At 70.6% G+C, this 53499-nt stretch carries 66 protein-coding genes, 4 tRNA genes and 1 pseudogene (2 of these 71 running past the window's edge); 45 read left to right on the top strand and 26 right to left on the bottom strand.

Translation table 11 applies throughout. From position 1 onward, the window contains the following. Together FK268_RS17055 and FK268_RS17050 are read left to right on the top strand one after the other, a co-directional pair. Positions 1–329, top strand: partial view of a MetQ/NlpA family ABC transporter substrate-binding protein gene (locus FK268_RS17055; RefSeq protein ID WP_146436228.1) — the final stretch only. It extends 592 nt beyond the left edge of the window; the window shows 329 of its 921 coding nt (coding positions 593–921); its start codon lies beyond the left edge, outside the window; it ends in the stop codon at positions 327–329. Positions 330–381: 52 nt separating this feature from the next. Continuing rightward, on the top strand, positions 382–1068 hold the full coding sequence (locus FK268_RS17050) for a hypothetical protein (RefSeq protein ID WP_146436226.1): 687 nt from the start codon (positions 382–384) through the stop codon (positions 1066–1068). A gap of 25 nt (positions 1069–1093) precedes the next feature. On the opposite strand, the gene FK268_RS17045 is transcribed toward FK268_RS17050, so the two are convergent. The 5 genes from FK268_RS17045 to FK268_RS17025 all read right to left on the bottom strand — a co-directional run bounded on the left by FK268_RS17045 (position 1094) and on the right by FK268_RS17025 (position 6712). Beyond that, positions 1094–3067, bottom strand: coding sequence for an acyl-CoA dehydrogenase family protein (locus tag FK268_RS17045; protein WP_146436224.1), 1974 nt, complete (start codon positions 3065–3067; stop codon positions 1094–1096). Positions 3068–3159: 92 nt separating this feature from the next. Beyond that, positions 3160–4641 carry a carboxylesterase/lipase family protein gene (locus FK268_RS17040; protein WP_146436222.1) on the bottom strand — a complete coding sequence of 494 codons (1482 nt, stop codon included), beginning with the start codon at positions 4639–4641 and terminating at the stop codon, positions 3160–3162. Further along, positions 4638–6065 (bottom strand): WS/DGAT/MGAT family O-acyltransferase, encoded by a 1428-nt coding sequence (locus tag FK268_RS17035; protein ID WP_146436220.1) that lies wholly within the window; start codon positions 6063–6065, stop codon positions 4638–4640. The genes FK268_RS17040 and FK268_RS17035 overlap by 4 nt, the downstream gene beginning before the upstream one ends. A 57-nt stretch (positions 6066–6122) precedes the next feature. Further along, positions 6123–6512, bottom strand: a complete 390-nt coding sequence (locus FK268_RS17030) for a type II toxin-antitoxin system death-on-curing family toxin (protein WP_146436218.1) — start codon at positions 6510–6512, stop codon at positions 6123–6125. Then, a complete protein-coding gene (locus tag FK268_RS17025) occupies positions 6509–6712 on the bottom strand; it encodes a ribbon-helix-helix protein, CopG family (protein WP_146436216.1) in 204 nt (67 codons plus the stop codon). The genes FK268_RS17030 and FK268_RS17025 overlap by 4 nt, the downstream gene beginning before the upstream one ends. Positions 6713–6837: 125 nt before the next feature. On the opposite strand from FK268_RS17025, the gene hemL reads away from it, so the two are divergent. The 6 genes from hemL to ccsB are packed head-to-tail and all read left to right on the top strand — an operon-like array spanning position 6838 to position 12764. After that, complete coding sequence (gene hemL, locus FK268_RS17020; protein WP_146436214.1) at positions 6838–8163, top strand: glutamate-1-semialdehyde 2,1-aminomutase; 1326 nt, start codon at positions 6838–6840, stop codon at positions 8161–8163. Between the two features lie 12 nt (positions 8164–8175). Then, positions 8176–8805, top strand: a complete 630-nt coding sequence (locus FK268_RS17015) for a histidine phosphatase family protein (protein WP_146436213.1) — start codon at positions 8176–8178, stop codon at positions 8803–8805. Then, on the top strand, positions 8802–9392 hold the full coding sequence (locus FK268_RS17010) for a TlpA family protein disulfide reductase (protein ID WP_146436211.1): 591 nt from the start codon (positions 8802–8804) through the stop codon (positions 9390–9392). The genes FK268_RS17015 and FK268_RS17010 overlap by 4 nt, the downstream gene beginning before the upstream one ends. Further along, positions 9392–10177, top strand: a complete 786-nt coding sequence (locus FK268_RS17005; RefSeq protein ID WP_146436209.1) for a cytochrome c biogenesis CcdA family protein — start codon at positions 9392–9394, stop codon at positions 10175–10177. The genes FK268_RS17010 and FK268_RS17005 overlap by 1 nt, the downstream gene beginning before the upstream one ends. Next, positions 10177–11772 carry a cytochrome c biogenesis protein ResB gene (resB, locus tag FK268_RS17000; RefSeq protein ID WP_146436208.1) on the top strand — a complete coding sequence of 532 codons (1596 nt, stop codon included), beginning with the start codon at positions 10177–10179 and terminating at the stop codon, positions 11770–11772. The genes FK268_RS17005 and resB overlap by 1 nt, the downstream gene beginning before the upstream one ends. Further along, entirely contained in the window at positions 11772–12764 is a 993-nt protein-coding gene (gene ccsB, locus FK268_RS16995; protein WP_146436206.1) for a c-type cytochrome biogenesis protein CcsB, read from the top strand. The genes resB and ccsB overlap by 1 nt, the downstream gene beginning before the upstream one ends. A 93-nt stretch (positions 12765–12857) precedes the next feature. Here the strand turns inward: ccsB and FK268_RS16990 are convergent, their stop codons facing one another. Then, positions 12858–13019, bottom strand: coding sequence for a BldC family transcriptional regulator (locus tag FK268_RS16990; RefSeq protein ID WP_074850913.1), 162 nt, complete (start codon positions 13017–13019; stop codon positions 12858–12860). Between the two features lie 177 nt (positions 13020–13196). Here FK268_RS16990 and FK268_RS16985 point away from each other — a divergent pair, with 177 nt between their 5' ends. Both FK268_RS16985 and cds1 read left to right on the top strand, forming a co-directional pair. Further along, positions 13197–13496, top strand: a complete 300-nt coding sequence (locus FK268_RS16985) for a DUF4229 domain-containing protein (protein ID WP_146436204.1) — start codon at positions 13197–13199, stop codon at positions 13494–13496. Further along, on the top strand, positions 13493–14599 hold the full coding sequence (gene cds1 / locus FK268_RS16980) for an L-cysteine desulfhydrase Cds1 (RefSeq protein ID WP_146436203.1): 1107 nt from the start codon (positions 13493–13495) through the stop codon (positions 14597–14599). The genes FK268_RS16985 and cds1 overlap by 4 nt, the downstream gene beginning before the upstream one ends. A 25-nt stretch (positions 14600–14624) precedes the next feature. Here the strand turns inward: cds1 and FK268_RS16975 are convergent, their stop codons facing one another. The 7 genes from FK268_RS16975 to FK268_RS16945 form a co-directional block, all read right to left on the bottom strand. Beyond that, positions 14625–15500: a 1,4-dihydroxy-2-naphthoate polyprenyltransferase gene (locus tag FK268_RS16975; RefSeq protein WP_146436201.1), complete on the bottom strand. Its 876-nt coding sequence runs from the start codon at positions 15498–15500 to the stop codon at positions 14625–14627. Positions 15501–15520: 20 nt separating this feature from the next. Beyond that, positions 15521–17314: an acyl-CoA dehydrogenase gene (locus FK268_RS16970; protein WP_146436199.1), complete on the bottom strand. Its 1794-nt coding sequence runs from the start codon at positions 17312–17314 to the stop codon at positions 15521–15523. Positions 17315–17380: 66 nt separating this feature from the next. Then, the gene (menE, locus tag FK268_RS16965) at positions 17381–18529 is read right to left on the bottom strand and encodes an o-succinylbenzoate--CoA ligase (RefSeq protein WP_146436197.1); all 1149 of its coding nucleotides are present in this window, start codon (positions 18527–18529) and stop codon (positions 17381–17383) included. Continuing rightward, complete coding sequence (locus FK268_RS16960; RefSeq protein WP_146436195.1) at positions 18526–18879, bottom strand: DUF3349 domain-containing protein; 354 nt, start codon at positions 18877–18879, stop codon at positions 18526–18528. The genes menE and FK268_RS16960 overlap by 4 nt, the downstream gene beginning before the upstream one ends. A 103-nt stretch (positions 18880–18982) precedes the next feature. Next, a complete protein-coding gene (locus tag FK268_RS16955; protein ID WP_146436193.1) occupies positions 18983–19294 on the bottom strand; it encodes a DUF3349 domain-containing protein in 312 nt (103 codons plus the stop codon). A 10-nt stretch (positions 19295–19304) separates the two neighbouring features. After that, positions 19305–19607, bottom strand: coding sequence for a hypothetical protein (locus FK268_RS16950; protein WP_146436191.1), 303 nt, complete (start codon positions 19605–19607; stop codon positions 19305–19307). 3 nt (positions 19608–19610) lie between these two features. Further along, positions 19611–20861, bottom strand: coding sequence for an inorganic phosphate transporter (locus tag FK268_RS16945; protein ID WP_146436190.1), 1251 nt, complete (start codon positions 20859–20861; stop codon positions 19611–19613). Positions 20862–21068: 207 nt separating this feature from the next. On the opposite strand from FK268_RS16945, the gene FK268_RS16940 reads away from it, so the two are divergent. Both FK268_RS16940 and FK268_RS16935 read left to right on the top strand, forming a co-directional pair. Then, the gene (locus FK268_RS16940; RefSeq protein WP_146436188.1) at positions 21069–22208 is read left to right on the top strand and encodes a BTAD domain-containing putative transcriptional regulator; all 1140 of its coding nucleotides are present in this window, start codon (positions 21069–21071) and stop codon (positions 22206–22208) included. 196 nt (positions 22209–22404) lie between these two features. Then, positions 22405–22749 carry a VOC family protein gene (locus tag FK268_RS16935; RefSeq protein ID WP_146436186.1) on the top strand — a complete coding sequence of 115 codons (345 nt, stop codon included), beginning with the start codon at positions 22405–22407 and terminating at the stop codon, positions 22747–22749. A gap of 41 nt (positions 22750–22790) precedes the next feature. On the opposite strand, the gene FK268_RS16930 is transcribed toward FK268_RS16935, so the two are convergent. The 6 genes from FK268_RS16930 to FK268_RS16905 all read right to left on the bottom strand — a co-directional run bounded on the left by FK268_RS16930 (position 22791) and on the right by FK268_RS16905 (position 26959). Continuing rightward, a complete protein-coding gene (locus FK268_RS16930) occupies positions 22791–23228 on the bottom strand; it encodes an SRPBCC family protein (protein ID WP_146436184.1) in 438 nt (145 codons plus the stop codon). A gap of 37 nt (positions 23229–23265) precedes the next feature. After that, on the bottom strand, positions 23266–23775 hold the full coding sequence (locus FK268_RS16925; RefSeq protein ID WP_146436182.1) for a SecDF P1 head subdomain-containing protein: 510 nt from the start codon (positions 23773–23775) through the stop codon (positions 23266–23268). Between the two features lie 49 nt (positions 23776–23824). After that, a complete protein-coding gene (locus FK268_RS16920) occupies positions 23825–24658 on the bottom strand; it encodes an alpha/beta hydrolase (protein ID WP_146436180.1) in 834 nt (277 codons plus the stop codon). A 69-nt stretch (positions 24659–24727) separates the two neighbouring features. Then, the gene (locus FK268_RS16915) at positions 24728–25603 is read right to left on the bottom strand and encodes an AraC family transcriptional regulator (protein WP_146436178.1); all 876 of its coding nucleotides are present in this window, start codon (positions 25601–25603) and stop codon (positions 24728–24730) included. Then, the gene (locus FK268_RS16910; protein WP_146436176.1) at positions 25600–26028 is read right to left on the bottom strand and encodes an HIT family protein; all 429 of its coding nucleotides are present in this window, start codon (positions 26026–26028) and stop codon (positions 25600–25602) included. The genes FK268_RS16915 and FK268_RS16910 overlap by 4 nt, the downstream gene beginning before the upstream one ends. 4 nt (positions 26029–26032) lie before the next feature. Beyond that, positions 26033–26959 (bottom strand): 1,4-dihydroxy-2-naphthoyl-CoA synthase, encoded by a 927-nt coding sequence (locus FK268_RS16905; protein WP_146436174.1) that lies wholly within the window; start codon positions 26957–26959, stop codon positions 26033–26035. A 72-nt stretch (positions 26960–27031) separates the two neighbouring features. Here FK268_RS16905 and FK268_RS16900 point away from each other — a divergent pair, with 72 nt between their 5' ends. From FK268_RS16900 to FK268_RS16890, 3 genes are read left to right on the top strand one after another with little or no spacing between them, the layout of a single operon-like run. Continuing rightward, positions 27032–27952 (top strand): SMP-30/gluconolactonase/LRE family protein, encoded by a 921-nt coding sequence (locus FK268_RS16900; RefSeq protein ID WP_146436172.1) that lies wholly within the window; start codon positions 27032–27034, stop codon positions 27950–27952. Further along, entirely contained in the window at positions 27949–28830 is an 882-nt protein-coding gene (locus FK268_RS16895; protein ID WP_146436170.1) for a 3-hydroxyacyl-CoA dehydrogenase family protein, read from the top strand. Before FK268_RS16900 ends, FK268_RS16895 begins: the two co-directional genes overlap by 4 nt. A gap of 10 nt (positions 28831–28840) precedes the next feature. Then, positions 28841–29818, top strand: coding sequence for an o-succinylbenzoate synthase (locus tag FK268_RS16890; RefSeq protein ID WP_438696000.1), 978 nt, complete (start codon positions 28841–28843; stop codon positions 29816–29818). A 27-nt stretch (positions 29819–29845) separates the two neighbouring features. On the opposite strand, the gene FK268_RS16885 is transcribed toward FK268_RS16890, so the two are convergent. After that, positions 29846–30310, bottom strand: coding sequence for a C40 family peptidase (locus FK268_RS16885; RefSeq protein WP_146436166.1), 465 nt, complete (start codon positions 30308–30310; stop codon positions 29846–29848). A 97-nt stretch (positions 30311–30407) separates the two neighbouring features. On the opposite strand from FK268_RS16885, the gene FK268_RS16880 reads away from it, so the two are divergent. The 3 genes from FK268_RS16880 to FK268_RS16870 are packed head-to-tail and all read left to right on the top strand — an operon-like array spanning position 30408 to position 31576. Beyond that, the gene (locus tag FK268_RS16880; RefSeq protein ID WP_146436164.1) at positions 30408–30860 is read left to right on the top strand and encodes a hypothetical protein; all 453 of its coding nucleotides are present in this window, start codon (positions 30408–30410) and stop codon (positions 30858–30860) included. A gap of 54 nt (positions 30861–30914) precedes the next feature. After that, positions 30915–31265: a type II toxin-antitoxin system RelE/ParE family toxin gene (locus FK268_RS16875; RefSeq protein ID WP_146436163.1), complete on the top strand. Its 351-nt coding sequence runs from the start codon at positions 30915–30917 to the stop codon at positions 31263–31265. An 11-nt stretch (positions 31266–31276) separates the two neighbouring features. After that, on the top strand, positions 31277–31576 hold the full coding sequence (locus tag FK268_RS16870; RefSeq protein WP_438695999.1) for a helix-turn-helix transcriptional regulator: 300 nt from the start codon (positions 31277–31279) through the stop codon (positions 31574–31576). On the opposite strand, the gene FK268_RS16865 is transcribed toward FK268_RS16870, so the two are convergent. Next, on the bottom strand, positions 31564–32202 hold the full coding sequence (locus FK268_RS16865) for a TetR/AcrR family transcriptional regulator (RefSeq protein ID WP_158636135.1): 639 nt from the start codon (positions 32200–32202) through the stop codon (positions 31564–31566). The two genes, FK268_RS16870 and FK268_RS16865, sit on opposite strands and share 13 nt — an antisense overlap. Positions 32203–32310: 108 nt before the next feature. Here FK268_RS16865 and FK268_RS16860 point away from each other — a divergent pair, with 108 nt between their 5' ends. Continuing rightward, the gene (locus tag FK268_RS16860) at positions 32311–33756 is read left to right on the top strand and encodes an amidase (protein ID WP_146436158.1); all 1446 of its coding nucleotides are present in this window, start codon (positions 32311–32313) and stop codon (positions 33754–33756) included. A 1-nt stretch (position 33757) separates the two neighbouring features. Here FK268_RS16860 and FK268_RS24690 read toward each other — a convergent pair whose 3' ends face one another. Then, positions 33758–33919, bottom strand: coding sequence for a DUF8730 family Cys-rich protein (locus FK268_RS24690; protein WP_166443497.1), 162 nt, complete (start codon positions 33917–33919; stop codon positions 33758–33760). A gap of 91 nt (positions 33920–34010) precedes the next feature. Between FK268_RS24690 and FK268_RS16855 the strand changes: the two genes are divergently transcribed. Beyond that, entirely contained in the window at positions 34011–34403 is a 393-nt protein-coding gene (locus FK268_RS16855) for a DUF302 domain-containing protein (RefSeq protein WP_146436156.1), read from the top strand. After that, positions 34400–34660 (top strand): metal-sensitive transcriptional regulator, encoded by a 261-nt coding sequence (locus FK268_RS16850; protein WP_146436154.1) that lies wholly within the window; start codon positions 34400–34402, stop codon positions 34658–34660. The genes FK268_RS16855 and FK268_RS16850 overlap by 4 nt, the downstream gene beginning before the upstream one ends. Before the next feature lie 30 nt (positions 34661–34690). On the opposite strand, the gene FK268_RS16845 is transcribed toward FK268_RS16850, so the two are convergent. Further along, on the bottom strand, positions 34691–35959 hold the full coding sequence (locus FK268_RS16845) for a saccharopine dehydrogenase family protein (RefSeq protein WP_146436153.1): 1269 nt from the start codon (positions 35957–35959) through the stop codon (positions 34691–34693). A 44-nt stretch (positions 35960–36003) separates the two neighbouring features. Further along, positions 36004–37053 carry an AbrB family transcriptional regulator gene (locus FK268_RS16840; RefSeq protein ID WP_231707119.1) on the bottom strand — a complete coding sequence of 350 codons (1050 nt, stop codon included), beginning with the start codon at positions 37051–37053 and terminating at the stop codon, positions 36004–36006. 104 nt (positions 37054–37157) lie between these two features. Here FK268_RS16840 and FK268_RS16835 point away from each other — a divergent pair, with 104 nt between their 5' ends. From FK268_RS16835 to FK268_RS16805, 7 genes are read left to right on the top strand one after another with little or no spacing between them, the layout of a single operon-like run. Continuing rightward, the gene (locus FK268_RS16835) at positions 37158–37571 is read left to right on the top strand and encodes a MarR family transcriptional regulator (RefSeq protein WP_146436151.1); all 414 of its coding nucleotides are present in this window, start codon (positions 37158–37160) and stop codon (positions 37569–37571) included. A 21-nt stretch (positions 37572–37592) separates the two neighbouring features. Further along, positions 37593–39266: a 2-succinyl-5-enolpyruvyl-6-hydroxy-3-cyclohexene-1-carboxylic-acid synthase gene (gene menD / locus FK268_RS16830; RefSeq protein WP_146436149.1), complete on the top strand. Its 1674-nt coding sequence runs from the start codon at positions 37593–37595 to the stop codon at positions 39264–39266. Continuing rightward, entirely contained in the window at positions 39263–39715 is a 453-nt protein-coding gene (locus FK268_RS16825; RefSeq protein ID WP_146436147.1) for a DUF3592 domain-containing protein, read from the top strand. Before menD ends, FK268_RS16825 begins: the two co-directional genes overlap by 4 nt. Positions 39716–39753: 38 nt before the next feature. Next, the gene (locus FK268_RS16820) at positions 39754–40905 is read left to right on the top strand and encodes a glycosyltransferase family 4 protein (RefSeq protein WP_146436145.1); all 1152 of its coding nucleotides are present in this window, start codon (positions 39754–39756) and stop codon (positions 40903–40905) included. A 22-nt stretch (positions 40906–40927) separates the two neighbouring features. After that, complete coding sequence (locus tag FK268_RS16815) at positions 40928–41617, top strand: demethylmenaquinone methyltransferase (protein WP_146436143.1); 690 nt, start codon at positions 40928–40930, stop codon at positions 41615–41617. Between the two features lie 4 nt (positions 41618–41621). Continuing rightward, positions 41622–42614, top strand: a complete 993-nt coding sequence (locus FK268_RS16810) for a polyprenyl synthetase family protein (protein WP_146436141.1) — start codon at positions 41622–41624, stop codon at positions 42612–42614. 9 nt (positions 42615–42623) lie between these two features. Beyond that, positions 42624–43484 (top strand): M48 family metalloprotease, encoded by an 861-nt coding sequence (locus FK268_RS16805; protein ID WP_231707118.1) that lies wholly within the window; start codon positions 42624–42626, stop codon positions 43482–43484. Between the two features lie 171 nt (positions 43485–43655). Here the strand turns inward: FK268_RS16805 and FK268_RS16800 are convergent, their stop codons facing one another. Further along, positions 43656–44147 carry a YajQ family cyclic di-GMP-binding protein gene (locus FK268_RS16800; RefSeq protein WP_146436139.1) on the bottom strand — a complete coding sequence of 164 codons (492 nt, stop codon included), beginning with the start codon at positions 44145–44147 and terminating at the stop codon, positions 43656–43658. Positions 44148–44240: 93 nt separating this feature from the next. Between FK268_RS16800 and FK268_RS16795 the strand changes: the two genes are divergently transcribed. The 11 genes from FK268_RS16795 (at position 44241) to rplA (ending at position 48777) form a co-directional block, all read left to right on the top strand. Next, positions 44241–44322 (top strand) — tRNA-Tyr (locus FK268_RS16795). A gap of 137 nt (positions 44323–44459) precedes the next feature. After that, positions 44460–44532 (top strand) — tRNA-Thr (locus FK268_RS16790). Positions 44533–44564: 32 nt separating this feature from the next. Beyond that, positions 44565–44638: transfer RNA gene (locus FK268_RS16785), tRNA-Met, on the top strand. Positions 44639–44672: 34 nt separating this feature from the next. Continuing rightward, positions 44673–44840, top strand: coding sequence for a 50S ribosomal protein L33 (gene rpmG, locus FK268_RS16780; protein ID WP_013125415.1), 168 nt, complete (start codon positions 44673–44675; stop codon positions 44838–44840). Between the two features lie 94 nt (positions 44841–44934). Then, positions 44935–45501 carry a (3R)-hydroxyacyl-ACP dehydratase subunit HadA gene (hadA, locus tag FK268_RS16775; RefSeq protein WP_146436137.1) on the top strand — a complete coding sequence of 189 codons (567 nt, stop codon included), beginning with the start codon at positions 44935–44937 and terminating at the stop codon, positions 45499–45501. Then, complete coding sequence (gene hadB, locus FK268_RS16770; RefSeq protein WP_146436135.1) at positions 45488–45913, top strand: (3R)-hydroxyacyl-ACP dehydratase subunit HadB; 426 nt, start codon at positions 45488–45490, stop codon at positions 45911–45913. The genes hadA and hadB overlap by 14 nt, the downstream gene beginning before the upstream one ends. Before the next feature lie 146 nt (positions 45914–46059). Further along, positions 46060–46132: transfer RNA gene (locus FK268_RS16765), tRNA-Trp, on the top strand. A 75-nt stretch (positions 46133–46207) separates the two neighbouring features. Further along, complete coding sequence (gene secE / locus FK268_RS16760) at positions 46208–46594, top strand: preprotein translocase subunit SecE (protein WP_146436134.1); 387 nt, start codon at positions 46208–46210, stop codon at positions 46592–46594. Between the two features lie 42 nt (positions 46595–46636). Then, complete coding sequence (gene nusG / locus FK268_RS16755; protein WP_146436132.1) at positions 46637–47461, top strand: transcription termination/antitermination protein NusG; 825 nt, start codon at positions 46637–46639, stop codon at positions 47459–47461. Positions 47462–47520: 59 nt separating this feature from the next. After that, positions 47521–47952, top strand: coding sequence for a 50S ribosomal protein L11 (rplK, locus tag FK268_RS16750; RefSeq protein ID WP_013125420.1), 432 nt, complete (start codon positions 47521–47523; stop codon positions 47950–47952). Between the two features lie 111 nt (positions 47953–48063). After that, positions 48064–48777 (top strand): 50S ribosomal protein L1, encoded by a 714-nt coding sequence (rplA, locus tag FK268_RS16745; protein ID WP_146436130.1) that lies wholly within the window; start codon positions 48064–48066, stop codon positions 48775–48777. Between the two features lie 79 nt (positions 48778–48856). On the opposite strand, the gene FK268_RS16740 is transcribed toward rplA, so the two are convergent. Beyond that, complete coding sequence (locus FK268_RS16740; RefSeq protein ID WP_146436128.1) at positions 48857–49387, bottom strand: hypothetical protein; 531 nt, start codon at positions 49385–49387, stop codon at positions 48857–48859. On the opposite strand from FK268_RS16740, the gene FK268_RS16735 reads away from it, so the two are divergent. From FK268_RS16735 to rplL, 6 genes and pseudogenes are all read left to right on the top strand, one after another. Beyond that, complete coding sequence (locus FK268_RS16735; protein WP_146436127.1) at positions 49386–50195, top strand: DUF2786 domain-containing protein; 810 nt, start codon at positions 49386–49388, stop codon at positions 50193–50195. The two genes, FK268_RS16740 and FK268_RS16735, sit on opposite strands and share 2 nt — an antisense overlap. A 5-nt stretch (positions 50196–50200) precedes the next feature. Next, positions 50201–50926: a hypothetical protein gene (locus FK268_RS16730; protein WP_146436125.1), complete on the top strand. Its 726-nt coding sequence runs from the start codon at positions 50201–50203 to the stop codon at positions 50924–50926. Next, entirely contained in the window at positions 50923–51858 is a 936-nt protein-coding gene (locus FK268_RS16725; protein ID WP_146436123.1) for a hypothetical protein, read from the top strand. Before FK268_RS16730 ends, FK268_RS16725 begins: the two co-directional genes overlap by 4 nt. Before the next feature lie 10 nt (positions 51859–51868). Continuing rightward, a pseudogene (locus FK268_RS16720) lies at positions 51869–52327 on the top strand (TIGR04338 family metallohydrolase); the annotation flags it as partial. A gap of 482 nt (positions 52328–52809) precedes the next feature. Beyond that, on the top strand, positions 52810–53340 hold the full coding sequence (gene rplJ / locus FK268_RS16715; RefSeq protein ID WP_146436119.1) for a 50S ribosomal protein L10: 531 nt from the start codon (positions 52810–52812) through the stop codon (positions 53338–53340). Between the two features lie 99 nt (positions 53341–53439). Next, positions 53440–53499 carry the 5' end (the start) of a 50S ribosomal protein L7/L12 gene (gene rplL / locus FK268_RS16710; protein WP_146436117.1) on the top strand. Its footprint extends 333 nt past the window's final position, so the window shows 60 of its 393 coding nt (coding positions 1–60); the start codon lies at positions 53440–53442; its stop codon lies beyond the right edge, outside the window.

The raw sequence follows: 53499 nt of genomic DNA, 5'->3' as shown, positions 1-53499 counted from the left end.
ACAAGTGGCAGGCCACGGTCAAGGACATCGCCTCCAACCCGAAGAACCTGCAGTTCACGCTTCTCGACTTCGCCGCACAGACTCGGGCCCTGCCCGACCTGGACGCCGCCGTCGGGTACACCGAGTACTACCTCGCCGCCGGTGTCCCGATCAGCAAGGAGATCTTCGCTCCGGCCGCGCCCGACGAGTTCGCGGGTCAGTTGACGATCGGCAGCAGGTGGAAGGACGCCGAGAACATCAAGAACCTCGTCGCGGCGTTCAAGGACCCGGCCGTGCAGGAGTTCCTGCGTACCGACCCCCGGGTGAAGAACATCCTGCTCCCGTTGTGACCCGGAACGGCGGTAGCCGTTCGTGAATTTGCGATCCCATTAGGATCGCTGCATGAACGTCGAGACGTGGGGTCTGATCACCCGGATCATCGCGATCATCTCCATCGGCACGCTGGTCGGGCAGGCGTCCGCCCGGCTGATCGGGCTGATCAAGAAGCCCTTCTTCCAGGTTCTAGCGAGCGTCCTCGAGTGCTCGGCGCTGCTCGCCTCGCTCCTGGTCACGTTGTCGATGATCGCGGTGGCCTCCGGGAAGTTCGACGGGGAACGGCTCGAGAACTCCGTCGGTACCCTCCAGGACGCGCTCTACCTCGATCTGGAGTACATGGCGCGTAGCGCGGCCCTGCTCGGGATGGTCGTCGCGATGTTCTACCTGCTGAAGGACGGCGCGCCGCGGTGGCGCAGCGCGCTCGTGCTCGCCGCGGGCGCGTTCGGGGCCTACTGGCTGTTCGCGTACCTCAGCAGCATCGCCGCGATGTTCGTCATCGTGCTCGACCTGGACCCGGCGCAGGCGACGCTGTTCAACCGGCTGATCACGGTCTTCCAGATCATCAGCCCGATCGCGCTGGTCCTCATCGCGCTGCTGCGGCTGACGGCCGTGCGTGCCCGCGTGCGGCCCCTGTTGCAGCGCCTCCACCTGCCCGTCCACGCGGCGTGGGGCGTGGCGGCGACGCCGGGTGGCGCCGTCGACGGTGGGGCGAACGGAGATCCCCACGACGGCAAGCACCGCGCGGGCCTGTGACCGGGCCCGCGCGGCACCGTCGGGACTAGTGGACCGAGACGGAGTTGCGCGGATCCAGCATCGGGACGTCCAGCGCCGCGGCGGGGATGCCGAAGGCGTCCACCAGCGACTCGGCGAGCGGGCGGGCCTTGCCGCACAGCTCGTTCACGCCGCGACGGATGGCCTTGGCGCGCTCCACCGAGACCTGCCGGTGCATGAGGTACCAGCCCAGGTCGCGCTCGAGCAGCGAGTAGACGTACAGGTTGCGCATCAGCTTGAGCGCATCGCGCGTGGCGCGGTCCTTGACGTCCGTGATCACGTCGACGAAGGACTCGAGCACGATCCGCTCGATGTGGGCCTCGCCGACCTTGATCAGGTGGTCCTGCGTCTCGGTGAAGACCTCAAGCGGGTCCTCGTCGGGATCCTTCGCGCGACGCATGCGGTCGGCCGCGGTGCGCAGCAGGTGGTTCTCGCGGTTACGGAGCAGGCGCAGCTGCGTACCGGGGTGGGTGAGCTCGCTCTCCTCGGTGTCCTCGTTCGAGTCGTCGAGCAGCGTCTGCACCACCTGGCGGGCCGCGGTCTTCTCCAGCACCACGTCGCGTGCCATCTCCGCGACGAAGCGCACCCAGCCCACGGCGTCGAGGCCCTGGACGTCGGCGGCGTAGGCGGTCAGCTGCTCCTTCGCGACGAGCTGCGTGAGCACCAGGTTGTCGCCCTCGAAGGTGGTGAAGACGTCGATGTCGCCGCGCAGCAGCGGAAGCCGGTTCTCCGACAGGTAGCCGGCGCCGCCGCAGGCCTCGCGGGCCGCGCTGATCGCGTCCGAAGCCAGGCGGGTGTGGCCCGCCTTGATGCCCGCGGCCTTGCCCTCGATCTCGCGGGCGTACGCGGGATCGACGGCATCGGGATCACCCGACTGCAGCTCGTGCAGCTCGGCGGTGAGCTCGTTCTGCGCGAGCGCGAAGGCGTAGGCGCGCGCGACCAGGGGCAGCAGCCGGCGCTGGTGCGTGCGGTAGTCGAGCAGGAGCAGCTCGTTATCGCCGCCCGGTGCGTCGAACTGGCGACGGACCAGCGCGTACTTGGTGGCCAGGGTGATGCCCAGGCGTCCGGCGGCGCCCGCCGCGGCGCCCACGGTGACCCGGCCGCGGATCAGCGTGCCGAGCATCGTGAAGAAGCGCTTGTTATCGGATTCGATGGGGCTGGAATAGGTTCCGTCCTCGGCGACGTCCGCGTAGCGGTTCAGCAGCTCGCGCCGCGGGATGCGGACGCGGTCGAAGACGATGCGGCCGTTGTCCACGCCGGGCAGGCCGCCCTTGTAGCCGCAGTCCGACGTGGTGACGCCCGGCAGGTCGTCGCCGTTCTCGTCGCGGATCGGCACCACGAAGCAGTGCACGCCGCGGCGCGTGGGCTCCTCGCCGGGCCCGCCGGTGATGAGCTGGGCGAACACCGAGGCGTACCGGGCGTGCTTGCCGGCGCCGCCGATGTAGTCCTTGCGGGCGCTGGAGGTGGGGGAGTGGATCTCGAACTCGCCGGTCTCCGGCAGGTAGGTGGCGGTGGTCTCCAGCTCCTGCACGTTGGAGCCGTGGCCCGTCTCCGTCATGGCGAAACAGCCGAGCACGTCCAGGTCGATGAGACCCTTCACGTACGTGTCGTGGTGGTAGTCGGTGCCGAGGTTCTCCACAGCCCCGCCGAACAGGCCCCACTGGACGCCCGCCTTGACCATGAGCGAGAGATCGCCGTAGCCGAGGGTCTCGATCGCGGTGACGGCCGCGCCCACGTCGCCGGTGCCGCCGTGCTCGGACTTGAAGCCGTCGGCCGGGAAGCCCAGCGGCACCATGGCCTTCATCTGGCCGAGCATCAGCTCGCGGTACTCGTCGAGGCTCAGCCCCGCCTTGGGCACGACGTTGCCGTCCTGGATCTGGGCGCGGACGACGTCCCTCGTGGCGGCCCACCGGCCGTCGAGGATGGCGCGCAGCGCTGCGGTCAGTTCGGGCGACGATGCCGGTGAGGTCGGAGCATTCATGATCCCAACCGTACCGAGCGCGGGCGATTCCTGCCGGTTCGCCCGGTGGGAATCGCCGGCTCCGCCGGCGCCGCGCGCGGAACCGGACTCGCCTATCCGGAGAACTGCTCCCAGGCCCTGCGGATCTCGGGCGACGGGTCGTAGACGATGCGGTTGCGGTCGTCGATCACCAGGGTGGCGCGGGACGTGCCGTTGTACGTCGGCCACTCGCTCGCGGGATGACCGGTGCGCGCGAACGTGATCCAGTCGCGCTGCATTCCGTCGGAGACCCGCATCGCGATCCGGCGGTCGCCCAGCGCGCCCAGCACCCAGCCCGTGGTCCCGTGGTAGACGCCGAAGACGGCCATCAGCTCCGTCGCGTGCGTGGCGCCGTACCCCAGCAGATCGAGCGTCTTGGGGGAGAAGTCGTAGCGGTAGAAGTACGTCGGTGCGTGCTTGGCGTGCGCCTGTGCGATGCGCAGGGACGGCGCCCAGAACATGAAGTCGCCGACGATCCGGTTGAGCGGGCCCACATCCGGGAAGCCCGGGTACGCGGCGGCCAGCGGCGCGAACCGTTCCGGCGTCGCGCCGACGGTGTGCGCCACCCGCTCGGCCGACGGCTTGCCCATTCCCGGCATCTTCGTGAACAGCGTCGCCTCGGCGCGGTTGGTGCCGATGATGAGCGGCACCGCCGCGCCCCGGCCCGCCGCGATCGCGACCGCGGGATCCTCCGGGAGGTAGTCACCGTCGACCGTGGGGCCGTACGGGATCACCCCGAGCTGCTCGCGGTTGAGCTCGCCCATGAGCCGGTTCCCGGTGCCGCCCAACTCCTCCGAGGTGGCCTCGTCGATCCGCTCGGGCCCGCCCAGCAACTCCACGAAGCGCTTGCCCCAGCCGCGGGCCGTGACGGCGTCGACGGTGAGGCCCGGCGCCGAGCTCTGCGCGATCGCACGGTGGAACAGGCCGCGGGCGGCGGGCGTCGCGAGGAGCGTGGTGACGGCGTTGCCGCCCGCGCTCTCACCGAAGACGGTGACATTGCCCGGATCGCCGCCGAAGACGGCGATGTTGCGCTGCACCCACTGCAGCGCCGCCACCTGGTCCCGCAGGCCCAGGTTGCCGTCGATGGGGCGCTCGTCGGTGGAGAACTCCGTCAGGTCGAGGTAGCCGAGGGCGCCGAGGCGGTAGTTGATCGAGACGAAGACGACATCGCCCCGCTCGACCAGCGAGTTGCCGTAGTAGAGCGGCGTGGCCGAGCTGCCCATGAGGTAGGCGCCGCCGTGGATGAAGACCATGACGGGCCGCGGCGTGGTGGCCGGGCGCGCCGGCGTCACCACGTTGAGCGTGAGCGAATCCTCACTGGTGGGCTGGTACTCGCGGAAACCGACCAGCGTGTACTTCTTGTTCTGCGGCGCGGCCGCGCTGAACTCCGTCGCGGCGCGCACGCCCTCCCAGGGCTCGACGGGCTGCGGTGCGCGGAAGCGCAGCGGCCCGACGGGCGGCTGCGCGTACGGGATCCCGCGGAAGGCGTGCACCGTCCGCTGGTCGCGGCCGGAGATCTCGCCGCTGTCGATTCGTACCCGCGGGCCGTCGGTCATTGCTCTGCGCTCTCCTCGTTCCCGGCCGCGTCGACGGCCGCGACCAGTGCGGCGATGTCGCGCTCGAAGGCGCGGACGATCGGCCACGGGTCGGGCACCTGCTTCTTGCAGGCGATCACACCGATGTTCAGTGTGCCCTCCTGGGAGAAGACCGTCACGTTGAGGCCCGCGCCGTGGAAGACCGGGCCGAGCGGGTACATCGAGTGGATCCGCGCGCCCAGGAAGTACAGCGGGATGTCCGGCCCGGGGACGTTGGAGATCACCAAGTTGTAGACCACCGGGTGCAGCTCGGGCAGGTTGTTGTCGCCGTAGATCCGTGCGCCCATCTGCATGATCGACGCCGGCGCGAACTGTGCCCACGAGCGCAGCAGGTTGTCGTCGAGCTCGCCGTGGTGCTCCTTGCTGGTCGCGACCCGCTCCCGGATCGCCTCCAGCCGCTCGACGGGGCCCTCGACGTCGGTGGTCATGCGCGTGAACATGCCGGTGACCTTGTTCGAGCCCTCGACCAGCGTCGCGCCGATCTCCGCCTCGTGCACCGAGACGGGGATCATGGCGACCAGCGGCTGCGCGGGCAGTTCGCCGCGGTCGTGCAGGAACTCGCGCATCGCGCCGGAGCAGGCCGCCAGCACCACGTCGTTGACCTTGACCCCGAAGTGGTCCTTGATCTTCTTGACGTCCGCCAGTGGCACCGCCGCGAAGGCGATCGCGCGGTGGCCCGTGATGGAGCTGTTGAGCGAGGTGCGCGGTGCGCTGAACGGGGCGGGCATCGCGGCGCCGCGGCGCGAGCGGGTCCACCACTTGACCGGGACCGGCAGCGTGCGCGGCAGCAGCGAGACCAACGACAGGGGCCGGAGCAGGACGTTCTTCGCGCCGTCGGCGGCGAGGGCGAGCAGCGGCGCGCCGCCCGTCGACTTGTCCACCATCGCCGGGTCGAGCGCCGGCGGCTCCGGGGTCAGCGAGCACAGCTGGGCCATCAGGCCCGCGCCGGTCACACCGTCGACACCGGCGTGGTGCATGCGCATCATGATCGCGATCCTCCCGTCGGCCAGCCCCTCGATGACCCACATCTCCCACAGCGGCTTGCTGCGGTCCAGGGGCAGTCCGGCGACGTGCGCGCAGAGCTCGGCGAGCTCGGTCTGCCCGCCGGGCGCGGGCACGGCGACGCGGTGCACGTGCGCCTCGATGTCGAAGGACTCGTCCTCGACCCACACCGGATGGTCCAGATTGACGACGGAGTCGTGCAGCTTGCGCCGGAACGCCGGCATCGCGGTGATCCGCCGCGCCAGCTCGCCGCGCAGGTCCTCGAAGCGGTAGCCGCCCTCGACGGTGGCGGGATCCAGTTCGAGGATCCCGCTCACGTGCATCAGCTGGGACCGGGACTCGAGGTACAGGAACGAGGCGTCCAGTCCGCTGAGTCGTTCCATGCTGTTCCCCCAGGTGTCGGTGGTGATGTCCGGCTCAGGTAAGTGAAACCTGTTCCACTATAGGTGGTGGGTGGAGCGGGCGGGCGCGGTCCACGACGCGAGTGCGGCCGCGCTGAGGCGGTAGTCGATCCGTCCTTCGGCGATGCCGATGACGAGGTCGTACGCCGGATCCTCCGGCGCGTCCAGATCGACGCCGTTCAGTGCGTAGAAGATCGTCGCCGCGAGCCAACCCAGCCGCTTGTTCCCGTCGACGAGCGGGTGATTGCGGACGATCGACTCGAGAAGTGCGGCGGCCTTCTCATCGAGGGTCGGATACGCGTCCTCACCGAACACGGACGCTCTCGGCCGCATCGCCGCGGCCTCGAGCAGCCCCGCGTCGCGAACACTGGGGAGGGCGGCCTCGTCGGCGATCGTCAGCAGCAGTGCGAGATCGAGGTGAACCGTCATTGCGCGAGGCGATCGAGCAGGGGCCCGTACCGGGCCACCGCGTCGCGCGTGAGGCGGCGGACCTGCGCATCGCGGTCGATCTGCGCGGACTTCTCGCGGATCGCGCGCAGCGCGGCCTCCTGCTTGCTGACGCCCTCGGCTTCGGCGAGCGCGGTGAGGGCGGCGTCGTCGTCATCGGTGAGGCGGAGCGTCATGGCCATGTCTCCAGCGTACGCGCGGTGGTACCACAGTGGTATCGCGTTCCGAACCGCCCATCGGGGCGGATTCCGGAGGCCTCCTACACCCTGTAGTTGACGACTTGCCCTCGTTTGGGACACTGGAGGTCGTGAGTTCTCCCCGTACCCCCGGTAGCGACACTGCGGCCCCGGCCAGCGCGGCCCTCTTCGATCGCGCCGCCCGCTCCATTCCCGGCGGGGTGAACTCCCCGGTGCGCGCCTTCTCGGCCGTCGGCGGCACCCCGCGCTTCATCGTCTCGGCGTCCGGCTCGCAGCTCGTCGACGCCGACGGCAAGCGCTACGTGGACCTCGTCGCCAGCTGGGGTCCGATGATCCTGGGGCACGCGCATCCGGCCGTCGTCGACGCCGTGCAGCGCGCCGCCACCACCGGCCTGAGCTTCGGCGCCCCCACCGAGGCCGAGATCGCCCTCGCCGAGGAGATCATCGCGCGCGTCGCCCCCGTCGAGCGGGTCCGCCTGGTCAACTCCGGCACCGAGGCCACCATGAGCGCCGTCCGCCTGGCCCGCGGCGTCACCGGCCGCGCCAAGATCATCAAGTTCGCCGGCTGCTACCACGGCCACGTCGACGCCCTGCTCGCCGACGCCGGCTCCGGCGTCGCCACCCTCGGCCTGCCGACCAGCCCCGGCGTGACCGGCGCGCAGGCGCAGGACACCGTCGTGCTGCCCTACAACGACCTGGACGCGGTGCGCGAGGCCTTCGCCCAGTACCCCGGGCAGATCGCCGCCGTCATCACCGAGGCCGCCGCCGGCAACATGGGCGCCGTCCCGCCGCTCCCCGGCTTCAACGAGGGCCTGCGCGAGATCACCCGCGCCGACGGTGCGCTCCTCATCCTCGACGAGGTCATGACCGGCTTCCGCGTCAGCAAGGCCGGCTGGTACGGCCTCGAGCCCGTCGACGCCGACCTGTTCACCTTCGGCAAGGTCATGTCGGGCGGGCTGCCCGCCGCCGCCTTCGGCGGATCGGCCGAGGTCATGGGGCATCTCGCGCCGCTGGGGCCCGTCTACCAGGCCGGCACGCTGTCGGGGAACCCCGTCGCCGTGGCCGCGGGCCTGGCGACCCTGCAGAACGCGACCGATGAGGTGTACGCCAAGCTCAACGCCAATTCGATCCGCCTCGGCGGGCTCATCGGCGATGCGCTCACCGCCGAAGGCGTGCGGCATCACGTCCAGTACGCGGGCAACCTCGTCTCGGTCTTCTTCACCGACGGGCCGGTCGCGGACTACGCACAGGCCAAGGCGGCCGAGACCTTCCGCTTCGCGCCCTTCTTCCACGCGCTGCTCGAGCAGGGGGTCTACCCGCCGCCCAGCGCCTTCGAGGCCTGGTTCGTCTCCGCCGCGCTCACCGACGACGACTTCGCATCCATCGAGGCGGCTCTGCCCGCCGCCGCCCGCGCGGCCGCCGCGGCGACGCAGTAGGAGACACCGCAGATGACTCAGACGATCGTGCACGTGATGCGCCACGGCGAGGTGCACAATCCCGACGGCATCCTCTACGGCCGCCTGCCCGGCTTCCGCCTGTCCGACAAGGGCCGGGCACAGGCGCAGACGGTGGCGGACGCGCTCGCCGACCACGACATCACCGCCGTCTTCGCCTCGCCGCTGCAGCGCGCCCAGGAGACCGCGACGCCCATCGCCGCCTCGCACGGGTTGCCGATCATCACCGACGAGGAGCTGATCGAGGCCGGCAACCAGTTCGAGGGCCTCAAGGTGGCCGTCGGCGACGGTGCGCTGCGCCAGCCCAGGCACTGGCCCAAACTGCGCGACCCGTTCACGCCCTCGTGGGGCGAGCCCTACCTGCAGATCGCGCACCGCATGGTCGGCGTCGTCGACATCGCCCGCGAGCGGGCCCGCGGCCACGAGGCCGTGCTGGTGAGCCACCAACTGCCCGTCGTGACCCTGCGCCGCTACCTCGAGGGCAAGCGGCTGTGGCACGACCCGCGCAACCGGCAGTGCTCCCTCGCCTCGCTGACCAGCCTCGTCTACGACGGCGACGAGCTCGTCGACATCGTCTACTCCGAGCCGGCGGGCGCCACCGACCCGCTGGTGCGCGGCGCGTGAGGCCGGCCCGCCGCGTCGCCGCGCTCCTCGTCGTCGGCGCCGTAGCGTTCGGCGCGTCCGGCTGCGTCCAGCTCTCCGACCAGTCCGCCAAGGGCGGCGTCATCGCCCCCGGCGGCAAGGTCCGGCAGTTCTACGAGCCCGGCAAGCGGAGCACCGTCGAGAACCTGTCCGGGCGCAGCGTGACGGACGAGAAGAGCACCGTCCGGCTCGCCGACTACGCGGGCAAGGTCGTCGTCATCAACGTCTGGGGCAGCTGGTGCGCCCCCTGCCGCATCGAATCGCCCGAGCTCGAGCGCACCTTCCTCGCCACCAAGGACAAGGGCGTGCAGTTCCTCGGGATCAACGTGCGCGAGACGGCCGGCGACGACGCCGCGCGCGACTTCATCGCCTCGCAGGGGCTGACCTACCCGTCGATCTACGACCCGCCCGGCAAGACCCTGCTGGCCATCGGTGAGCAGTACCCGACCACCGTCGTGCCGATGACCTTCGTGCTCGACCGGCAGCACCGCGTGGCCGCCTCCTACCTCACCACCGTCGGCGAGAAGGAACTGACCGCCACGATCGAGAAGGTCCTGGGGGAGGGCTGATGGGAGACGCCTTCGCCACCGCGGCCGTCTCGGGCCCGCTGCTGCTCGCGCTCGGCGCGTGCCTGCTCGCGGGACTCGTCTCCTTCGCCTCGCCGTGCATCGTCCCGCTCGTCCCGGGCTACCTGTCGTACCTCGCCGGGCTCGTCGGGGCCGAGGCGCCGGCCGCCACCGTCGACGAGGCGAAGGCGGGCACGCGCGCCGGGCGCTGGCGCGTGATGGGCGCCGCGGTGCTCTTCGTCGCCGGCTTCACCGTCGTCTTCCTCCTGATGACGATGTCCGTCTTCGGGCTCGCCACATCGATCCGGCTGGGCGCCGACACCCTCATGCGGATCGGCGGCGTCGTCACCATCGTCATGGGCCTGGCCTTCATCGGGCTCGTCCCGATGCTCGAGCGCGACGTCCGGTTCGCGCCGCGGCAGTGGACCACCCTCGCGGGCGCGCCCCTGCTGGGCGGCGTCTTCGCGCTGGGCTGGACCCCGTGCATCGGCCCGACGCTGGCGGGGATCCTGTCCATCGTCGTCGGCACCGACGCCGAACCGGCGCGCGGCGCGCTCCTCATCGTGGCCTACTGCGCCGGGCTGGGCCTGCCCTTCATCGTCCTGGCCCTGGGGTCGACGGTGGCGGTCCGCTCGGTCGGGTGGCTGCGCCGCAACTCGCGCCGGATCCAGGTCGTGGGCGGGGTGCTGATGATCGCCGTCGGTGTCGCGCTGGTCACCGGCTACTGGACCGAGTTCATCGACCTCGTGCGCCGCATGTTCGTCTCCAACACGGTGATGCCGATCTGATGAGTACTCCTGTCAAGCAGTCCCTCCCGCGTCGCGTGATCGCCGTGATCCGCAATACCTGGCGCTCGCTCACGTCGATGAAGACCGCGCTGGTACTGCTCTTCCTGCTCGCCGTCGCGGCCATGCCCGGCGCCCTGCTGCCGCAGCGCGACGTCGACTCCGCCGCGACCGCCAAGTGGATCGCCGACCACGGCTCGCTCGGCGAGTTCATGGACAAGCTGCAGCTCTTCGGCGTCTTCAAGTCGGTGTGGTTCACCGCCGTCTACGCGCTGCTCTTCGTCTCCCTCGTCGGCTGCATCGTGCCGCGCGTCTTCGAGCACTTCCGTGCCCTGCGCACGCCGCCCGTCGCGACGCCGCGCAACCTCTCGCGGCTGCCGCGGCACACGACCCGCGAGAGCGACGAGGATCCGGAGGCCGCGGCGCGGACCGCGCTCGGGGCCCTGCGCGGCTGGCGCAAGATCAGCCGGCCCGGCGGCACCGCCGAACCCGACGGGACGGTCACCGTCTCCGCCGAGAAGGGCTACCTGCGCGAGGCCGGGAACCTCGTCTTCCACATCTCGCTGCTGGGCATCCTGGTCGCGATCGGCGTGGGGCAGCAGTTCTCCTACGAGGGCTCGCGCATCGTGATCGCCGGCGACGAGGGCTTCTGCAACTCCTCGTCGAACTACGACAACTTCCGCGCGGGCAACCTCGTCGACGGGACCGGGCTGGCGCCCTTCTGTCTCAAGGCGGACCAGGTGCAGGCGACCTTCCTCCCGAACAAGCAGCCGGACATGTTCCGCACCCTCGCCTCGTACCAGGACCGTGACGGCCTGCGCGACGACACCTGGAAGCAGTACGCGATCGAGGTGAACAAGCCGCTCCGCATGGAGGGCGTGCGCGTCTACATGCTCGGCCACGGCTACGCGGGCACCTTCTCGGTGACCTACCCGAACGGCGCCGTCCGCACCCAGACCATGCAGTTCGCACCGCAGGACAAGGTCAACTTCCTCTCCTCGGGCGCGCTGCGCTTCGACCCGCCCGCCGAGCTGTACCCCAGCGAGGACGAGCGTCGCACCAAGCAGATCGGGATCGAGGGGCTGCTGGCCCCCACCAAGCAGCTCGACGGGACGCTGCTCACCTCCCGGTTCCCCGCGCCGAACGATCCGGCCGTCGCCGTGGACATCTACCAGGGCGACACCGGGCTCGACACCGGCAAGCCGCAGAACATCTTCTCGCTCAGCCGCGATCAGATCGACGCGAAGCGGCTGGAGAAGAAGGCGCGCGTGAACCTGTCGGTGGGGCAGTCGACCACGTTGGAGGACGGCACCCGGGTGCGGTTCGACGGGGTGACCAACTTCGCCGCCCTGCAGGTGAGCCACAACCCGGCGCAGAACTGGACGCTGATCTTCGCGATCGGGATGCTGGGCGGGCTCATCGTCTCGCTGACCGTCAAGCGGCGGCGCGTGTTCGTGCGGCTGACCCCGCGTGCGGACGGCGGTACCGTGATGGAGATCGCGGGACTCGCCCGGACCGACCAGGCCGGGTGGAACGAGGACTTCGAAGCACTGGCCGACCGAGTGGCCGGTGGACACGGTGAGAAAGCGAATCGCTAATGGAAACCACCAACACGACCCTCGCCGGGTACGCCGAGACGATGTTCCTCAGCGCCACCGCGATCTACGCCGTCGCGCTGATCCTGCTGGTGGTGGAGCTCGCCACCACGCGGGTGAGCGCGACGACGGCGCGCGACCGCAAGCGTGAGCTCGTCGCCGCCGGCGGTGCGCCCATCGCCACCGAGTCGGCGCCCGGCATCGTCGTCGACGACGGTCCGCGGGTCTCGCGTTCCGAGCGCATCGGGCGGATGGGCTACGCCGTGGTGATCGCCGGCCTGCTGCTGCACGTCGCGTCGATCGTCTCCCGCGGCATCGCCACCGGGCGCATGCCCTGGGGCAACATGTACGAGTTCGTCACCATCACCTGCGCGGGCGCGGTGCTCGCCGCGGTCGTGATGCTGCGCAAGTCCGAGACCCGGCCGATCCTCGTCTTCGTGCTGGTCCCGGTGCTGATGCTGATGTTCGTCGCCGAGAGCGTGCTGTACACGACCGCCGGTCCCGTGGTGCCGGCGCTGAAGTCCTACTGGCTCGCGATCCACGTCTCGATCGTCTCCGTGGGCTCGGGCATCTTCCTGGTCTCCGGTGTCGCCAGCCTGCTGTACCTGCTCAAGCGCAAGTACGAGCTGCCGGACGGGACCGTCGAGGCGCCGTCGGGCCCCTTCGGCCGGCTCGTCGAGGCCCTGCCGTCCGCGCAGGTGCTCGACCGCGTCGCCTACGGCACCGTGATCGTCGCCTTCCCGCTGTTCAGTGCGGGCGTCATCTGCGGTGCGATCTGGGCGGAGGCCGCGTGGGGCCGGCCCTGGGGCTGGGACCCGAAGGAGACGGTGTCGTTCGTCTCCTGGGTGATCTACGCGGCGTACCTGCACGCGCGGGCGACGGCCGTCTGGCGCAAGGCCGCGCCCTATCTGAACCTGCTGGGCTTCGCCACGATGGTCTTCAACCTGTTCTTCATCAACTACGTGGTGAGCGGCCTGCACTCCTACGCCGGCTGAGTCGCGCGGGCGGTCCGCGCAGCGCGGCCGCGTACGAGAAGGGCGCCGCCCCCGAGGATCTCGGTGGGGCGGCGCCCTGGTTTCGTCCGGGGGCTAGGCCGTCGTGTTCTGGTTCAACAGAGCAAAGACCTCGGAGGCGCGGAAGCGACGGTGCCCACCGGGCGTCCGGACGGAGCCGAGGAGGCCCGCTCCGGCCCATCGGGTGACCGTTTTGGGGTTGACGTTGAACAGCGCAGCCACCTGGCCTGGGGTCATGAGGCGCTCGGGCTGACGGGGCGCAGCGGCCCGCGGGTCCGCTGCGCGCTGGGCGAGGTTCGGGTGTGCGGTCGTCATGATGCCCAGTATGCAGCGATTTGCCCGAGTACTCGAACCTCTATCCATGTGCCAAGAATTGGTAAAGTCGGATTTCGGACGAGGAGTAGGCTCGAGGTCATGACCGATACGAGTACGGCGAAGCGGACCCTCGCGCGCGATCTTGTTTTGTATACGGCGTTCCGCCTGGGGCTCGTCGTCGTGGTCTTCGGAGTGCTCTACGGGATCGGGATGCTGTTCCTCGACGAGGTGCCGCCCGTTCCGGTGTTCCTGTTCGCGCTCGTGGTCTCGCTGCCGCTGTCGATGGTGCTCGGCAAGAAGCTGCGCACGCGGGTCAACGAGAGCGCCGCGGTGATCGACGAGGCGCGCAAGGAGAAGCGCAACGAGTTCCGTCGCCGTCTGCAGGGCGTGGACGAATGACCGTCGTCTGCGACCGGTCCGCCGACCGGTCGTGGGTGGACAACGCCGTCCGGCTGATCGAGGCCGACGCGCGCCGCAGCGCGGACACGCATCTGCTGCGCTTCCCGCTGGGGGAGTGGGCGCGGGGCGCGGACGGCCGCGGCATCGACCTGTACCTCAAGGACGAGACCACGCACATCACGGGCAGCTTGAAGCACCGTCTGGCCCGGTCCCTGTTCCTCTACGCGCTGTGCAACGGCTGGGTGCGCGAGGGCACCACCGTGATCGAGGCCTCGTCGGGCTCGACGGCCGTCTCCGAGGCCTACTTCGCCAAGCTGCTGGGCCTGCCCTTCGTGGCCGTGATGACGAAGACCACCTCGCCCGCCAAGGTCGCGCTCATCGAGCGCGAGGGCGGTACCTGCCACTTCGTGGATCGCGCCGACGAGGTGTACACCGAGGCGGCCCGCCTGGCCCGCGAACGCGGCGGCCACTACATGGATCAGTTCACCCACGCCGAGCGGGCCACGGACTGGCGCGGCAACAACAACATCGCCGAGTCGATCTTCTCGCAGCTCTCGCTCGAGGAGCACCCGGAGCCGGCGTGGATCGTGGTCGGCGCGGGCACGGGCGGCACCTCGGCGACGATCGGGCGCTACATCCGGTACCGCCGGCACGCGACGCGGCTGTGCGTCGTGGACCCCGAGAACTCCAGCTTCCTCCCCGGCTTCGAGGCGGGTGACTGCTCGCTGGAGACGGGGCAGTCGTCGCGGATCGAGGGCATCGGCCGCCCGCGCGTGGAGCCCTCCTTCATCCCCGAGATCGTCGACCGCATGGTGGGCGTGCCCGACGCCGGGTCGATCGCCGCCGCGCGTATCGCCTCCGCGCTCCTCGGCCGGCGCGTCGGCGGTTCCACGGGGACGAACCTGTGGGGAGCCTTCGGCGTGATCGCCGAGATGGTGCGGGCCGGCGCGTCTGGCAGCGTCGTCACCCTCCTGGCCGACGACGGTGACCGCTACCTCGACACCTACTTCGACGACGCCTGGGTCGAGTCCAGGGGCTTCGACCTCATCCCGCCCACGCTCACCGTCGAGCACTTCCTCGCGGACGGTTCCTGGCGGGAGTAGGCACCGCCCGCCGGCGGGAATTGCATCAAGCCCCGAGGAACAGGCCGATCGCCGCGCCGACGGACCAGACGAGCATGGCAAGGCCGGTCTGGGCGATGCCGGGGATGAGCTCGCGGCCCTGGCCGCCGCGGACCACGGGGAGGGCGGCGCGCACGGCGAGCGGCAGCGACGCCAGGGTGAGCAGCGCCCACGGCGTGGCGACGGCCGCCATGGCCAGGCCCAGCACCGTCGGGACGCCGACCAGCACCGCGAACAGGACGCGGGTACGGGAGTCGCCGAGCCGGACGGCGAGGGTGATCTTGCCGGACTCGCGGTCCGTGGGGATGTCGCGCAGGTTGTTGGCGACGAGGACCGCGGAGCTGTACGAGCCCACCGCGCACGCCGCGAGAGCGCCGGCCGCGTCCACGCGCCCGGCCTGCACGAATTCGGTGCCGAGCACCGCCACGAGCCCGAAGAAGACGAAGACCGCGATCTCGCCGAAGCCGAGGTACCCGTAGGGCTTCGAGCCGCCGGTGTAGAACCACGCGCCGGCGACGCACGCCAGACCCACGAGGATCAGCCAGGGCGCGGAGGTGAGCGACAGCGCGATACCCGCGATGCCGCCCACCCCGAAGCACGCGAACGCGGCGCGCTTGACCGCCGCGGGCGAGGCCAGCCCCGACCCGACGAGCCGTAGCGGGCCCACCCGATCGTCGTCGGTGCCGCGGATACCGTCGGAGTAGTCGTTCGCGAAGTTCACGCCGATGATCAGCGACAGCGAGACGACGAGCGCCAGCAGCGCCTTCCACCAGACCGCCTCGCCCAGGAAGCCCGCCGCCCCCGTCCCCGCGATCACCGGAGCGATCGCGTTCGGGAGCGTGCGGGGGCGGGCCCCTTCGAGCCACTGCGCTGCGGTTGCCATGCACCCAGCCTATGCAGTCGCTACAGGACGGAGGTGTCCAGGTCGAGCGTGGTGCGGTCGAGCTTCGCCAGCAGGTCGAACTCGGTGTGCGCCTTCGGAAGCTCGTACACGAAGAAGTACTGCGTGGCCGCCCGCTTGCCGCGGTAGAAGGCCTCGGACTTCGCGGTGCCGTCCTCGCCGTACGTCGCCAGCGCCTGGTCGAGCCACAGCCACGCCACCACGACGTGGCCGAGGCCGTCGAGGTAGGAGGTAGCGTTCGCGAGCGAGAGCGCCGGATCCCCGGTGCCGCCGAGCGCCATCGTGACCTCGACGGCTCGCTGCGACGCAGCCCGGAGCGCGACCGCGTGCGGCGCCAGCTCCTCGTGCTTCTCGGCCCGCGCCGCCGTCGCCTCGATGCGGCCCAGCAGCGCGCCGAACGCGGCCCCGCCGTGCTGCGGAACCTTGCGCCCGAGCAGGTCCAGGCCGTGGATCGCCTTGGCGCCCTCGTGGATCGCGTTGAGCCGGTTGTCCCGGTACAGCTGCTCGACGTTGTAGTCCCGCGTGTAGCCGTAGCCTCCGTGGATCTGGATGGCGAGGTCGTTGGCGCGGGTGGCCCACTCGCTCGGCCAGCTCTTGATGATCGGCGTGAGGAAGTCGAGCAGCTGCCCGGCGGCGGTGCGCTCCTCCTCGGTGGGCGCGGTGTGCGCGTCGTCGACGAGGCGCGCACCGAACAGCGCGAGCGCGAGCCCGCCCTCGACGTAGCTCTTCTGCGCCAACAGCATCCGCCGCACGTCGGGATGCTCGATGATCGGGACCTGCGGCCCCGTCGGAGCGGTCACCGGCCGGCCCTGCACGCGGGTCTTGGCGTACTCGAGCGACTGCAGATAGCCGGTGTAGCCAATCGCCGACGACGCCAGGCCCACGGCCACGCGCGCCTCGTTCATCATTTGGAACATCTGCACGAGGCCGCGGTTCTCCGCGCCCACCAGGTAGCCGGTGGCGTTCTCCAGCGACAGCAGACAGTTGGTGGTGCCCTTGTTGCCCATCTTGTGGTTCAGGCTCACCAGGTTCACGGCGTTGCGTTCGCCGACCGACTGATCGTCGTTCACCAGGTGCTTCGGCACGATGAACAGCGAGATGCCCTTGACGCCGTCCGGTGCGCCCGGCACCTTCGCGAGCACCAGGTGCACGATGTTCTCGGTCATCTCGTGGTCACCGCCGGTGATCCACATCTTGGTGCCGGTGATGGCGTAGCTGCCGTCCTCGCGGGGCTCGGCCTTGGCGCTGATATCGGCGAGCGCGGAGCCGGCGTCGGGCTCCGAGAGGCACATGGTGCCCGTGAAGCGGCCCTCGATCATCGGCTCCAGGTACAGGCGCTTCTGCTCATCGGTGCCGAAGGAGCGGATCACGTTGCCGTTGCCGAGCGTCAGCCCCGAGTAGACGGTGGTCGCGACGTTCGCGGCCTGCATCCACGCAAACGCGGCCTTGCTGATCAGCGACGGCAGGCCGATGCCGCCCTCGTCGGCGGGCAGCTCGGCGAAGGTGAATCCCGCCTCGTTGATCGCGTCGAGCCCGGCCTTGGTCTCGGGCAGCGTCTTCGCGGTGCCGTCGGGCTGGATCGTCGGCTCGTTGGCGTCGGCGTCCTTGTAGTGGTTCGACAGCTTCTGCACCGCGATGTCGGCCGCCAGGTCGAGCGCGGCGTCGAAGGTCTCCTTCGAGTGGTCGGCGAAGGCGTCGCGCTTGGTGAGCTCCTCGGCGTTCAGCCACTCGTAGAGCAGGAAGTCGACGTCGCGGGGGTTGAGCAGCGGGGTCTGCGCTGCGATGTTCTGCTTCACGGTTCTCCGATCCGGGCTGTGCCTGCCGAGCTATCTTACTCGGCGGTAACCTTACCGGAGATTCCTTCAGTCGTGAATATTTGTGACCTGCGCCGCCAGCGCCCGCCGGTCGATCTTGCCCGGCCCGCGCCGCGGCAACTCGTCGACCAGGTACAGCGCCCGCGGCGCCGCCGTCCGGTCGAGCTCGGCCTCCACGGCCGCGCGCAGCAGTTCGACGGTGACCTCCGCGCCCGGGACCGGAACCACCGCGGCGGCCACCCGCTGGCCCAGGCGCGCATCGGGCTGCGCGAAGACGGCGACCTCGGCCACACCCTGAACCTGCGCGAGAACGGCCTCCACGACCTGGGGGAGCACCGTCAGGCCGCCGGTGGAGATGGCCTCGTCGAGCCGGCCGGTGACGGCGAGGACCCCGTCGGTGAGCGTCCCCGCGTCGTCGGTGCGGAACCGGCCGGGTTCGGCGAACGCGGGGTGCTCGGGCAGGTTCCGGTAGCCGAGGGCCACCGTCGGGCCGCCGAGGACGATCCGCTGTTCCGGGCCGTCCAGGCGGACCTCGACACCCGGGAGGGGCGCACCGTCGTAGACGCAGCCTCCCGCGGTCTCGGACATCCCGTACGTGCGCACCATGCGGATGCCGGCGGCGAGCGCGGCCTCGCGGACCGGGACGGGGCAGGCGGCGCCGCCGATGAGCACCCCGTCGAACCGGGCGAGGGCCTCGGTCGCCGCCCGGTCGGCGAGGACCTTCACCAGCTGGGTCGGGACCAGGGAGACGTACCGACGGTCCGCTGTCATCCGCGCGTGCGCGGCGGCGAGGGCGGCGGGGTCGAAGCCGGACCGTACGTCGAGCTGCGCCGGCGCGTGGCCGGCGGCGAGGGAGCGCAACATCACCTGCACCCCGGCGACGTGGTGCGGCGGCATCGCCAGCAGCCACTGGCCGGGCCCGCCGAGCCGCTCGTGGGTCCCGGCGGCGCTGGCCTGCAGATTGGCGCGCGTGAGCATCGCCCCCTTGGGCGTGCCCGTGGTGCCGGACGTGGCCACCACCAGGGCGGCCCGTTCGTCGATCGGGGTGCCCGCGGCGAGCGCCTCCGCCAGACGGGCCGCCTCCCGCGCGTCGCGCGCGGGCACGGGCAGCCACGCGGGCGCCGTGCCGTCCAGCAGCGCGGAGAGCTGCGGGAGCGCCGATTCGACGGTGTCGATCGGCAGGATCTCGAGGTTCACTCGCCGTGCGATTTGGGGCAGCCCTCGGGGTTGAGCGGGGCGTCGTCGAAGGGCCAGCCCTTGCGCTCGAGGCGTTCGCGCACGCGGGCGATGTCCTTCTCGAGGGGGAGTTCGTGCGTGTGGCCGCTGATGGCCACGCCGGCGTCCACGCGGGTGATCGGCTCGACGCCCTCGGGCGAGAGGTGCGCCTCGTCGATCAGCTCGCGCGTGACCTCCTTGACCTCTTCCTTGGTCAGCTGACGGTCGAGCAGCGCCAGCAAGGGCTGGTAATCCGTGCTGGGCACGCCGTCGGGGTAGCCGGCGCGCAGCCAGTCCACGATCTTCGCGATGAACCCAGTGCCTGCACTCATCCGCGAATCACCTCCACATGTAGGTAAGGGACGACCCCCTACTCCGTGAACAAGAATAGGGGGTCGACCAGCGCCGCGGCGAGCGGCATTGCGATGGTGAAGATCAGCCGGCGAAGCCGGTGAGCGGCCACCCGCCCGCTGCGAGCTTCGAGGCGACCTGACGCAGGTCCTCGTCGTTCGGCTCGGACTGCGTGACCTTGGTGATCGCGGCCTCGATCTCCTCGCGGTGCACCTCATCGGGACGGTTCGCGAGGATGCGGCCGATGACGGAGTTCACCTCGTCCTCCGTGAGCTGCTTCTTGAGCAGGGCGAGGAGGGGGAAGTAGTCCTTCGGCGGCACACCCTCGGGGTAGCCGGCGCGGAGCCAGTCGAGGACCTGGGTGAGGACGCTGTCCTGCGTGTTCTCGGTGGTCATGTGCCTGCCCCTACTTCTTCTTCTCGAACCACGGGTAGATGTGCTCGAAGGTGAGCTCGTACTTGAAGCCGGACGCGACGATCATCGCGATGCCGAGGAGCACCGCGGCGACGACGATGACGAAGGCGATCACGGCGAGCACGTTGCCGAGCGGGTTCGGCTGGTGGACGGTGCCGTCCTCCTGCTCGTGGCCGTTGCCGATGGCGAGGCCGCGAACACCGACGGCGAACAGGGCGGGGAGACCGGCACCGAGGATGAGGCCCACGAGGAGGACCTTCCAGACTGCGCTGAGGGCGAGGGAGATGGTTTCCATGTCTTAGACCTTCGCAATCTTCTCTTCGGCGGCGGGAGCGAGAGCGTTGGTCTCGTCGTCCCACTCGGCGTTGACGTTGTTGGAGTCGACCTTCTGCTGCTGCGCGCGCCAGTACATGTAGCCGGACAGCGCGACGAGGATCACGAAGGCGACCAGCGGGCCGGCCAGCGTCGGGATCTTGGCGGCGATGAACCACATGATCGCGCCCACGACCGCGGCGGCGGGGAGGGTGATGACCCAGGCGGCGACCATGCGGCCGGCGACGCCCCAGCGCACCTTGGCACCGGGCTTGCCGACGCCGGAGCCGAGGATCGAGCCGGTGGCGACGTGAGTGGTGGAGAGTGCGAAGCCCAGGTGGCTCGAGGCCAGGATGATCGTGGCCGACGAGGCCTCGGCGGCCATGCCCTGCGGCGAGCTGATCTCGATGAGGCCCTTGCCCAGGGTGCGGATGATGCGCCAGCCGCCCAGGAAGGTGCCGAGGGCGATCGCGACGGCACAAGACACCTTGACCCAGAACGGGACGCCGTGCGTGTCGTGCCAGGCGAACAGTCCGGTGGAGTCGGGGGTGGAGGCGCTGTAGCCGATCAGGGCGAGGGTGATCACGCCCATGGTCTTCTGCGCGTCGTTGGTGCCGTGGGCAAGCGAGACGAGCGAGGCGGTGCCGATCTGGCCCCAGCGGAAGCCCTCCTCGGTGAACCGCTCGGCCACGCCGGCGACGATCCGGAAGATCAGGAAGGTGCCGACCGCAGCGACCAGGCCCGCGACGACGGGTGCGAACAGCGCGGGCATGATGACCTTGCCCACGACACCGTCGAGCTTGCCGTGGCCGACCCAGACCACACCGGCGCCCGAGGCGAGGGCGGCACCGATCAGGCCGCCGAACAGCGCGTGCGAGCTGGAGCTCGGGAGGCCCAGCAGCCAGGTCAGCAGGTTCCAGACGATGCCGCCGATGAGGCCGGCGAGCACGATGATCAGCAGTGCGCGGCCGTGCTGGGCGGTGAACTCCGCCTTCGGCGAGCCGTCCTTGTTCTGGATCTTGATCACCGCGTTGGTCACGGTGAGTGCGACCTCGACGGACAGGAAGGCGCCGACCAGGTTCAGGATCGCCGACAGGCTCACGGCCGTCTTCGGCTTCAGGGCGCCGGTCGCGATGGACGTGGCCATCGCGTTGCCCGTGTCGTGGAAGCCGTTGGTGAAGTCGAAGGCGAGCGCCGTCACGATCACCAACAGCAGGATGATGAGTTCGCTGTTCATGAGGAAATAGTGCGGTCTCGGATGCGTTTCCACCAAACAGGTGAGACGGGTCCGACATCCTTCTGACCTGCAGGTTCGTCATCGTCCGGCGAGCGTTCACCAGATGTTCATTCAGGGCGCTCTCAGAAACCCCTGGTCGTGTCCGATTTGTTCTTATCGGGCGGTGTCCCGCGGGGGCGCCTGGCGGCCCGCGACTACTATTCGCCCATGGCGACTTTGGATATCCGGGTGCTGGGCCAGGTCTCGCTCTCCGTGGACGGTGCGCCCAACGAGGTGTCGGGCGTGAAACCGCGTTCGGTGCTTGCGCTGCTGGTGATGAACCGGGGGCGCGCCGTCACCGTCGACTCGCTGAGCGAGCAGGTCTGGGACGGTAATCCGCCCGCGTCGGCGCGCGCCAGCCTCCAGGTCTTCGTCAGTGGACTGCGCAAGGCGCTGCGCGGGCCGGGTGCCGGGTCGGGCCTCGACGGCCTGCTGGTGACCTCCGGCTCGACCTACCGCCTCGACCTCGAGCCGGAGCAGTCCGACATCGGCCGGTTCGAATCCGCCCGCCGACGGGGCGCCGAGCTCGCCGCCGCCGGACGGTACGACCAGGCCTCGCTCGCCTTCGCGTCCGCGCTGTCGGAGTTCCGCGGCGACGCCGTCGCCGACCTGCGCGGCCTGCAGTTCGCCGATAACTTCGCGATCGGCATGGCTGAGGAGCGCGCCGCCGTGCAGTCCGCGATGTACGACTCCGAGATCGCGGCCGGTCGCGCCGCGTCGGTGATCGGCGAGCTCCGCCGCCTCGTCTCCGAGCATCCGCTGCAGGAGCCGCTGTGGGGGCAGCTCATCACGGCGCTGTACGTCACCGGACGGCAGGCCGACGCCTTGGAGGCGGCGCGCGAACTGCGGCGCACCCTCGCCGATGAGCTCGGCGCCGATCCCACGCCCGCGCTGGTCGAACTGGAGGGCAAGGTGCTGCGGCAGGAGCAGCTGGCCTTCGCCGTCGCCCGGCCCGCTGCCGTGCCCGGTGACGCGCGCGCCTTCGAGAAGACCGAGACGGACGTGACGGTCGCCGGAACCGGCCCGCGCGGCACGCTCACCGCTGCCGACGGCACGGAGTACCCGGTGCACGGCGAGGTCCGCCTGGGCCGTCTGCCCGACAACGACATCAGCATCGACGACACCAAGGTCTCCCGCGAGCACGCCGTCATCACCGGCTCCGTCAGCGGCTTCGCCGTGCGGGATCTGCAGTCCTCCAACGGGACCTACGTCGGCGAGCGCCGCGTCTCCGGGCAACACCCCCTGTCCGACGGTGACCAGCTCACCCTCGGCCGCACCACGTACGTCTTCCGCGTACTCGAGGAGTGATTCTGCGCCACCACGGGAACGAGCCGTCGTTCTGCGCACTAATGAAATCGTGACCTCTGGTGCCACAACGGACATGAGGCCGTGCGCGGTGGCCGCGCGGCTGACGGGGCCGCACACATCTTTCGAAGCGTTCTGCGACGAATCCGTTCCGTGGCGTCGCAGAACGCTTGGAAAGATGTGGCGCTACGGTGGGCGGATGATCAACGGGGCGCACATCATCCACTACTCCACCGACGCTGACGCCGACCGTGCGTTCCTTCGCGACGTACTCGGTGTCGACGGGGTCGACGCAGGCCAGGGCTGGCTGATCCTGCCGCTGCCCGCGTCGGAGATCGCAGTCCATCCCACCGACGGTCCGCCGAAGCAGGAGCTGTACCTGATGTGCGACGACGTGGCCGCTGAGGTGGCCGAGCTCGATGCGAAGGGAGTGGAGACCGCGCCGATCACGGACCAGGGGTGGGGCCTGCTGACCTCGCTGACGCTTCCGGGCGGCGGTGCGATCGGGCTCTACCAGCCGCGCCATCAGCGCGCGCACGGCTGACGGGGCGACCCGCGCGAGGCCGTTTCAGGGGCCCGACGTCCTCACCCGTCCGCGAGCAGGACGCTCAGGCGGTCGAGATCCTTCGTCATCGCGGACTTCATCGCGAGCGTCATGACCGGCGTTGCGATGCGGGCGAATCCGCTCGGTGTCCCACGGTTGCGCAGCCGCATGAGGGTGCCGCCGGGGACGGTCTGCCAGGTGTACGTGGTCTCCATCGGGAACGGCCCGTCGGTGGTGCGCATGACCATCCGCTCGCCAGGGACGAGCTCGACCACCTCGTACGTGTAGGCGAGCGTCCGGCCGAGGAACTTCGCCTCGAAGTCCATGCGGGAACCGACCGCGACCGGCGGTTCCGTCCGCCATCGGACGGTGCGGATGTTGGAGTACCAGAGCGGTGCGTTCGACGGATCGCCGGCGAAACCCGCCACCTCCGTGCGCTCGGCGGCGATCACGCGCTCCACCGCCACGTCGACGTTCATGGAGGGACGATAAACCGCCGCGCGGGTCGTCGCTCGATCAACCCTTGAGCTCGGTCGCCAGCTGCACCGCCGACTGTTGATCAGCGAGGCCGGTGATCTGGACCGGACTGCCGAAGCCGTCGCGAATCACCGGAGCGGTGAGTACCCGTCCTGCGTGCACGAACGCGAGCTGTGAGCCGACGTGTGTGGCGGTGTAGCGGCGCAGCATCTCCGCCGCGCCCGGATTCAGTGTCACCGTGACGACCCACTGGCCGCCCTGGGGCCGATCCGCGGTGGCCGCCCGCGGGGTCGTCGTGAGCGCTGCGGCGGACAACGCGTAGACGGTGCGGTGGTCCGGCCCACACGCGCGGAAAGCCTGATCCGGGCGGGGGTTCTGCGGGACCAGCCGGCAGGGCAGGTCCGACGGTGGCTCGGCCACGGTCGCGTGCCGGAACTCCAGGGTGGCCTTGGGGGTCGCGTTCGCCATCGCGCCGGGTCCGACGATGCCGCTGGTGATGGTGCCGAGGGCCACGCAGGTGGCGGCCGTGAAGCTCAGTCCGCGTCTCATTGTTATCCCTAACTACGACTGTCCCGAGGCTACACCCGGGCCCTCGCACTCAGGGGAGTTCGCCGGGAACCGGCTGCTGCGCCCAGGCGAGCGCGAAATCGGCGACCTGCTCCCATCCCGGTTCGCCGCAGGTGTAGTGGCTGCGGCCGGGGAACTCCTTGTACGCGCTGATCGCCGACGAGCCCTTCGTGTTGCGGCGGTAGTTCTCGTGCTGCACGGCGGGCGGCAGGATGTGGTCGTTGCCGCCGGCGACGAACAGCAGCGGCGCCCGCTCGCCGTTGCGGAAGTCGTAGCTGGTCGCGGCATTCGGTGTGAAGTTCGCGAGACCGCCCTGGAAGACGATCCGGCCCGACACGGGGATGGCGTACCGGTCGTACACCTGCTGCGACTCCGCTTCCGACAGGTTGTTGGTGAAGGCGTAATGGAACTGCGACGGGGTGATCGGCACGGCCCGGCCACGGTTGAGCGGGTTCGCGAGCACGGGGAGCGTGGCACGGATCGTGGTCAGCGGCAGGGACAGCACGCCCTTGACGGGACCGCCGTCGATGGAGACTCCGGCCGAGCCGTAGCCGCGGCCCACGAGGAGCTCGGTGAAGGCGCCGCCGAAGGAATGGCCCATGATGATCGGCTTCGTATCGAGGCCTTCGATCACCTCTGCGAGGTGGTCGACGACCTCCTGGACGCCGAGGCCGGCGAGGGGTGACGGGTCGCGGCGGATGGCCTCGACTCCCTCGGGTCCCTGGCCGATGCCGGGGTAGCCGGGGGTGATCACCCGCAGGCCCTGCTTCTCGTAGTGGGCGACCCAGTTCTGCCAGGAGACGGGGGTCATCCAGAGGCCGTGGATCAGGACGACGGTGTCGGTGGTGGTGTTGTTGTTCGTCATGCCGATAACGCTAGGGGCGGGACGGGCCGCGCGGAATGATCGCGCCGCTCGGAAACTGTGCTGAAACGCTCAGGGCTGCGGGTGTCGGGATGCGTCCCGCCAGTCGCGCGGCGAGGCGCCGTATTCGCGGGCGAACGCACGGGAGAACGCCGGCTCGGAGGCGTAGCCGACCGCGTGCCCGATCTCGCCGACGGGTGCAGCGGTGCTCGCGAGGCGCTCCGCGGCGAGCCGCAGCCGCAGCTGCGCGAGGTAGCGCCCCGGCGACTCGCCCATCAGCCGCCCGAACCGGGCGGCGAAGGCGGCGCGGGACATGCACGCGGTGGCGGCCAGATCGTCGACGGTCCACGGCCGTTCCGGATTCCGGTGCATCGCCGTCAGTGCCGGCCCGAGCGGGCGGTCGAGCGCGGCGGTCAGCCAGCCCGCGATGCGGGGCGCGTCGTCCCGCGCGGACCAGGCGCGCAGCGCTCGGATGAACAGGAGGTCGAGCAGGCGCGAGACCATCGCCCGGGAGCCCGCGCTCGGGTCGTCGAGTTCGACGGCGAGCAGCCCCGCCGCGATCGGCAGCCACTCGTAGCCCGGCTCGGTCCCGTGCAGCACGATCGTCGCGGGGAGGACCTCGAACAGCGTTGCGGCGGAGCGCTCCTCGATGACGATCCGGCCGCTCATCCAGGTGCCGCCGTCCGGGGCGCGCAGGCCGTGGGCGGCTCCTGTGGCGAGCAGGGCGAGGTCGCCGGGGACGAGGTCGATGCGGTCACCGTCGTCGACGGTGAGGCGGACGGTGCCCTCCTGGACCAGGTACAGCATGCGGTCGCCGTGGTGCCGCAGTTCGAGGCCATCGGTGCTGCGCTGCAGCGCCAGGTCGTCGCCGTGCAGGCGGATGAGGTCCAGCAGGTCGGACAGCGCGTCGACGGACCCGTCGAGCGGCGACATCCCGGGCGCGGTCATGGCGCGAGGCCGTCCAGGCCGGCGCGCAGGGCGGCGACGGCGTCGTCGGAGCTGCGCGGTCGGCGCACGGCCATGCGGGAGAGCCACCGCAGCTTGTCGCCCGAGAAGCGGGGGATCACGTGCAGGTGCACGTGGTCGACGGTCTGCATCGCCACCCGGCCGTCGTTGACGACGAGGTTCACGCCGTCCGCGTCGAGCGGCCCCGCCTGCGCCGCCCGGCCCAGTCGATGGCCGAGCGCGAACATCGCGGTGCCGTGCGCACCGTCGAGCCCGGACAGCCTGGCGGCGTGGGCCTTCGGCACCACCAGCGTGTGTCCGGGGCTGAGCGGGCGGACGTCGAGGAAGGCGATCGTCTCGTCGGTCTCGGCGACGACCGCCGCGGGAGCCTCGCCCGCGACGATCGCGCAGAACACGCAGCCGGACACGGGCTCAGTAGTAGTACGGGAAGGGCGACCAGTCGGGGGCGCGCTTCTCCAGGAAGGAGTCGCGGCCCTCGACGGCCTCGTCGGTCATGTACGCCAGGCGGGTGGCCTCGCCGGCGAAGAGCTGCTGCCCGACGAGCCCGTCGTCGGGCAGGTTGAAGGCGTACTTGAGCATGCGCTGGGCCTGCGGGCTCTTGCCCAGGATCTTCGCGGTCCACTCCAGCGCGACGTTCTCCAGCTCGTCGTGGTCCACGACGCGGTTCACCGCGCCCATGTGGTGCATCTCCTCGGCGCTGTAGGTCTCGCCCAGGAAGAAGATCTCGCGCGCGAACTTGTTGCCCACCTGCTTGGCCAGGTAGGCGCTGCCGTAGCCGGCGTCGAAGCTGCCCACGTCGGCGTCGGTCTGCTTGAACTTCGCGTGCTCGCGGCTGGCGAGGGTCAGATCGCAGGTCACGTGCAGCGAGTGCCCGCCGCCCGCGGCCCAGCCGTTGACCAGCGCGATCACGACCTTGGGCATGAACCGGATGAGGCGCTGCACCTCGAGGATGTGCAGGCGCCCGCCCTCGGCCTTGACGCGGGCCTCGTCGACGCCGTCCGCGGTCGCGGCTTCGACGTCGGAGTCGTGGCTCGTCGCGTACTGGTAGCCGGAGCGGCCGCGGATGCGCTGGTCGCCGCCCGAGCAGAACGCCCACACGCCGTCCTTCGGCGCCGGGCCGTTGCCGGTGAGCAGCACCGCGCCGACGTCGGCGGACCGTCGGGCATGGTCCAGCGCACGGTACAGCTCGTCGACGGTGTGCGGGCGGAAGGCGTTGCGCACCTCGGGGCGGTCGAAGGCCACGCGGACGGTGCCCTGCTCCTTGTGCCGGTGGTACGTGATGTCGGTGAGGTCCTCGAATCCGGGGACCGGCTGCCACAGCTCCGGGTTGAAAGTCACGTGATCGACCTTACTGTTCCGGATCGCCCCGGAAGGTGCCGGTGGCGCGCTCCCGGGCGTAGAATTACTTAAGTGATCGAATCAATTATCGCGCTCGGGGTACGCAGCAGCGAGATCTTCCGCATCTCGTCCGAGGGGGCCGTCACGACGGTCCGCCGCGGCGAGCGCGGCGAGAGCCCCGACGGGGTGGTCGTGGACGGCGGGCGCCTGTACTGGACCACGATGGGCCGGCCGGAGGTCGGCGAGGGGGAGGGCGAGGCCCGTCTCGACTACTCCGCCCGCACCGGGGGCGTGCACTCGGCGGAGCTCGACGGCACGGATGCCCGGGATCTCACCGAGCCGGGCGCCGTCACCACGGGCAAGCAGCTCGCGACCGACGGTGCGGGGCGCCTGTACTGGGGCGACCGCGAGGGCTGCCGCGTGAGCAGCGTGCGCGTCGACGGCACCGGCCTGGCAGACCTCGTCGTCAATGAGCCGCAGCCCGATCGGATGGCCGAATGCGTCGGCGTCGCCGTCGATCCCGCACGCGGACACCTGTACTGGACGCAGAAGGGCCCGGCCAAGGGCGGCCGCGGCCGGATCCTGCGCGCCGCGCTGGAACTCCCCGCGGGACAGTCGCCCGCGACCCGCACCGACATCGAGGTGCTGTGGGACGGCCTGCCCGAACCCATCGACCTCGAGATCGTGGGCGACCGCCTGTACTGGACCGACCGCGGCGCCGAGCCCGCGGGCAACACCCTCAACCGTGCCCCGCTGCCGGGCCCCGGAGGGCCGGGCACCGGCCCCGAGATCATCGCCGGTGGTTTCGCCGAGGCGATCGGACTCGTCGTCGACGAGGCCGCCGGGCTCGCCTACGTCTCCGACCTCGGCGGCCGCATCCACCGCGTCGCCCTCGCCGACGGTGCGACCGAGGTGTTCGCCGACCTCGGCACCCCGATATCCGGAATCACCGCGGTGCATCGCACCGCATCGGACCAGGAGGCCCACGCATGAGCTACGCCCACGCCTTCGACGCGATCAAGCACCGTCCCGTCGCCGTGGTCGGCGCCGGCACCCTCGGCCGCCGCATCGCCCTGATGTTCTGCAGCCGCGGCGGCGAGGTCCGCATCCACGACCCGAACGCCGAGCAGGCGCGGGCCGCCGTCGACTACGTCGCCGAGACCCTGCCGGGCCTGGTGGCGGACGGTCGGGCCGGTGCCGTGGGACGGGCCGTCGCGCACGACGACCTCGCCTCCGCGCTCGACGGTGCCTGGCTCGTCGTGGAGGCGGTGCCCGAGCGGCTGGACATCAAGATCCCGCTGTGGGGCGAGATCGACTCCCTCGCACCGGCCGACGCGATCCTCGCGACCAACTCCTCGTCGTACGCCTCGCGGCTGATGAACGAGAAGATCGCCGACAAGAGCCGCTTCTGCAACATGCACTTCTACATGCCGCCGCGCGCCAACGCTGTGGACCTGATGTCCGACGGCGAGACCGCGCGCGAGGTGCTGGACACGCTGGAGGCCGTGCTCCCGGAGTTCGGCGTGCTGCCCTTCGAGGCGAAGAAGGAGAGCACCGGCTTCATCTTCAACCGGATCTGGGCGGCCGTGAAGCGCGAGTCGCTGGCCGTGGTCGCCGAGGGCGTGGCCACCCCGGAGGACGTGGACGGCATGTTCAAGGCCAACTGGCACATGCCCGCCGGCCCGTTCGCGATGATGGACGGCGTGGGCCTCGACGTGGTGCTCGACATCGAGAACCACTACGCCGCAGAGAATCCGCACCTTCCCGAGGGGCCGCGTCGGCTGCTGCACGAGTACGTCGACAGCGGCCGTCTGGGAGTCAAGACCGGCGAGGGCTTCTATCGCTACGACGGGAGCGGCGGCCGCGCCTAGGCTGGGCGTCGTGGTGGACGTCGACGAACTGGTGGCCGCGGCCCGCGTGGTGCGGCTGCCGATGCGGGTGCGCTTCCGCGGGATCACGACCCGCGAGGCGCTGGTCTTCGCGGGGCCGGCGGGGTGGGGCGAGTTCGGGCCCTTCCCCGAGTACGAGGACGCCGAGGCCGCGCACTGGCTGCGCGCGGGCATCGAGGCCGCCTACGAGGGCCTGCCCGCGCCGCTGCGCAGGACGGTCGAGGTCAATGCGACGGTGCCCGCAGTCCCCGCCGACGGGGTGCCCGCGGTGCTCGAACGGTTCCCCGGGTGCCGCACCGCGAAGGTGAAGGTCGCGGAGAAGGGGCAGACCCTCGACGACGACCTGGCCCGTGTCGCGGCGGTGCGGAAGGCCATGCCGGGCGGCGCGATCCGCGTCGACGCCAACGGCGGGTGGACGGTGCCGCAGGCGTACGAAGCGATCACCCGGCTCGTGGCCGACGGTCCGCTGGACTACGCCGAGCAGCCCTGCGCGACCGTCGAGGAGCTCGCCGAGGTGCGCCGGCGCGTGGACGGCTCGTGCGACGTCGCCGCCGACGAATCCATCCGCCGTGCAGAGGATCCGATGCGGGTCGCGGAGCTCGGTGCCGCCGACGTCGCGGTGGTCAAGGTCGCGCCGATCGGTGGTGTGCGGGCGGTGCTCGCCGTCGCCGACGCGCTGAGAGCCGCTGCGGGAGTGCGGGTCACGGTGTCCTCGGCACTGGACACCGCGGTCGGACTGTCCGCGGGCATCGTCGCCGCTGCGTGCATCGAGGACGGCAACGCGGCGGGCCTGGGGACGGGCGGCTTCTTCACCGCCGACCTCGGCGAGCATCCCCTCGTGGACGGTGCGCTGGCGGTCCGCACCGTCGTGCCGACCGCGGAACGGCTCGCCGCGGTCGAGGTCTTCGGGGAGCGGCGGGATTGGTGGCTCGAGCGTCTGCGCCGCTGCTACGCACTGCTGCCGCAATAGGACACGCGCGGTGGGATCGCCGAGGAGCTACTTCCAGGGGGCGTAGGCCCAGCCCATCACCGTCGAGCCGGGGGCGAGGTCGGGTTCCGGGATGATCTGGATCTGTGAGCCGTCGCCCCAGCCGCGGGACAGTCCCTGGACGCCGCCGCTGAGGTAGGTGCCGTTCCCGAGCGAGATGTCCACGTGGTAGCCGTAGTCGCTCTGGGAGAAGACGAGCGCGCCGCGCGGGGCGGGCAGATCGTCGTGACCGAGTCCCTTCGCGACGAGGTCCTCGTAGAACGACCGTGCGGTGTCGTGCGGGATGCCCGTGGTGACGGTGCGGCCGAACGCGAAGTCGACGAAGTCCTCGCAGCCGTACTCTCCGAACTCGTCGGTGTGCAGCAGCGTCATCCCACGGGCGATCGCGGTCTCGGGGGTCGCGGCCTGTGCCGTCGGCGCTCCCGCAGCGGCGACGGCGGCGACGGTCAGGAAGGTCATCAGTGCGCGCCTCATCACTTCTTTGTAGCCCTACGAATCGGACGTATCGTGCCGATTTGCGATCGGAATCTCCTGCCGATCACCTGTCAGTGGCCTCGGTTACGGTGCGGGCATGGAGAACCTGATGACGGACCTCGGCGCGGCGATGACCGGAGAGCCGGGGGAGCGCAAGCAGAAGCTCGAGGGTGTGTGGGCGCGGATCGACCCCGCGGATCACGCGGCTCGGTGCATCGCGGCGCACTACATCGCCGATGTGCAGGACGAGCTGGACGCCGAGGTCGAGTGGGACGAGGTCTCGCTCGCCGAGTCCGCGCAGGTGTCCGACGCGGAGCTGCAGGCGGTCCACCCGTCGCTCAGCGTCGCCGGCTTCATGCCGTCGCTGCATCTCAACCTGGCCGATGGCTACCGCAGGCAGGGGCGTTTCGCGGAGGCGGCGGATCGACTGCAGACCAGCCGGGAGTTCGATTTCGCCCTCGATTCCGCGATCGATCCGGCGTACGCGACCACGATCCGCGAGCTGCGCGAGGTGATCGCCGCGAAGCTCAGAGCACGCGACCGAAGCTGACCGTGAAAGAAGGTTGCCGATAGACCTTTAAAGGTCTATCGTGGGGGAGGTTGGATGTGGAAGGTTGATGTCGAACTCATTGCTGAGTGGCTGACTTCGCTTGACCGATCGTCTCGCGAGCAGGTCGTCGCGGCGATCGAACTGCTGGCCGAGCACGGACCGAGGCTGGGGAGGCCTCTCGTGGACACGGTGGTCGGATCCAGGCACCGGAACATGAAAGAGCTCCGGCCCGGGTCGTCGGGCCGTTCGGAACTGCGGATCCTGTTCGCGTTCGATCCGCGGCGTGAGGCGATCATGCTGGTCGCAGGTGACAAGTCGGGCGAATGGAAGCGCTGGTACCGGGTGAACATCCCGGTCGCGGATGACCGCCTCGACGAGCACGTGAAAGCGCTGGGAACGGAGTGACGGAAATGGCGATGTCCGTGGAGGATTTCCTCGTCGCGAATCCCGTGGATCGCGAGCGTGTCGACGCGCACAAGCGGCGGATGATGGCGGAGGTTCGCGCCTATCGCCTACGTGAGCTCCGCGAGCAGGCGGGGTTGACGCAGGCGCAGGTGGCGGAGCGGATCGGAGTCGGGCAACGCCAGGTCTCGAAGATCGAGCGGGGCGATCTCGACAACGCGAGAATCGGGACGATCCGCAGCTACCTCGAAGCGGTCGGCGGCGGCCTGGCGATCGAGTACGTCGTCGGGGATCAGCGGATTCAAGTCGCCTGATCCGGCTGCGTCCGCAGCGCGCGGGCGGCGTCCTCGTGCCCCTGCTCGAACAGGGCGCCGATCAGCATGGTGCGCAGCGCGCGCTTCTTGGTGGCGATATCGGCGGCGTCGGGCAGGGCGGAGTCCAGCACGGTGAAGCCGTTGATCAGGGCGACGACGCCCCGGGCGGTCGGGGGATCGATCTCGGCGCCGGCCAGTGCCGCCGCGCCCTGCGTCACCGCATCGGCGGCCCGTAGGTACTCCTCCACGAGCACCCGCGAGGCGGGGTCGCGCGCGGCACGCAGGTAGGCCTCGAGGAGCGCGAGGGATTCGTTGCCGCGCGCCTCCGAGGAGGCGGCGAAGGCCGCGATCACCTCGTCGGGGCTCGCCGAGGTGTTCTCCAGGAACGCCGACAACGCGTCGAGCCGCTCGAACTCCTCCGCGACGAAGGTGCGCATCGCCTCGTGGGTGAGGTCGTCGATGGACGCGAAGAAGTAGCCGATCGAGGTCGTGGGCAGTCCCGCGCGGGCGGTGACGGCGCGGTGGGTGACCGAGGCGTATCCGGATTCGCCGACCTGCTCGACCGTCGCCTCGAGGAGCGCACGTTTGCGTTCCAGGGTGCTCCGCCGGTGTTTGCGCTCCTCCACGCCCCGAAGTGTAGGCCGCGGAAGAAGTCTGTACAAACGTACAGACTCCGGCTATCGTCGATCTCTGTAACTTTGTACAGACTCGGCGCGTGCGCCGGAGGAGCTGCTATGACCACCGAGATCACCGACGCCTCGACCCGCGTCCACGCCTTCCGCGACGACGCGCTCGGCACCCTCGACGCCACCGGCGTCGCCGAGGCGATCGCCGCGGGCGGGATCGGCGCCGACGAGGCCGCAGCGGCCGCGACCGAGCGGATCCGCACCGTCGACCCCGCGATCCGAGCGGTGCGCTGGTGGCTGCCCGAGGGCGGCGCGGGCACGCGGACTCCGGCGGACGCCCCGTTCCACGGCGTCCCGTCGGCGATCAAGGAGAACACCGCCTTCGCGGGCCTGCCCACCACGATGGGCTCGGCGGCCCTGCCCGACACCCCGGCGCAGCGGTCCGGGCCGGTCGGCGAGCAGTTCGCCGCGACGGGGATGAACGTCCTGGTCTCGACGGTGATGCCCGAGTTCGGGATGACCGCGAGCGCGGAGTTTGCCGATCGCGCGCCCGCCCGCAACCCCTGGAACACCGACTACACCGTCGGTGGCTCCTCGTCGGGCTCGGCGGCGCTGGTGGCCTCCGGCGCCCTCCCGATCGCCCACGGCAACGACGGCGGCGGCTCCATCCGCATTCCCGCGGCGCTGAACGGCCTCGTCGGGCTCAAGAGCACCCGCGGCCGGCTCGCGGAACTGCCCGCGCTGAAGGTGCTGCCCGTCAACGTGGTCTGCGAGGGCGTGCTCACCCGCACCGTCCGCGACACCGCGCGCTACATCGCCGCGGCTGAGCGGCACCGTCGCAATCCCGCGCTGCCGCCCGTCGGGCATGTGCGTGGCCCGGGGCGGCGCCGCCGGATCGGGCTGGTCACCGAGTCGGTCACCGAGTTCGGCATCGCCGACGAGTGCCTCGCCCCGGTCCGCTCGCTCGCCGACGAGCTGGCCGGGCAGGGCCACGAGATCGTCGAGCTGACGATGGCGGACCTGCGTATCGACGGCGGCTTCGTCGACGACTTCCTGCACTACTGGGGTCTGCTCGCGGGGCTCGAGGTCGCTGCGAGTGCCGTCGAGGCCAAGGGGCGCAGCTCCTTCCGCGCCTTGGATCCTGTGACCCGCAGCCTGCTGTGGTCGGGCGTGCGCGGCGCACCGTCGATCCCGGGAGCGATCGCGCGGCTGCGTGCGGTGACCGGGAAGTACGAGCGGATGTTCGTCGAACGCGGCGTCGACGCGATGCTCTCGCCCACGATGACGAGCACGACGCCGCGGATCGGCCACCTCGATCCGGCGCTGCCCTTCGACGAGTTCATGGCCCGGACCATCGCGATGGTGGGGATCACGCCGCTGAACAACGTCTCGGGTGGCCCGGCGATCTCCGTGCCGTGCGGGTTCGACGGTGCCGGGCTTCCGCTGGGCGCTCAGTTCGCGGGGCCCGCGGGCACCGAGGCGGCGCTGCTCGAACTCGCCTACGAGGTGGAGGCGCTGCGCCCCTTCGCGCGGATCGACGCCCAGCGGGCGTAGGTCAGCGGCGGAACCAGCCGCGCTTGGCGGGCTGCTCGGCGGGCGCGGCGTGACCGTCGCACCAGTCCTCGGGGCGGACGGTGGCGCGGACCGCGTCGACGTGGGAGCCGCAGCCGGTCCAGGTGGTCTTGCCGCACACGCGGCAGGTGATCGCACTGCACATGGGGCGGACCCTACACCCGCCGGCCGTCGAGGCTTTCATCCCCCCGGGGGGATGTGTCATGATCGCCGGGACGACGGCGAGAGGAACGGTCATGGCGGAATTCACGATGCGTGCGGAGCTCGACGCGCCCTACGACGAGGCGGTGGCGCGCGTGCGCGCCGGACTCGCCGAGGTCGGCTTCGGGGTGCTCACCGAGATCGACCTGAAGGCCACGCTCAAGGCGAAGCTGGACGTGGACGTCGAACCCCGCGTGATCCTCGGCGCGTGCCGACCGCAGCTCGCCCACGAGGCGCTCGGCCTCGACCCCCGCGTCGCCGCGCTGCTGCCGTGCAACGTGGTGGTCTCGGCCGCGGGTGACGGTGCATTGGTCGAGGTGATGGACCCGGACGTGATGCCCGAGTTCACCGGCACCGCAGCGCTGTCCGGGGTCGCGGCCGACGCGCGCGAGCGGCTCGGCCGGATGCTCGACGGACTGCGCGCGTGAGGCTCCCGGACGAGGTGGCCAAGCCGGTGCTCACCCGGCTCAAGCGCGCCCACGGCCACCTCGCGACGGTGATCCGCATGCTCGAGGAGGGCGAGGAGTGCGAGGACGTGCTCACCCAGCTGGCGGCCGTGAACAAGGCGCTGGGGCGCAGCGGGTACGCCCTCGTCGCCACGGGGCTGCAGCACTGCATCGCCACCGAGGGCCCGGAGAACGTGGACCAGAAGAAGTTGGAGAAGCTCTTCCTCGCGCTCGCGTGACGTGCCGGTCCCGCGAGCGCGAGGCGCTCGCTAGTGCAGCTCGTCGACGGTCACGGTGAAGTCCTGGGCGCGCAACCGCTCGGCGAGCACGTCGCCGAGCGCGACGGCGGGGGTGAGCACGCCCGCGTACGCGGGCAGGGGTGCGCCGCCGCGGGCGGAGTCGCCGTCGAGCGCGAGCGCCAGGCTGGACTCGCCCAGCATGACGGCCGTTCCGCTGTAGCCCGGGTCGAGCTTCGCGCCGATGGTGGAGCGGTACCGGCGGCCGCCGGTGGTGCGGGTGTAGACGTCCGCGATGAACGAGCCCTTGGCCTGCGAGGCCTCGCTCGGGCCCTCGCCGGGCGCGGGGAGGACGCGGTCGAGGACGGGGCGCAGCGGCTTGATCGCCAGCGCCGCCATGCCCACGGCGAGGGCGCCCTGCACGGCGCGCGCCGCCACCGCCGAGACGATGCCCGGGCCGGGCACGGCCATGGTCTCGCGGTAGCTGAACGTCGGCCCGTAGGCGAAGTCGAGCAGGCCGTTCGAGCGGCGCACGACGCGGGTGTTGTAGCTGGCCATGAAGAACGGCGCGAGCGTGCCGGAGAGCGACGGGTCGACGTCCTTGCCGCTCACGGTGCCCAGGTCGCTCCCGGGCCGGGCGTCGGTCTCGCGGCTGTGATCGACGCTGAGCGAGTGCGGGCGGCCGGCGACGCGCCGCGCGTCCCGGTCGGTGCTCACCTCGTCGGCCAGGCCGATCGCGGAGGCGATGGTGCCGCCGCTCGCGCCGCCGCGGATCGAGCGGATGACCAGCGTCGTGGAGCCGAGGGTGCCGGCACCGTCGGCCTTGGCCTTCTCGTAGAGGAGGAAGGTGCCGAGGTCGGACGGGATGGAGTCGAAACCGCAGGAGTGCACGATCTTCGTGCCGTTCGCGACGGCTTGCTCGTGGAACTTGTCGATGGAGCGGCGCGCGAAGAGCACCTCGCCGGTGAGGTCGGTGTAGTGCGTGCCGGCGTTGACGCACGCGCCCACGACCGTCTCGCCGTACTTCGCGTAGGGGCCGACGGTGCTGCACAGGACCGTCGTGCGGGCGACCATTGAATCCAGTGTCGAGGGGCGATCGACGTCGGCGACGACGATGCCGAAGTCCTTCGCCTTCTCGCCCAGGCTCGCGCGGAGCTTCTCCAGCTTGGCCTCGGTGCGGCCGGCGAGGGCGATGCGCACGCCGTCGGGCGCGTGCTTCGCGAGGTGGCGCGCCGTGAGCTCGCCGACGAAGCCCGTCGCGCCGAAGACGATGATGTCGAATTCCCTGGTACCCGCAGTCATGCCGCGATGTTAGCAGTGTTCGCTTGGGCGGTGCATGGCCCGCATCACACGCCGGTCGGCACGGGGGTGTCGTCCGCGCGCCGCGCCCGGAACCGCTGGAAGCCTCGCGCCGCGGCAGGCGCGAGGAAGAGCATGAGCAGAACCCGGATGAGCTGCGCCGCGACGACGAAGGTGATGTCGACGTTGGACGACGCGGCCACCGCGAGCACCGCGTAGATCCCGCCCGGCGTGGTCGCGAGGTAGCCGTCGAGCGCCGAGACGCCGGTCATGGCCGACAGCGCGAATCCGAGCCCGGCGCAGCCGACCCCGACGCCGATGATCAGCAGGACCGCCCACGGCAGCAGGCGCGCCATCGACCGCAGGGACTCGCGCGTGAAGCCGACGCCCGCCTGCCAGCCGATGACGAGGTAGCCCGCGGCGACCAGCGCCCACGGCACCGTCGCGCCCGCGGCGACACCGGACAGCGACAGTGCGGCGGACGCGACGAGCGGGCCGAGGAGGCCGCCCGCGGGCAGCCTGGTTGCCAGCCCCACGGCCAGGCCGCCGCCCACGCACGCCACCGTGAAGCCCAGGTCGAACCACCACGGCCGCGCCGGGCCGGAGGCGACCGACGACGACCCGGGCGTGTGCGGGTACAGCGCCGCGACCAGCGGCAGGGAGACGGTGACCAGGGCGACGCGGAGGTACTGGACGACCGCGACGACCTTCTCGTCGCCGCCGAGTTCCCGCGCGATCGCGACGAGCCCCGACGCGCCTCCGGCGACGAGGGCCAGCGAGCCGGTGATCGAATCCGTATCGCGGTGCCGCCCCAGCAGCGCGCCCGCGCCCACCGACAGCAGCAGCGTGGCGAACCCGACGAGCAGCGCCGCCGGCCAGCGCGAGCCCAGCGCTGCGACGGTGTGCGCCTGCATGAGCGTGCCGATGTACGCGCCGAGGACGCCCTGCGCGACCAGCTGCACCGGGCGGGGGATCGGGCCGGGCGCGCGGCCCAGCAGCGCTGCGATCACCGCGCAGGCGAGGGCCGCGAACAGGGGTGCGCTGGGGACGCCGAGGGCGATCAGCGCGGCCGAGGCGGCGCAGGAGGCAACGATCAAGCCCGTCCACCTCGTCCAATCGCTTCGCACAGCTACAAGTATCTGCTTGTCGAAAGCTTCGCGCAACTCGCGAAATGCGCAAAAGTATGAAGTAAACTCTTGGTATGTCCGATGTCAGCGAACTCCGCTACGGCGTCCACTCCCTGAGCCGGGAGATCCGCGCCCACCGTCGACCTGGTCCGCTCACGGAGACCCAGTACCTCGTCCTCGGCAGCCTCGACCGCGGCGGCCCGGCCACCCCCGTCGAGCTCGGCGAGGCGCACCACGTGCGCGCGCAGACCCTCACGCCCGCGCTCAACGCCCTCGCCGACGCCGGGCTCGTGCGTCGCCGCCGGGATGAGGAGGACCGTCGGCGGCAATACGTGGAGCTCACCGACGAGGGACGCGCCGTGATCGCGGAGGACCGCGCCGTGCGCAACGCCTGGCTCCAGGCGGCCATGGCCGAACGCCTCACCGACCTCGAACGCGGCGTGCTGCTGCTGGCGGGTCCCGTCCTGGCGAAGCTGGCGGACGGGTGAGGCGGTCGTAAGGTGGTCGGCATGCACGAGAGCACCGGCGGCGCGCCGAACCCGTCCACGCTGCAGGCGCGCGTGATCGTGGACGAGCTGGTGCGCGGCGGCGTGACCGACGTGGTTCTGTGCCCCGGCTCGCGCAACGCGCCGCTCGCCTTCGCCGTCCACGCGGCGGACAAGCGCGGCGACCTGCGGCTGCACGTGCGCATCGACGAGCGCACCGCCGGCTTCCTCGCCGTCGGCCTCGCGTCGGCCTCCCGGCGTCCCGTTCCGATCATCATGACCTCCGGGACGGCGGTCGCGAACCTCGCGCCGGCCGTCTACGAGGCCAACTACGCCCGCGTCCCGCTGCTGGTCGTGAGCGCGAACCGGCCCTACGAGCTGCTCGGGTCGGGCGCGAATCAGACCGTCGAGCAGTTCGGCATCTTCGGCACGCAGGTGCGTGCGTCGTTGTCCCTCGGGCTCGCCGAGCCGGGTCTGGACCGCAACTCGCAGTGGCGCAGCGCCGTGTGCCGCGCGCTGTCGGCCGCCCGCGGCGCCCGCACCGGCAATGCGGGCCCGGTCCAGTTCGACATCCCGCTGCGCGAGCCCCTGGTGCCCGACGACCCGTCGCCCGAGTTCACGCACGGCAGGCCCGACGGCGGCCCGTGGACCGTCGCGCCCGTCGCCACGCTCGACGTGCCGCTCCCGATCGACCTCACGCCCGACACCGTCGTGATCTCCGGGCACGGCGCGGGGGAGAACCCCGCGCTCACCGGACTGCCGACGGTCGCCGAGCCGACCGCACCCCGGCCGGAGAACGCCCTGCATCCGTGGGCCCTACCTGCCCTCAAGCCGCGGCAGGCCATCATCTGCGGCCGCCCGACACTGCACCGCGAGGTGAGTGCGCTGCTCGCCGACCCCGAGGTCACCGTCTACGCCGTCACGACCGGCCCGCGCTGGCCCGACGTCTCCGGAAACGTCGCCGCGACGGGCACGCGCGTGCTGCCCGTCGGCGAGCCCGACGGTGCCTGGCTCGCCCGGTGCGCGGACGCCGACGCCGCCGCGCGGCGCGCGGTGGCCGAGGGCCTGGACGCGGAACCCGTGACCGGCCTGCACGTCGCGCGGGCGGTGTGCGCCGCGCTGCGGTCCGGCGATCAGCTGGTGGTCGGCGCCTCGAACCCCGTGCGCGACATCGCGCTCGCCGGCGACGTCCCGCCCGGCGTGCGCGTCCTGTCCAACCGTGGCGTCGCGGGCATCGACGGCACCGTCAGCACCGCCATCGGCGCCGCGCTCGCCTTCCCGGAGCGACGCACCGTCGCGCTGATGGGCGACCTGACCTTCGTGCACGACGCCTCCGGGCTGCTCATCGGGCCCGACGAGCCGCGGCCGGCGAACCTCACGATCGTGGTGGCCAACGACAACGGGGGCGGCATCTTCACCCTGCTCGAGCAGGGTGACGAGCGCTACGCGGGCGAGGAGTACGACGGTGCTGCCGCCCGCGTCTTCGGCACCCCGCACGGCACCGACATCGCCGCGCTCTGCGCCGCCTACGGCGTCGAGTACGTGCGCGCGGAGCTGGATGATCTCGCGGACGCGGCCCGCGCCGACGGCCTGCGCGTGGTGGAGGTGCGCACCGAGCGGACCGGGCTGCGCGCCCTGCACGCGGGCATGCGCGCCCGCATCGCCGCCGCCGTCCCGGCCTCGGGGGATCGCGCGTGAGCCGCATCGCGCTGCGGCGCGTGCAGATCGTCCTGCTGTGCGCGGCGATCCTCATCACCGGGTTGTGCGTGGTGCTGGTGGCCGCCGCCTGGCGCGACGACCGCACCATCGACGCCGACCGCGGCACCGCGACCGCGGAGGTGCTCTCCGCCGGGCCCCGTCGCTCGACGATCAGCTTCTACACGACGGACGGCGTGAACCACAATCCGCCGCTCGGCGTGCTCTACCCCAGCGAACTCAACGTCGGTGACCGGATCCAGGTCGAGTACAGCCGGTCGGATCCGGAACTCGTGCGCGTGGCCGGACGGTCCGCGGCCGTCGCGGTGCTGCCCGCGGCCTCGGTGGCCGCCGGGACGTGGCTGGTGGTGGGGGCGATCATGGTGCTCATCGCCGTCGGCTACCACCGGGGTGAGAGTTCACCTGACGTTCCGCGCACCGTCGACCCGTAGAGAACCTCACGGTCACCGCCCCCGGTCACACTTGCCCCGTGCGTATCGCGATCGTGGCCGAGTCCTTCCTGCCGAACGTCAACGGGGTGACCAACTCGGTGCTCCGGGTGCTCGAGCACTGCCGCCGCACCGGAGCCGAGGCGATCGTCATCGCGCCGGACTCGGTCGCCGGAGAGGAACCCGCACCCGCCGAGCACCTCGGCTTCCCCGTGTACCGCGTGCCCGCGCGGATGCTGCCGAAGATCTCGTCGCTGCCGATCGGGCAGCCGAACATGCTGATGGTCGACGTGCTGCGCGAGTTCCGGCCCGACGTGGTGCACCTGGCCTCGCCGTACTTCCTGGGCGCCGGCGGTCTGGCCGCGGCGAAGCGCCTCGGCATCCCCGTGGTCGCGATCTTCCAGACGGACGTCGCCGGGTTCGCCGGCTCCTACGGCCTCGGCCCTCTCGAGCGCGCCGCCTGGTGGTGGACGCGGCAGATGCACAAGCAGTGCGACCTGACCCTGGCGCCGTCGAGCGCCTCCGTCGCGGATCTCGAGGCGCACCGGATCCCGCGCGTGAAGACCTGGGCCCGCGGCGTCGACGCCGAGCGCTTCGCCCCGTCGCACCGCTCGGCCGCGCTGCGCGCGCAGTGGCTGGGGGACCGGCCGGACCGGCTGGTGGTCGGCTTCGTCGGACGGCTCGCCGCGGAGAAGCACGTCGAGCGGCTCGCCGGGCTCGCGCACCGCGACGACGTCCAGCTGGTCATCGTCGGCGACGGGCCGGAGCGGGCACGGCTCGAAGCGCTGCTGCCCGGCGCGGTGTTCACCGGACAGCTCGGCGGCGCCGACCTCGGCGCGGCCTACGCCTCGCTCGACGTCTTCGTGCACGCCGGCGAGCACGAGACCTTCTGCCAGGCCGTCCAGGAGGCGCTCGCCTCGGGCGTCCCCTCGATCGCGCCCGACCAGGGCGGGCCGCGCGACCTCGTCGCGCACTGCCGCAACGGCTACCTGCTGCCGACCGCCGAGTTCGCCGACCTGCTGCCCGGCGTCATCGACACCCTCGCCGATCCCGCGCTGCGCGCCCGCTTCGGCGAGGCCGCCCGCAAGTCCGTGCTCGCGCGCACCTGGCCCGCGCTCTGCGACCAGCTGTTCGAGCACTACGCCGGTGTGATCGCCGGCCCCTCCGGATTCCGCGTGGGCCGGGCCGTCTGAGACTTCGTGTAGCTTTCGGGTCATGGCAAGGGCCTCCCTGGACAAGAAACCGGGCGACGTCGCGTCGATGTTCGACGGTGTCGCCCGCCGGTACGACCGGACCAACACGCTCATGACGGGCGGCCTCGACCGGTACTGGCGCAGCCGCACCCGGCGGGCGCTCGCGCTGAAGCCGGGGGACCACGTGCTCGACCTGGCCGCCGGCACCGGCGTCTCGACGGTCGACCTCGCGCGCTCCGGTGCGTGGGTCGCGGCCTGCGATTTCTCGAAAGGCATGCTGCAGGCGGGCTCGTTCCGCCGCGTGCCGATGGTCGCGGGCGACGCGATGGCGCTGCCCTTCGCGGACGCCTCCTTCGACGCCGCCACCATCTCCTTCGGGCTGCGCAACGTCCAGGACACCGTCGCGGGCCTGCGCGAGATGGCGCGCGTCGTCCGCCCCGGCGGCCGCCTCGTGGTCTGCGAGTTCTCCACCCCGACGAACGGCGCCTTCCGCGCGCTGTACGAGAAGGTCGCGTTGGAGGCCATTCAGCTGGTCGCGAAGGGATCGTCGAACCCGGAGGCGTACACCTACCTGGCCGAGTCCATCCGGAACTGGCCCGACCAGGGCGAGCTCGCCGGAAAAGTCCGCGAGGCCGGATGGGGCGACGTCGCCTGGACGAACCTGACCGGCGGCATCGTCGCGCTGCACACCGCGACCCGCCCGCTAGGCTGAAGACGTGGAGAAGACGGTAGCCGGGGTCTCGCTGGGATCCGACGAGTTCGCGGCGGGGATCCGCGCGGACCTCGCCCGCGTCGAGCAGGTCATCGCCGACGGCATCGCCGAGGCCGACGGGTGCGTGATCGAGGAGGCCCTGCACCTCTTCCAGGCCGGCGGTAAGCGCTTCCGGCCCATGTTCACGGTGCTCTCCGGGCGCATCGGCGGCACCCCGTCCGATCAGGTGATCACCGCCGCGGCCGCGATGGAGCTCACGCACCTCGCCACGCTGTACCACGACGACGTGATGGACGAGGCGGACACGCGCCGCGGCGCACCGTCGGCCAACGCGCGGTGGGGCAACTCGATCGCGATCCTGGCCGGCGACTACCTCTTCGCGCGCGCCTCGTCGTACGGCGCCGAGCTGGGGCCGCGGGCCGTCGGCGTGATCGCCACGTGCTTCGGCGAGCTGGTCACCGGCCAGATGCTCGAGCTCAAGGGCGCGGGTGATTCGGATCCCGTGCAGCACTACCTCGACACCATCTGGGGCAAGACCGGCAGCCTCATCGCCACCTGCGGGCTGCTCGGCGCGCTGCACGGCGGCGCCACGGAGGAGACGGCGCAGCGGATGTACCGCATCGGTTCCGCGATCGGCATGGCCTTCCAGATCAGCGACGACATCATCGACATCAGCTCGATCGCGCAGGAGTCCGGCAAGACGCCCGGTACGGACCTGCGCGAGGGCGTCTTCACCCTGCCGGTCCTCTACGCGCTGCGCGACGAGGGCCCGGAGGCCGATCGCCTGCGGGAGATCCTCGTCGGCCCCGTCACCGACGACGCGCTGGTGGACGAGGCCATCGAGCTGCTGGGCCGTTCGGCCGGGATGAAGGAAGCGCAGGCCACGCTGGCCCGCTACGCCGACGAGGCCCGGGCCGAGCTGGCGGAACTTCCCGAGTCCGAGCCGCGTGCCTCGCTCGAGTCCCTGGTCACTTTCACGGTCGCCCGCCTGGGCTGAGGTTCACCCGTGCAGGGCCCCCGGAACCGCGCCGGGAATCTGATCCGCACCGCGCTGCTGCTGGCGCTGGTCGCGGGTTTCGTGATGGCCACCGGCGCGGTCTTCGGTGAGACCGCTTTCCTCCTGTCGATCGTGCTCGCCGCCGGCGTGTGCGCCTACCTGTACGTCAGCGGACCGTCGCTCCCGCTGCGCGCCATGCACGCGCGGCGCGTCTCCGAACTGCAGCAACCGGTCCTGTTCCGACTGGTCCGCGAGCTGTCGACCACCGCGCGGCTGCCGATGCCCGCCGTCTACCTCTCGCCGACCGCCGCACCCAACGCCTTCGCGACCGGCCACGGTCCGGCACACGCGGGCGTCTGCGTGACGATCGGTCTCCTCGACCTGCTGTCGGAGGACGAGCTGCGCGCCGTCCTGGCGCACCAACTGGCGCGGATCGGCGCGCGGGACACCCTCACCGCCTCGGTCGCCGGGGCGCTCGGCGCCGTGATCTGCGGTTTCGCCGGGTTCGGCTACCTCCTGGGCTTCGGCGACGGCGGCGCACGGCGCAGCCGGGTCGTCGACGCCATGCTGTCGGTGCTCGCCCCGATCGCGGGCGCTCTGATCCGCCTGGGCGTCTCGCGGACCGTCGACTACCGCGCCGATCACGCCGCCGCGCTGCTGACCGGCGCGCCCTCCGCCATGGCCGGCGCCCTGCGCAAGGTGTCCGACGGTGCCGTCCACGCACCTCTGCCGCCCGAACCCGAGATCGCCGTGCACGCCGACACCATGCTGGTGTGCCCGTTCCGCGACAGCGACCGGCTGGGCCGCATCTTCCGCACCCAGCCGCCCGTCGACAGCCGCGTCGAGCGTCTGGACGCCCTCACCGCCTGAGCACCACCCCGGCCCACAACTTCCGAAGCGTTCTGCGAGATTCCGCGACGAATCGGTCGCAGAACGCTTCGAAAGATGTCGACGTGACGAAATCCGCCGTAACTCTCTTCCGTGAGGAAACCCACAGCTGCGCCCGCGTCCGGCCCGACGGTCACCGTCGGGCCACACGACTCAGCGGTAGTTGACGAACTGCACCGCGATGTCGAGGTCGGCGTTCTTGAGCAGCGACTGGACGGCCTGCAGGTCGTCGCGCGACTTGCTGGAAACGCGCAGCTCATCGCCCTGGATCTGGGCCTTGACGGACTTGGGGCCCTCGTCGCGGATCAGCTTGCTGATCTTCTTGGCGTTCTCGCTGGTGATGCCCTCGACGAGGGTTCCGGTGATCTTGTACGTCTTGCCGGAGGCGACGGGGTCGCCGGCGTCGAACGCCTTCAAGGACAACCCGCGCTTGATCAGCTTCTCCTGGAAGACCTCGAGGCCGGCCTTGGCGCGCTCCTCGGCGTCGGAGGTGATCACGATCTTGTCCTCGCCCGAGAACTCCACCGTGGTGTTGGTGCCGCGGAAGTCGTACCGCTGGCTGAGTTCCTTCGACGCCTGGTTGAGGGCGTTGGCGACCTCCTGGCGATCGATCTTGCTCACGACATCGAACGACGAATCGGCCATCTCGGCTGAACTCCTAATCAGTTGACCTGCGGGTTTGCGTGCCCCCCACGGGGGCGTTGTAGTCTATCGTCCGCTGCCTTCACGGGCGGCGAAGGCACGTTGCCCGAGCGGCCAATGGGAGCGGACTGTAAATCCGTCGGCTATGCCTACGTAGGTTCGAATCCTACACGTGCCACCTGCTGCGGCCCCCGGTGTTCCATCACCGGGGGTCGCAGCGATTAACGAGTTGACCTGCGGATTTGGATGTTCTTCGCCGCGGTGTGTAATCTCGTTGAGGCTCTTGGAGCGCCGGAGACGGTGCCCCGGGAACACGCCCCCTTAGCTCAGTCGGCAGAGCGTTTCCATGGTAAGGAAAAGGTCGACGGTTCGATTCCGTCAGGGGGCTCGCTAGACCAGTGCAATGTGCTGATAGCTCAGGGCGGTGTAGCTCAGCTGGTTAGAGCGCACGACTCATAATCGTGAGGTCGGGGGATCGAGCCCCCCCACCGCTACAACTGACAAGAGATTTGCGAAAGAGGGACCGTCGTGGCTTCATCGACAGATGTCCGCCCCAAGATCACCTTGGCGTGCGAGGTGTGCAAGCACCGTAACTACATCACCAAGAAGAACCGTCGCAACGATCCCGATCGCCTCGAGCTGAAGAAGTTCTGCCCGAACTGCGGATCGCACCAGGCGCACCGAGAGTCGCGCTGACATAAGACGTCGACAAGGGGGAGGGCATCCACGCGGATGCCCTCCCCTTTGGCATACTGCCCTTCAGCCCATTCACGACAGGTAGGTTCGACACGTGAGCAAGGACATCGATGTGCCGGGTGGTCCGGTCACCGAGCAGCTCAGCCCCGAGGAAGTCGCGGAGCGCACGCGCGCTGCGGTCGGCTACAACTACGAGTTCGAGGACAAGTACGTCGTCAGCCGGGAGAAGATCCGCGAGTTCGCCAACGCGAGCCAGCTGCTCGATCCGGTGCACCACGATGTCGAGGCCGCTCGCGCTGCCGGCTACGCCGACATCGTGGCCCCTCCGATCATGTTCTCGCTGATCGGCATCATCGCGCATCGCCCGCTGTTCGAGAACGCGATCGTCGGATACGGCCGTCGCCCCGTCATGCAGACGGAGCAGAAGGCGCACTTCCACGCGCCGATCGTGGCGGGGATGATCCTGACCACGCATGTGCACTTCGATTCGTTCCGTCAGGTCGCCGGCGTGGACCTGATCATGACCCGCAACGAGATCTCCGACCAGGACGGCAATCACCTGGTCACCTCGTGGACCACGCTGGCCGGCCGGTCGGGCGAGGACGAGGACGCCGAGTTCGTCAGTGCAATGGAAAAGGTGATGATGTATGGCGCTTCGTAACTTCGCGGACGTGACGGTGGGCGAGGAGCTCCCTGAGCGCACCTTCGAGCTGACCCGCGGCGACCTGGTGAACTACGCCGGTGTCACGGGCGATCCGAACCCCATCCACTGGTCGGATCACATCGTGAAGCTGGCCGGCATGGAGGACGTCGTCGCGCAGGGCATGCTGACGATGAGCCTCGGATCGAACTACATCACCGAGTGGCTGGGTGACCCGGGCGCGCTCAAGGAGTACAGCGTCCGCTTCACCGCCCCCGTGTACGTGCCCGCCGACCAGAAGGCGGAGCTGCTGTACTCGGGCAAGATCAAGTCGCTCGATGCGGAGACCAAGACGGGCGTCGTCTTCCTCACCGTCAAGCAGGGTGAGCGCAAGATCTTCGGCAAGCCGGTCGCCACGGTCCAGTTCGCCTGACGGTCCGCGGCCCCGTCGGGCCGCGTGACCGCCCGTTTTGAGGTGCGGCACCGATGTGCCGTACACTGAACTGTCCGCACCAAACGGCGGGCGTGCGAAAGCGCGCCCATCGAACGGTGCGGCTGCGGGACCCTCGGGTGCCGCAAAGGGGTGTAGCTCAGTTGGTAGAGCAGCGGTCTCCAAAACCGCAGGTCGCAGGTTCGAGTCCTGTCGCCCCTGCATAGGCGGGCCCCGGGCCCGGCTGTCGAAATCGGCGGGCCGACGCCCGCTGGACGATCCAGCGGAGGGAAGTGCGTGAGCGACGAGAAGGACGACGCGACCACCGGCGAAGCCGGCGACAGCGTCGCCGAAGACGCCCAGCAGGCCCGTCCCTCCGGCAAGCGTTCCAGCGGCCGTCGTGGCCGCACCGCGCTGGCCGAGGCCCCGGAGTCCGGCGAGGCGACCGAGCCCGGCGCTGCGAAGAAGTCCGCGACGACGAAGCGCTCGCGCAACCCGTTCGCCGCCATCTGGCTGTTCATCCGCCAGGTCGTCGCCGAGCTGCGGAAGGTCATCTGGCCCACCCGGAGCCAGATGATCAACTACACGATCATCGTGCTGGTGTTCGTGGTGGTCCTCACCGCGATGATCAGCCTCCTCGACCTCGGCTTCGCGAAGCTGATGTTGTGGGCGTTCGGCAAGTAGCCGGACCACACGAGAAGACGAGACGGAAGGAACTTCGGCGCTGTGAGCACCCCGGAGCACAACGAGGCAGAGCTGGACGTCCAGGCGGACGTGCAGGTCGATGACGCTGCCGCGGCGACCGAGGTCGAGCCGGCCGAGGACACCGTCGTCGATACCGACGAGACCGCAGCCGACGACGCCGGCGCCGACGAGGCGCCCGAGGCCGCCGTCGAGGAGGTCGAGGAGGAGATCGACCCCGTCGAGGAGCTGAAGGCGCAGCTGCGCACCGCCCCCGGCGACTGGTACGTGATCCACACCTACGCGGGCTACGAGAACAAGGTCAAGGCCAACCTCGAGACCCGTGTCCAGAACCTCGACGTGGGCGACTACATCTTCCAGGTGGAGGTCCCCACCGAAGAGGTCACCGAGATCAAGAACGGCCAGCAGAAGCGGGTCAACCGCAAGGTGCTGCCCGGCTACATCCTGGTGCGCATGGACCTGAACGACGAGTCCTGGGGCGCAGTGCGCAACACCCCCGGTGTCACCGGCTTCGTCGGCCTGACCAGCAAGCCCTCGCCGCTCACGATGAACGAGGTCGTGAAGTTCCTGCTCCCCGAGAGCGCGCGGACCAAGCCCGCCAAGGACAAGGCCGGTGCCGCGTCCGACGGTGCCGCCGCCTTCGGTGGTGCGGTCTCGCAGGGCCCCGCCGTCGAGGTCGACTTCGAGGTCGGCGAGTCGGTCACCGTCATGGACGGCCCGTTCGCGACCCTGCCCGCGTCCATCAGCGAGATCAACGCCGAGCAGCGCAAGCTCAAGGTGCTCGTGTCGATCTTCGGCCGTGAGACGCCCGTCGAGCTCGCCTTCAACCAGGTCGAGAAGATCTCCTAGGCGAGAACATGCTTCCCGCGCCGCTGCAAGGCGTGGGGTGATGAAAAAGGATACTGAGGATGCCCCCGAAGAAGAAGAAGGTCGCCGGGCTCATCAAGCTGCAGATCCAGGCCGGGCAGGCCAACCCTGCTCCGCCCGTGGGTCCCGCGCTTGGCCAGCACGGCGTCAACATCATGGAGTTCTGCAAGGCGTACAACGCCGCGACCGAGTCGCAGCGTGGCAACGTCATCCCCGTCGAGATCACGGTCTACGAGGACCGTTCTTTCGACTTCAAGCTGAAGACTCCTCCGGCCGCCAAGCTGCTGCTCAAGGCAGCCGGCGTGCAGAAGGGCTCGGGAGAGCCGCACAAGACCAAGGTCGCCAAGGTGACCTGGGATCAGGTGCGCGAGATCGCCGAGACCAAGAAGGAAGACCTGAACGCGAACGACGTCGATCAGGCCGCGAAGATCATCGCCGGCACTGCTCGCTCGATGGGCATCACCGTCGAGTAACTCGCACCGTCGAGTTCGTCGCCGGGAGGCGCACGCCTCCCGTGGGAGGGCCGGCTCGGCCCGCAGAACCACTCACTGCCCGCTCGCTGGGCAAGAAACGAAAGAGTTTTCATGAGCAAGAACAGCAAGGCCTACAAGGCCGCTGCCGAGAAGGTCGACAAGGACAAGCTGTACAGCCCGCTCGAGGCTGTCACGCTCGCCAAGGAGACCTCCTCCACCAAGCAGGACGCCACCGTCGAGGTCGCGATGCGACTCGGTGTCGACCCCCGCAAGGCCGACCAGATGGTGCGCGGCACCGTCAACCTGCCGAACGGCACCGGTAAGACGGCCCGCGTGATCGTCTTCGCCGTCGGCGACAAGGCCGAAGAGGCCAAGGCCGCGGGTGCCGACGAGGTGGGCGCCGAGGACCTGATCGAGAAGATCCAGGGCGGCTGGCTCGAGTTCGACGCCGCGATCGCCACCCCGGACCAGATGGCCAAGGTCGGCCGCATCGCGCGCGTGCTCGGCCCCCGTGGCCTCATGCCGAACCCGAAGACCGGCACCGTCACCCCCGACGTGACCAAGGCCGTGGGCGACATCAAGGGCGGCAAGATCACGTTCCGCGTCGACAAGGCGTCGAACCTGCACTTCGTGATCGGCAAGGCGTCCTTCGACGCCAAGCAGCTGGTGGAGAACTACGGCGCCGCGCTGGACGAGATCCTGCGCGCGAAGCCGTCGGCGGCCAAGGGCCGGTACCTGAAGAAGGTCACCGTCTCGACGACCACCGGACCGGGCATCCAGGTGGACCCGTCGCGAGTGAACAACCTCACCGAGGAAGAGGCCTAGGCCTCTCGCCCTCATCAGGGTCTGAGAAAGCCCCCGACCGCTCGATCCGAGCAGGTCGGGGGCTTTTTCGTGCCCGCGGTCAGAAGAACAGCATCAGGTAGTCGGGGGAGGTCGAGCCGAAGAGCGCCGCGAGGAAGGCGAAGTACACCAGGACTGCGAGGAACGGCAGGAAGGCCATGATCGTGAAGATGCCGCCGACGATCGCGCCGATCAGCGCGGGGGTGTTCTTGAAGCCGCGCGCCTTGGACTTGTTCAACGCGATCCAGCTGACGACGAGGCCGATCGGGCCGCACGAGATCACTGACAGCACCAGGCCGACGATGCCCATCGCGCTGTCGGGGTCCTCCACCTGGACGGGAGGGGCGGGGTAGCCGGGGTAGCCCTGCGCGCCCGGGTACCCCTGGGCGGGGTACGACGGTGGCGGGACGGAGGGGTCGTAGCCGTACGGGCCGTTGGGCGTCGACATCGTGAACACTCCCCTTGTCGTTGCGAAGAACGGTGTGCGGCAAGCGTAACCGAGCGCACTGAAGGACGGCTTGCGGAGCACCTGGTGGCAGGCCAGTCGCTCCACCACGAACCTGTCGGTGCGCGCCGGTATCGTCGCGCGCATGGACGACGACAGGCTGCTGACCCGCATCGGGGCGCTGCTGCGGCAGGCGGAGGGCACGGACAACGAGCACGAGGCCGCCACCTTCACCGAGGCGGCGCAGCGGCTCGCGACGGCCGCGTCGATCGACCTGGCGGTGGCCCGCGCGCATCAGCGCGGTACCGAGCGGGCGCGCGCCGTCCCCGAGCAGCGCACCGTCCGCATCGGTGAGGCGGGCAGGCGCGGCCTGCGTACCTTCGTCGAGCTGTTCGTCGCCATCGCCCAGTCGAACGACGTGCGGTGCGACGTGGCCTCCAACTCCACCTTCGTCTTCGCCTACGGCTTCGCGGAGGACATCGACGCCTGTGAGGCCCTGTACGCCTCGCTGGTGATCCAGATGGTCCGTGCCTCGGACGCCTACCTGCGCTCGGGCGCGCACAAGTCGGAGACGGTGCAGCAGCTCTACGAGGATCGCCGCACCCGCCGGCGCTGGGTGGAGACGAAGCCGGTCTCGGGCGTCACCGCCCGGATCAACTTCCAGTCGGCCTTCGCGGCCCGCATCGGGGCGCGGCTCGCGGAGGCGCGCGCCGCCGCGACCGCGCAGGCCGCCGAGCGGGACGAGCCGGGCACCGCGCTCGCCCTGCGTGACAAGGAGGTCGAGCTCGCGTCCTTCTACCAGGGCGAGTCCACGGCGCGGGGGCGGTGGCGCGGGTCGTCGGCGTCCGCCGGCTATTCCGACGGTGCCCGGCGTGCGGGTGACCGGGCGGGGCGCTCCGCCCGGCTCGGCACCCACTCCGAGCTCGGCGGCAGCCGCGGGGCCCTGGAGCGCTGACCGTCGTGCACCCGTACCCGCCGCCCTCGCCACCGCCGCCTGCGCGGAACGGCGCGCTGTGGTGGGCGATCGGGGGAGCGGTGGCCGTCGTGCTGCTGGTCGCGGTCCTCGCCGGGGCGCTGGTGGTGCGCATGTCCGGTGGCGGGCCGTCGACGGTGGCGGGCCCGTCGTCCGCGGCACCGTCGGGTGGGGGAGGTGCCTGCGGGCTGCCGGGGCCGAGTTCGACGACGCCGATCACGGACCGCGTCGTCGCGGGCCCGGTGTCCTTCCCCGTCTCGGCCGCGCCGGGGTGGGTGCCGCAGCGCTATCAGCTCTTCTCCCCGGGGGCGCAGTCCGCCGGACTGCGCACGGAGGTGCCGGGCCACAAGTGGGACGCGCACGCCGAGATCGGACTGACCACGTTCGCGCCGAAGGTCTCGGTCGCGGAGGCGGCGCGCCGGATCATCCCGTGCATCGTCGCGAGCAGCCGCTACGACTCGTACCGTCCCCGGCTCGAGGGACTCACCGAGCCGGAGGCGATCACCGTCGACGGTGTGCCGGCCTCCCGCGTCACGGGTCGGATCCTGGTCAGCCGCCCCGGGCTCGCCATCGAGGGTGATGTGGTGACGGTGGTGGTCATCGGGGCCGCTCCCCAGGCATACTTCGAGTCGGACACCCCGATCGGGGATACCGCCCTCGCGGCGGTGGCACAGAGGATCTTCGAGCAGCTCAAGGTAGCGAGGGACGTATGAGCAACCCGCAGGACCCGAACGGGCAGCAGCCCGACCCGTACGCGCAGCCGGACCCCTACGCGCAGGGCGGGTACCAGTACGGATACGGCCAGCCGCAGGGTGATCCGTACGCGCAGCAGCCGTACCAGCAGGGCTACCAGGGGTATCCCCACCAGGGATACGGGCAGCAGGGGTACCCGCAGCAGGGCTACCAGTACCCGGGCCAGCCCCAGGGCCAGCCGCCGCAGAAGCCGAACCGCACCGGCCTGTTCGTCGGCATCGGAGTCGCGGTGGTGCTCGTGATCGCGGTGGCGATCGCCGCGGTCGTGCTCGTCGTGCGGTCGGACTCGGGAGCGGGGGACCGCACCGCCGCGCCGACCGCCGGCCCCGGCTCCGTCACGCCCAGCACGGGCGGCGACTGTGGAATCCCCGGAACCGGCCAGGCGTCGGACATCACCGACCGCGTCGCCTCCGGGCCCCTGTCCTTCCCCGTCTCGGCCGCGCCGGGCTGGGAGAAGGAGAGCTACACCGTCTACGCGCAGAGCATCGCCGCGGCCGGCCTGCAGAAGTCGATGGGCGACGGCCAGCCCTGGCAGGCCGGTGCGGAGGTCGGCCAGACCAACTTCAACTCCAAGCTCGACCCCAAGGACGCCGCCTCGCGGATGATCCAGTGCATCGCCGACGGTGCCGGCTACCTCAACGTGAACTCGAAGCGGGTCGAGCAGTCGGCGGCCGAGTCGATCACCGTCGACGGTGTGCCCGCCGCCAAGGTGACCGGCAAGATCCTGGTCACGGGCGACAAGCTCACCGTCGCGGGTGACGACGTCACGGTCATCGTGATCGCCTCCGCGCCGCAGACCTACGCGATGCTCGTGATCCCGATCGGCCGCGACGACATGGCCGCCACGGGCAAGGCGATCGTCGAGCAGCTCAAGGTGGCCAAGGACGTCTAGGGACGCGCAGCGGGCCGCGGTCTACCGCGCGGAGGAACTGGTCCGCGGCCTGTTCGAGCACGCCGGCGCGGGGCGGACCGTCGACGTGCTCGGTGTGCCGCTCACCCTGCCGCCCGAGGCGCGGTTCGCCTCCGTCGACTCGGTGCAGGCCTACGTCGACCGCGTCGTCGGACCGTCGCGCGTGCGGGTTCGCGCCCGCGCCGGCGCCTCCGGGGCGCACTACGAAAGCGGACCGTCGGGCGCGGTCGTGGCGGTCCCCGCCGGGCGCGACGGTGCCTGGGCCCTGCGTGAGCTGGTGGTCCTGCACGAACTCGCGCACCACGCCGTCGCTGAGCAGGGCGCCGACGGTGCCGCCCACGGCCCGTCGTTCACCAGGGCCTTCGTCGACCTCGCGGCGCAGGTGATGGGCCCCGAAGCGGGCCTGGCGCTGCGGATCGTCTACACCGAGTCCGGCGTCGCCGTCGGCTGACTCGACCTCTCGTGGCGGAACGGCGTGGCGTGGGGGAGTCGGCGTTTCATCCGGGAGAGCTGGCCTTCCATCAGTGGCAGTCACGGGCGAATCGGGTGCGGACGCCCTTCCGCACCCGGAACGCGTGAGCGCACCCCGCATGCCGGGTGCGGCTGCGCGAATCGGGTGCGAGTCCCGTGGCGCGGAACCCGCCGGCGCACCGGGCGCCGTCGAACCCGATTTGGCTCGGCTGAAGGATTCCCGTACTCTGGTCCCTCGGAAACCGGTGTTCCACCGGATCGTTCCACCGAAGACCGTCGGTCATCGGGCGCGAGCCCGATCGAAGGTCCGGCCCCGAGTCGGCGACCCACGCAGGAGGACGAGGTTTCACCCGCACGCCCGGCGTGCGGAACTACGAACCCCGTGCGCCCTGCGCCGGGGTTCTCGTCGTTTCGGGCCTGAACCTTCATCTCGACGGATGACACGTAGAGAGGAGGCGAAGTATGGCAAACGCCGAGAAGGTCGCAGCAGTCGCTGAGATCGCCGAGAAGTTCTCGAAGTCCACGGCCACCGTGGTCACCGAGTACCGCGGGCTGTCGGTCGGTTCCATCACCGAGCTGCGTCGTTCGCTCGGAGCTGGTGCCACCTACTCCGTCGCCAAGAACACCCTGGTCAAGATCGCCGCGAAGGATGCCGGCGTCGAGGGCCTGGACGAGCTGTTCGAGGGTCCGACCGCGATCGCCTTCATCGAGGGTGAGCCGGTCGAGGCCGCCAAGGCGATCAAGAAGTTCGCCAAGGACAACAAGGCCCTGGTCATCAAGGGCGGCTACATGGACGGCAAGGCGCTGTCCGTGGCCGAGGTCGAGCGCATCGCCGATCTCGAGTCGCGCGAGGTGCTCCTGGCCAAGCTCGCCGGTGCCATGAAGGGCAACTTGGCGAAGGCCGCTGGCCTGTTCAACGCTCCCGCCTCGCAGGTGGCCCGCCTGGCCGCCGCGCTGCAGGAGAAGAAGGCCGCCGACGAGGCTGCCGCGTAAGACCGCTGATCCAGCGAACCCCCGCGCGCACCGCTCGCGGGAACCATCACCACCTTGCCTCGCGGATCAGCGAGCAAGACTGAACGGAAGGACGCCACCATGGCGAAGCTCACCACCGACGAGCTGCTTGATGCTTTCAAGGAGCTGACCCTGCTCGAG

Origin of the sequence: Tsukamurella sputi (assembly GCF_007858445.1) — a bacterium.
Taxonomy (GTDB): domain Bacteria; phylum Actinomycetota; class Actinomycetes; order Mycobacteriales; family Mycobacteriaceae; genus Tsukamurella; species Tsukamurella sputi.
This window is presented reverse-complemented; position numbering and strand designations above follow the sequence as displayed.

Bases quoted from the DNA above. Each gene is read 5' to 3' on its own strand.
- menD (WP_146436149.1), top strand. From the start codon at position 37,593: ATGCACGAGAGCACCGGCGGCGCGCCGAACCCGTCCACGCTGCAGGCG.
- FK268_RS16875 (WP_146436163.1), top strand. From the start codon at position 30,915: ATGTGGAAGGTTGATGTCGAACTCATTGCTGAGTGGCTGACTTCGCTT.
- FK268_RS16960 (WP_146436195.1), bottom strand. From the start codon at position 18,879: ATGAGTGCAGGCACTGGGTTCATCGCGAAGATCGTGGACTGGCTGCGC.
- rplK (WP_013125420.1), top strand. From the start codon at position 47,521: ATGCCCCCGAAGAAGAAGAAGGTCGCCGGGCTCATCAAGCTGCAGATC.
- FK268_RS16920 (WP_146436180.1), bottom strand. From the start codon at position 24,658: ATGACGAACAACAACACCACCACCGACACCGTCGTCCTGATCCACGGC.
- FK268_RS16735 (WP_146436127.1), top strand. From the start codon at position 49,386: ATGGACGACGACAGGCTGCTGACCCGCATCGGGGCGCTGCTGCGGCAG.
- FK268_RS16885 (WP_146436166.1), bottom strand. From the start codon at position 30,310: ATGAGGCGCGCACTGATGACCTTCCTGACCGTCGCCGCCGTCGCCGCT.
- FK268_RS16915 (WP_146436178.1), bottom strand. From the start codon at position 25,603: ATGACCGCGCCCGGGATGTCGCCGCTCGACGGGTCCGTCGACGCGCTG.
- FK268_RS16940 (WP_146436188.1), top strand. From the start codon at position 21,069: ATGGCGACTTTGGATATCCGGGTGCTGGGCCAGGTCTCGCTCTCCGTG.
- FK268_RS16895 (WP_146436170.1), top strand. From the start codon at position 27,949: ATGAGCTACGCCCACGCCTTCGACGCGATCAAGCACCGTCCCGTCGCC.
- resB (WP_146436208.1), top strand. From the start codon at position 10,177: ATGAGTACTCCTGTCAAGCAGTCCCTCCCGCGTCGCGTGATCGCCGTG.
- FK268_RS16870 (WP_438695999.1), top strand. From the start codon at position 31,277: ATGTCCGTGGAGGATTTCCTCGTCGCGAATCCCGTGGATCGCGAGCGT.
- FK268_RS16985 (WP_146436204.1), top strand. From the start codon at position 13,197: ATGACCGATACGAGTACGGCGAAGCGGACCCTCGCGCGCGATCTTGTT.
- ccsB (WP_146436206.1), top strand. From the start codon at position 11,772: ATGGAAACCACCAACACGACCCTCGCCGGGTACGCCGAGACGATGTTC.
- FK268_RS16725 (WP_146436123.1), top strand. From the start codon at position 50,923: ATGAGCAACCCGCAGGACCCGAACGGGCAGCAGCCCGACCCGTACGCG.
- FK268_RS17045 (WP_146436224.1), bottom strand. From the start codon at position 3,067: ATGAATGCTCCGACCTCACCGGCATCGTCGCCCGAACTGACCGCAGCG.
- FK268_RS16955 (WP_146436193.1), bottom strand. From the start codon at position 19,294: ATGACCACCGAGAACACGCAGGACAGCGTCCTCACCCAGGTCCTCGAC.
- hadB (WP_146436135.1), top strand. From the start codon at position 45,488: ATGGCGCTTCGTAACTTCGCGGACGTGACGGTGGGCGAGGAGCTCCCT.
- FK268_RS16880 (WP_146436164.1), top strand. From the start codon at position 30,408: ATGGAGAACCTGATGACGGACCTCGGCGCGGCGATGACCGGAGAGCCG.
- FK268_RS16925 (WP_146436182.1), bottom strand. From the start codon at position 23,775: ATGAGACGCGGACTGAGCTTCACGGCCGCCACCTGCGTGGCCCTCGGC.
- FK268_RS17050 (WP_146436226.1), top strand. From the start codon at position 382: ATGAACGTCGAGACGTGGGGTCTGATCACCCGGATCATCGCGATCATC.
- FK268_RS16740 (WP_146436128.1), bottom strand. From the start codon at position 49,387: ATGCGCGCGACGATACCGGCGCGCACCGACAGGTTCGTGGTGGAGCGA.
- FK268_RS17005 (WP_146436209.1), top strand. From the start codon at position 9,392: ATGGGAGACGCCTTCGCCACCGCGGCCGTCTCGGGCCCGCTGCTGCTC.
- FK268_RS24690 (WP_166443497.1), bottom strand. From the start codon at position 33,919: ATGTGCAGTGCGATCACCTGCCGCGTGTGCGGCAAGACCACCTGGACC.
- rplA (WP_146436130.1), top strand. From the start codon at position 48,064: ATGAGCAAGAACAGCAAGGCCTACAAGGCCGCTGCCGAGAAGGTCGAC.
- FK268_RS16945 (WP_146436190.1), bottom strand. From the start codon at position 20,861: ATGAACAGCGAACTCATCATCCTGCTGTTGGTGATCGTGACGGCGCTC.
- FK268_RS16845 (WP_146436153.1), bottom strand. From the start codon at position 35,959: ATGACTGCGGGTACCAGGGAATTCGACATCATCGTCTTCGGCGCGACG.
- FK268_RS16860 (WP_146436158.1), top strand. From the start codon at position 32,311: ATGACCACCGAGATCACCGACGCCTCGACCCGCGTCCACGCCTTCCGC.
- FK268_RS17035 (WP_146436220.1), bottom strand. From the start codon at position 6,065: ATGGAACGACTCAGCGGACTGGACGCCTCGTTCCTGTACCTCGAGTCC.
- FK268_RS16935 (WP_146436186.1), top strand. From the start codon at position 22,405: ATGATCAACGGGGCGCACATCATCCACTACTCCACCGACGCTGACGCC.
- FK268_RS16975 (WP_146436201.1), bottom strand. From the start codon at position 15,500: ATGGCAACCGCAGCGCAGTGGCTCGAAGGGGCCCGCCCCCGCACGCTC.
- rplJ (WP_146436119.1), top strand. From the start codon at position 52,810: ATGGCAAACGCCGAGAAGGTCGCAGCAGTCGCTGAGATCGCCGAGAAG.
- FK268_RS16800 (WP_146436139.1), bottom strand. From the start codon at position 44,147: ATGGCCGATTCGTCGTTCGATGTCGTGAGCAAGATCGATCGCCAGGAG.
- FK268_RS16855 (WP_146436156.1), top strand. From the start codon at position 34,011: ATGGCGGAATTCACGATGCGTGCGGAGCTCGACGCGCCCTACGACGAG.
- FK268_RS16950 (WP_146436191.1), bottom strand. From the start codon at position 19,607: ATGGAAACCATCTCCCTCGCCCTCAGCGCAGTCTGGAAGGTCCTCCTC.
- cds1 (WP_146436203.1), top strand. From the start codon at position 13,493: ATGACCGTCGTCTGCGACCGGTCCGCCGACCGGTCGTGGGTGGACAAC.
- FK268_RS17040 (WP_146436222.1), bottom strand. From the start codon at position 4,641: ATGACCGACGGCCCGCGGGTACGAATCGACAGCGGCGAGATCTCCGGC.
- FK268_RS16835 (WP_146436151.1), top strand. From the start codon at position 37,158: ATGTCCGATGTCAGCGAACTCCGCTACGGCGTCCACTCCCTGAGCCGG.
- FK268_RS16930 (WP_146436184.1), bottom strand. From the start codon at position 23,228: ATGAACGTCGACGTGGCGGTGGAGCGCGTGATCGCCGCCGAGCGCACG.
- FK268_RS16990 (WP_074850913.1), bottom strand. From the start codon at position 13,019: ATGACCCCAGGCCAGGTGGCTGCGCTGTTCAACGTCAACCCCAAAACG.
- FK268_RS16815 (WP_146436143.1), top strand. From the start codon at position 40,928: ATGGCAAGGGCCTCCCTGGACAAGAAACCGGGCGACGTCGCGTCGATG.
- FK268_RS17025 (WP_146436216.1), bottom strand. From the start codon at position 6,712: ATGGCCATGACGCTCCGCCTCACCGATGACGACGACGCCGCCCTCACC.
- FK268_RS17015 (WP_146436213.1), top strand. From the start codon at position 8,176: ATGACTCAGACGATCGTGCACGTGATGCGCCACGGCGAGGTGCACAAT.
- FK268_RS17030 (WP_146436218.1), bottom strand. From the start codon at position 6,512: ATGACGGTTCACCTCGATCTCGCACTGCTGCTGACGATCGCCGACGAG.